Below are 57,671 nucleotides of genomic sequence, written 5' to 3' on the forward strand. Positions count from 1 at the left end.
GACCTGGCCGAACAGCCGCATTGCCGTGATGGGCGGCGAGCAGGCGGCCGGCGTGCTGGCGACGGTGCGGCGCGAGGGCATCGAGCGCAGCGGCAGGAGCTGGTCGGCGGCCGAGGAGGCCGAGTTCAAACGGCCGACGATCGAGATGTTCGAGCGCCAGAGCCATCCGCTCTATGCCTCGGCGCGGCTCTGGGACGACGGCATCGTCGATCCGCGCAAGAGCCGCGACGTGCTCGGGCTATCGCTCTCGGCCGCCCTCAACGCCCCGATCGAACCGACCCGGTTCGGCCTGTTCCGCATGTAGGTCCTGATCCTAGATCCAACACCTGGAGGACGATCATGAAACGGGAAAATGTCAACGCCAGGAACGCACCTGACCCGCATGGCGGCTACTCGCAGGCGGTCGTGCTCGAGGCGGTCAAGCGGCTGGTGCTGGTGAGCGGCCAGATCCCGATGGATTCGGACGACAAGGTGCCGGACGGGTTCGAGGCGCAGGCGCGGCTGGTGTGGCGCAATGTCGATGCGCAGCTCAAGGCGGCGGGAATGGAGAAGTCCGACCTGGTCAAGGTCACGACCTACCTCGCCGACCGGCAATATGCGACACAGAACCGGGAAATTCGTAGCGAATTTCTCGGCGCCGTCGCCCCGGCGCTGACGGTCGTGATCAGCGGCATCTTCGACGACCGCTGGCTGCTCGAGGTCGAGGCGGTGGCTGCGCAATAGCCGGGAGAGATGATGTTCAAGAAGATCCTGATCGCCAATCGCGGCGAAATCGCCTGCCGGATCATCCGCACCGCCCGCAGGCTCGGCATCGCCACCGTTGCGGTCTATTCGGATGCGGATCGCCGGGCCCTGCATGTCGAACTTGCGGACGAGGCCTATCGGATCGGCCCGGCGGAGGCGGCGCGGAGCTATCTCGACATCGAGGCGGTCATCGCCGCCTGCCGGGCGAGCGGCGCGGAGGCGGTGCATCCGGGTTACGGCTTTCTGTCCGAGAACCCCGCCTTCGTCGAAGCCGTCGCGGCGGCGGGGCTGGTGTTCATCGGTCCCTCGGCGAAGGCGATCCGTGCCATGGGGCTGAAGGACGCGGCCAAGGCGTTGATGGAGGAGGCCGGCGTTCCGGTCGTGCCGGGCTATCACGGCGAGGAGCAGGACCCGGCGTTTCTTTCGGACCGGGCCGAGGCGATCGGCTATCCGGTGCTGATCAAGGCCCGTGCCGGCGGCGGCGGCAAGGGGATGCGCAAGGTCGAGCGGCCAAAGGACTTTGCCGCAGCCCTTGCCAGCGCGCAGCGCGAGGCCGAGGCGTCGTTCGGTGACGGCCGTGTGCTGGTCGAAAAATACATGGCCAAGCCGCGGCACATCGAGGTGCAGGTCTTCGGCGACAGCCACGGCAACGTCGTGCACCTGTTCGAGCGCGACTGTTCCGCCCAGCGCCGCCACCAGAAGGTGATCGAGGAGGCGCCGGCGCCCGGCATGTCGGCGGAGATGCGTGAGGCGATGGGGTCGGCTGCGGTGCGGGCCGCCCAGGCGATCGGCTACAGCGGCGCCGGCACAGTCGAATTCATCGCCGATGTCTCGGAGGGTTTGCGCGCCGACCGGTTCTTCTTCATGGAGATGAACACCCGCCTGCAGGTCGAGCACCCGGTGACCGAGGCGATCGCCGGCCTCGACCTCGTCGAGTGGCAGTTGCGCGTCGCTGCCGGCGAGCCGCTGCCGAAGAGGCAGGAGGAGCTCGCCATCGACGGCTGGGCCTTCGAGGCGCGGATCTACGCCGAAAACCCGGCGCGCGACTTCCTGCCCGCGACCGGCCGGCTTGTGCGCTTCGATACGCCCGAGGGCGTTCGCGTCGATTCCGGCGTGCGCGCCGGCGACGAGATCACCGCCTTCTACGATCCGATGATCGCCAAGGTGATCGCCCATGGCCCGGACCGCGCCGCCGCCCTCGGCCGGCTTGCGGCGGCGCTGGCGCAGTGTCGGATCGCCGGCGTGACCACCAATACCGGCTTCCTCGACCGGCTGTGCCGTGAACCGCATTTTGCGGCCGGCGACGTCGATACCGGTCTGATCGGCCGCGAGTCCGCAGCACTCCTGCCGAACCCGCCGGCCGATCCGCGGGTGCGTGCGCTTGCCGGGATCGCCGCCCTCGACCTGCTGGAGCCCGCCACGGACACCGACCCTTGGAGCCGCCTCGGCGGCTTTCGCCTGTGGGGACCGGCCTGGCAAACGGTGTTCGTCGAACACGAGGGCGAAACGCTGGAAATCCGGGTTGCGCCCTCGGACCGGCGCCACTTCGAGGTCGAAAGCGGCGGGGAGCTGCTCGCGCTGACGTTCCTTCGCTCCGATGCCGATGGGACCGTTCTGGCCGACTTCGGCGACCGGGTCGTCGATGCCGTCGTGGTCTGGGACGGCCGCGCCATCACGCTGTTTGCGGAAGGGGCGAGCCATCTGTTCCACATGGAAGAGACGGCGGGCCTGCACGGCGAGGAGGAGGCCGGCGGCGACGTGCTGGCCGCCCCGATGCCCGGGCTCGTGCGCCTCGTCTCGGTAGCCGCCGGTGCCGCCGTGGCCAAGGGCGATCCGCTCGTCACCATGGAGGCGATGAAGATGGAACTGGTGCTGAACGCGCCGCGCGATGGCCTCGTCGAGGCGGTGCCGGTCGCACCGGGCGATCAGGTGAGCGAGGGGGCGGTGCTGCTGCGGCTGGCGGCAGAGGAGCCGAAGTAGAGAAGTGATCGGACCACGTTGACGGTCCGCGCTCCACGGGTCCTCCTCGAAGGGAGGGGAGGCCGATCATCCGCGACAGGTCAGGCGTAATGCACGTCTGGATGCGCCCAAGGGGCTCTGCTAAACTGGGACATCGTCTCTAACGCGAAAGTGATAGCATGGCACATGTTTCGCAAGCCAAGAAGAGACGCTTCCAACTCATTCTGATCAAGCCCTCGCACTATGACGACGATGGCTACGTGATCCGCTGGTGGCGGCCGATGATCCCTTCGAATTCACTCGCCGCCCTCTATGGCCTTGCCGCTGATTGCGCTGAGCGCAAGGTGCTCGGCCCGGACGTTGCCATCGACATCACGGCGATCGACGAGACGAATACCCATGTCGATTTCCAGGCCCTCCTGCGTCTACTTGGCGGACACAACAATTTTGGCATGGTGGCGCTTGTTGGCGTCCAATCCAACCAGTATCCGCGTGCCCTCGATATTGCGCGGCCGTTCCGTGAGGCTGGCATCCCGGTTGCCATGGGCGGCTTTCACGTCTCGGGCTGCATTGCCATGCTTGAAGGCACGGCGGTGGACCTCGACTCATGCCGGAAGATGGGCATTGCCATGTTCGCAGGGGAGGCGGAGGGTCGACTTGATACCGTCCTGCGCGACGCGGCCAGCGGCAGGCTGGAGCCGATCTACAACTTCATGGACGATCTGCCCGGCATTGGCGGCACGCCCGTCCCGTTCCTGCCGAAGGAAAATGTCGGACGCACGCTCGGCTTGAGCACGAGCTTCGATGCCGGGCGCGGCTGCCCCTATCAATGCTCCTTCTGCACCATCATCAACGTGCAGGGGCGCAGGTCGCGCTTCCGCTCGGCCGATGACGTCGAGAAGCTCGTGCGGATGAACTGGGCACAGGGCGTCCACAAATTCTTCATCACCGACGATAATTTCGCCCGCAATAAGGAATGGGAGGCGATCTTTGACCGGCTGATCGAACTGCGAGAGAAGGACCGTATTCCGCTCGGCCTGATGATCCAGGTCGACACGCTCTGCCACAAGATCCCGAATTTCATCGAAAAGGCAAAGCGTGCCGGCGTTACCCGTGTTTTCATCGGCCTCGAAAACGTCAACCCCGACAACCTCACCTCGGCAAAGAAGAACCAGAACAAGATCACCGAATACAGGAAGATGCTGCTTGCCTGGAAAGCGCAGGGCATCATCACGCTCGCAGGCTATATCCTCGGCTTTCCGGCCGATACGCCCGAGACCATCCGGCGCGACATCGCCATCATTCAACACGAACTGCCGATCGACATCGTCGAGTTCTTCATCCTCACACCATTGCCCGGTTCGGAGGATCACCAGAAGCTTTGGAAAGATGGCATCGAGATGCGGGACGATCTCAACGTGTATGATGTCGAGCATGTATGCACGGCGCATCCGAAGATGAGTCGGGAAGCGTGGGAGGGAATATACCGCGAGGCATGGCAGCTCTATTACTCGCCCGAGCACATGCAGACGCTGCTGCGCCGCGCGGCCTCGACAGGCGTGCCGATCGGGAGCCTCGTCAAGCTGCTCGTTTCCTTCGCAACGACGGTGCCGCTTGAAAACGTGCATCCACTGCAGAGCGGACTTCTGCGCCTGAAGCAACCGTCTGAGCGGCGCCCAGGCCTAGAGCGGGTACACCCGCTGATCTTTTGGCCGCAGTTTGTATGGGAGACGCTGCGCAAGCATGTGGCACTCGCGGGCACCATCATGCGATTGACGGCTGCCGCCTACCGGATCTCCCGCGATCCGGCTTCAAAGGCCTACATGGATCAGGCGTTGATGCCGGTCGGGGCTGACGACGAGGAAACGCGCGATCTGTTCACCAAGACCGCCGGCGGTACGGCAGCGGTGGCGCACATAAAGAAGGTCGCGGCGCTCACCCACTCCAATTCGGCCGGCTAGCTACTCCACGAACACCCGCACGCTTGCCGCCCGGCCCACCGCGTCGATCACCGTCAGCGTCGAATAGCCTGCGCCGTCGGGAATCCATTGAGTTGTGCGCCGACGGGAGGACTCGGGCAGCATCTTGCCGTTGGCGAGCCAGCGGAACGGGGCCCGGCCGCCCTGCAATTTCAGCGCCAGCGGCGCGATCGCGCTGCCGGATCTGGCGCCCAGCTCCACATGCGCGCCTTCCGGCGGATAGACGATCTGCGGCGCCGGTTCGCGCGCGGTGGCCGAGACGAGGCCGCTGTCGGTGCGGGAAAAGCGGCGCAGGCCGACCGGCAGTTCGGACTGGGCGATCCTGACTGCGCCGGCCGGCGCCTTCGGAAGCGGCGTGATCGCGACGCCGGATTTGGAGAATGCCTCGAACAGGATCGGCGCGGCGGCCTCGTAGCCGGTCAGGCCAGGGACGGCGGCGTTGTCGGCGCGGCCGACCCAGACGCCGAGCACGTGGCGGCCGTCATAGCCGACCGACCAGGCGTCGCGGTAGCCGTAGCTGGTGCCGGTCTTGTAGGCGATGCCGAGGCGGCGGCTGCCGCGCGGCGGGAGCACGGCGGACAGCGTGTCGGTGACGCTCCAGACGGCGGCGGGGTCGAGCAATGGATCGCCGATAACCACTTCCGGCGAGCGGTCGACGCCGTCGCCGAGCCGCACGACTTTGCCCTCATTGGCAAGCGCGGCATAGAGCTGGACGAGGTCGCGCAGCTTGATGCCGGCGCCGCCCAGGCCGATCGCCAGGCCCGGCGCCTCGCCGGCGGGCAGCGCGAGCCGGACATCGGCGCGACGCAGCCGCACCGTCAGCCGCGTCGGACCGACGGCGTCGAGCAGTCGTACGGCCGGAACGTTCAGGGACAGCTGCAGCGCCTGGCGCACGCTGACGTCGCCCTGGTAGCTCATGTCGAAATTGCGCGGCCGGTAGCCGAAGAAATCGGCCGGACGGTCCTCGACGATTGTTTCCTGGGCGACGAGGCCTTCCTCGAAGGCGAGCCCGTAAATGAAGGGTTTCAGCGCCGAGCCGGGCGAGCGGATCTGGCGCGTCATGTCGATCCAGCCGGATCGGGAAGCGTCGAAATAGTCGGCCGAGCCGACCTCGCCGACGATCGCGCCGGTCCTCGCATCCGCCATCACCATCGCGACGGAGAGTTTCGGGCCGAGCCGCGCGGCGGCGTCGCGGGCGACCGTCTCCAGCGCCTGCTGGATGTCACGGCGAATCGTCGTCTCGTGGCGCTGACGCCCGGTGCTTTTGCGCAGGGCGAGTTCGGAGAGATGCGGCGCCAGCGCCGGAAGCTGCAGCCGGCGCACGGGGACCGTCTCAGCCGAGGCGCGTTCCGCCTCGCCTTCGCCAATGACGGTCGAGACGGCCATGCGGGTCAGCACACGCGCGCGTGCCGCCTCGGCTTCTTTCGGAAAACGATCCGGGCGGCGGCGCTCGGGCAGTTGCGGCAGGGCGACGAGAAGAGCTGATTCGGCGACCGACAGTCGCCTTGGCTCCTTGCCGAAATAGGAAAGGCTCGCCGCCCGCACGCCTTCGAGATTGCCGCCATAGGGGGCGTGGGTCAGGTAAAGGTCGAGGATTTCCGCCTTCGACAGCCGCCGCTCGATCTGGATCGCGCGGGCGATCTGCCTCATCTTCGCGAGCACCGAACGGTTTTCGCGCGGCTCGATCAGCCGGGCGACCTGCATCGACAGCGTCGAGGCGCCGGAGACGATCCGGCCGTTGCCAAGGAACTGGGCGGCGGCGCGCAGCAGTGCCAGCGGATCGACGCCCCTGTGCTCGTAGAAGCGCTGGTCCTCATAGGCGAGCAGCATGCGGACGAACTGCGGATCGACATCCGCTGCCTTCGTCTGCAGCCGCCAGAGGCCCTCGGAGGTCGCAAAGGCGCGCAAGAGCCGTCCGTCCGTATCGACGACCTCGCGCGACACCTCCTTCGCCTTTTCGATCGGCGGCGGATAGGCTTCGTCGGCGCGCTCGAGCCCGTGCAGGAGCGCAGTGCAGAGGACTGCACCGCCCAACATGGCAATCAGGCCGTTGCGCAGCCGGGACACGCGTTTCCTCCTACTCGGCCAGCACCTGCATCCGCCCCGTCGCCGTGCGGGCCGAGAACTGCGGCCGGTACATGTCCTCGACCGTTGCCGCCGGGTGGTCGTAGGTGCCGGGCGTCACCGCGCGCACGACATAGGCGAGCGTGATGCCGTCACCGCTGCCGCCCTGGCGGTCGAAGGCGGCGATGAAACGGTCGCTGCGGAACTCGGTGTGCGCCGCCTCGACCTCGCCGATCCAATCGAAGTTGGACAGCTCGGCGCTGCTGACGAGGCTCGGATTGTCGATCTCCAGCCCGGCCGGCAAGAGGTCGGTGATCAGCACGCGCGAGTGCCAGGGATTGTTTTCCGTCACCTTGAGCACGACGACATAGCGCTCGTTCTGGCGGGCCTCGGAGATCGTCGCCGGTTCGCCGTCGAGCGTGTAGTAGCTGCGTTCGATGGCGTAGCCGTCGCCGCCGGCCGGCAGCGGCTGGACAGGCGCCGCGACCGTCGTCAGCACGGTCGAGACGGGTTCGCTGCCGCGGTTGACGAGGGTGACGGGCTTGTGCAGCAGGTCCTCGCCGCTCATGCGGGCGGCATAGCGGCCGTCATGCTCGGCGCCGTTGACCTCGAGGCGAAGCGATTTGTCCTCGTTCAGGATCGCGCGGGCGGCGAGCAGCATCCAGGTCTGCTCCTGGGTGCTGGTATAGGCCTTGCGCTGCCATTCGCCGGCGACGATCTTCGCCATTTCCGGAATGATCGCCGGGACCGGGTTGCTTTCGGCCGCGAGCGCCAGCACCGCCGCGCCGTCGCGCAGCGCCGAGCCGTAGTCGGATCGCGCCAGACTGACATTGGTGACGTCGCTCGACATGCGCAGGGATTCCCGGAAGATCTGCCCGGAGCGTTGCGCATCGCCGTAAAGCCCGAGGGCCGCGGCGATATGCGCCTTGGCGAGCGGCGTCGGGAACTCGGACAGGCGCGTGTCGGCATAGTAGCGCAGGTCGCTGATCGCGGCCTTGCGGTTGCGCGCCAACACATAGAGCGCATAGGCGATCTCGTTGCCGCGCTCCTGCACGTTGTTGTCGTAGGAGAGTGCGTTCTGGAGATTGTCCAGCGCCTGCACCATCGCCTGTTCCGGAACCTCGAACTTCTGCTCGCGGGCTCGGGTCAGGAAATCGCTTATGTAGGCATCGAGCCAGAGGTCGCCATAGCCCGGTCCCCACAGGCCGAAGCTACCGGAGGAGGACTGGTTGGAGAGCACCCGATAGATCGCTTCCTGCACCCGCTTCTTCGTCTCGTCGTCGTCGGGAAGGCCAGTGTCCTTCGAGAGTTCGCTAAGATAGAGCAGCGGCAGGGCGCGGCTGGTGATCTGCTCGGCGCAGCCATAGGGGTAGCGATCGAGCGTCATCAGCATAGCGGGGATGTCGAAGGCACTGGAGCGCGAGACGTTGAGCGCCACCGAGGCGCTGCCGAGGATGCTGTCGGCAAGCAGCTGATCGTCGATCGTCAGGCTGCCGCCGACGGCAAGCTCCAGCACACGCCGGGTGGTGATCGGCAGGGTCGAAGGCCGCACGGGGATATCGAGCGACTGCTCCCAGGAATGGCCCGCGCCGTCCGACAGCGCGACGGTCACGACGCCGTCGCCGACCTCGCCGCCGATCAGCGGCAGCGTCAGGTCGGCCTTGCCTCCCGCTTCGAGACGGACGGTTTGCGCAGCCCCGGCCTGCTCGACCATCACCGCCTTGTTGTGGGTAACGCCGAGTTGGTAGTCACCGGCGGGTGCATCCGTATTGGCGATGTCTAGGCGCAAGTTGGCCCGGTCCCCGGGCGCCAAAAATTTCGGCAGGCTGGCGGTGACGACCACCGGATCGCGGATGATGACGTCAGCCGTGCCGTGCCCGATGCCGTCCTTCGACCAGGCGACGGCCATGACGCGGGCGGTGCCGTTGAACTGCGGAATATCGAACGAGACATTCGCCTTGCCCTCCGCGTCGAGTTTCACGGGGCCGGTGAAGAAGGCGACGAGCTTCTGCGTCGGCGGGCTGCCCTCCAGCGCCATCTGGCCGCCGTCGCCGCCGGTGCGAAGGCGTCCTGTCGCGCCGAGCGAGCCGTCGATCAGCCGGCCGTAAAGGTCGCGGATTTCAAGACCCAACCGGCGCTGGCCGAAATACCAGCCGTCCGGATCGGGTGCCTCGTAGCGGGTGAGATTGAGGATGCCGACGTCGACGGCTGCGACCGTCACGTAAGCGTCCTCGTTCGCGCCGGCGCCTGCGACCGAGACCGCGATATCGAGCGGTTGGCGCGGCAGCGTCTTTTCCGGCGCGTCAAGGGTCACGGCGAGCTTGCGCCCGGCCGGGTCCACCTTCAGCCATTTGACGCCGATAGCGCGCATCGGCATGCGGCTCTCCTGGGCGTCGCCGGGACGGTAGAGCGTGGCGGTGACGTAGGCACCCGCACCCCAGTCGGCGGTGACGGGAATCTCGACCTCGCCACCGGTCTCACTGAGCGAGGCGGTGCTGGCGGAGATTAGGCTCTCCGTGCCGTTGGTGACGAGAAGCTCGCCGGCATAGCGCGAGGAGACCTTCAGCTTCGCCGTGTCGCCGATCGCATAGCTCTCCTTGTCGAGAGCGATTTCCAGCGCATCCGGCGTCTCCGTCGAGGTCGCCTCGACATACCAGCCGGCGTCGAATTCGATGCTCGTCGCCGGCCCATCGGCGGACGCGGTCTCCACTTCGAGCCGGTACCGGCCCCAGGTGACGGGAACGGCAATGTCGGCGCCGTCGACGGTGACGTCGATCACGCCGGCCTGGACCTGCTTCGTCGAAAGGATCGGCTCGTAGCGCCAGGAGCTGCCGTCACGGTACCATTGGTAGTCGCGCTGGACGCTGAGCAGTTTCCATGGCAGGCCGTGCATCGCCTGCTTCGTTCCGTCCGGAGTTGCGACGATAACATGGAAGCGGGCGACGGAGTTCTCCGGCACGTCGCCCGCGGCCGCCGGGCGGATGCCGATCATCGGCCCCTCGGACCGGACGGGCAGTGTCAGCGAACGCTCGACGGCACGGCCGCCGGCCTCGCTCATGCGAACCGTGACGGCGGCGTTCAGCAACTGGGTCGTGGCGGGGCGTTCGCTGACATCCACATCGAAGGTTGCCTTGCCATCTTCGTCGAGCGGTTGAAGGCCCTCGATCGGCACGCGGTTTTCCTCCATCGCCTCCTCGTCGGCGAGGCCGAAGAGGTAGCCCTTGAAGTGTTCGCTTTCGCGCGCCGGCTTGAGCGCGACATCGCCTTCGATGTCGAGGCCGGCGGCAGGAGCGCCGTAGAGATAACGGCCATCGACATCGATCGTGACCGGCGTGCCGCTCTCGATCTCCTTCGCCGCGCTGGTCAGGTCGAACTCGGTGCGATCCGGCACGAAGTCGTCGACAAGGAAGGTCTTTTCAGCGATCGAGGGCGCCTTCGGATCGGTGTAGATCTGCATCGTCCAGCTGCCGCGCATCGCATTCGGCTGGATCGCATAGTCTACGACGTAGCCGCCAAGCTTGCTGTCGTTGCTGATGATGCGACGGTCCTCGACGCCGTCGGGGCGGGTGAAGACGAAGGTCAGCGGCAGCTTCTCGATCGCCCTTGCCTCGATGTCGCGGGCAAGGGCTGCGGCGTGAACCGTCTCGCCGGCGCGGTAGATGCCGCGCTCGGTCCAGGCGAAGATATCGATCGCGCCGGGGGCCGGGCGTCCGGTGACGCCGCGGTCGGACAGATCGAAGCCGGCGCGGGTCATGTCGAGGAAGACGTAGTCCGACGTGCCGTTCCGCGCCGTCAGCACGGCCGGCATCATGGCGGCCGTGCCGCGGATCAGCCCGGCGGTGAAGGTGGCGCGTCCATCGGCATCGGTCATCGCCGTGCCGAGGATTTCGTTGTTCTTGGCGAGTAACTGCAGCTCGACACCGGCCATGGGCTTGGCGCTGCTCAGCGCCCGCGCAAAGACATGCAGGCCGTCCGTGCCGGCGAAGGTCGAAAGCCCGATGTCGGAGACAAGGAACCACTGGGTGGCCTTGGCATCCCAGTCGCGCTTCGGTCCGTTCGAGGCCGTGGCCGTCAGCACGTAGATGCCGGGCTGGCGCTGCGGCAGCGCCTCGTCGACCGGAAACGAGGTCACGACGTCCTTGTTGAGATCGCGCTGCATGTCGATCTGGCCCTGCCAGACGAGTTCGCCGAGTTCGCTCTCGATGCGGCCGGCGCCGTAGCCGTCGAGTTGGGCCAGAAACTGCGAGCCGGCGAGCAGCGAGGTTATGTTGCGGTCCCCGACGCGGTAGAGCTTTAGGTCGGCGCTGTCGGTGTTGACCGAGACCAGCGGAATGCCGCGTCGCGCGGTGCTCGGCAGGACGAAGCTGTCGCCGGTAAAGCGCACGCTGGGGCTGCGGTCCTGCACGTAGATGTCGAGCTCGACCGGCGATTCGAGATTTTCGTCGACCGAAGACGGCAGGCCCTGACGGAAGGCAAGCTTGTAGCGCTGGCCGTGGTTCAGCCCCTCCACGCAGATCTGGTTGTCCTTCGCCTCGACGCCCTTCGGCGCCTTGCCGTCCAGCGTCACAAAGCTCGCATAGTCCGCGCCGAACTTCACCAGCGGCTCGGAGAACTGGACGCAGGCGCGCGGGCTGACGCTGTCGTTGTCGATCGTATGCTGGACGACGCGAAAACCCTGACGCGCTTTCAAATCGAGATAGGCGGCGCGCACAGCCGGGTCGTCGACAAGCGCAAGGCTCGCCTTGTAGGCGTCTATTCCGGCGCGATAGTTGGCGGCTTTGTCCAGCGTTTCGGCGAGCACGGCCAGCGCCTGCGCCCGTGCCGACGTGGTGCGCGTCAGCCAGTAGGCATTCAGGGCGGCAAGCGGCCCCTGACCGGTGAGATAGGAATTGTCCGTTGCCAGCGCTGCGGCCTGCGCCATCTCGATCCACAGATGACGGTCGTCGGGCGCGAGCGACAACGCCCCCTTGTAGGCGTCAAGGGCTTCGGAGACGCGTCCGGACGATATTTCGATGCGACCGAGCGAAGCGAGGCTTTCGGCCCCTTGGCCTTCCTGCGTGCCGAGCAGTGCGAGGTTGGTCTTCAGCGCCCGCGCTTCGGCCACCATCCCCTCGGGAATGAAATCGAGCGAAGGGGCGGCGCCGACATCGGGCTCGCCGTCGGTGAGCACTATCTTGCCGGCGACCGTGCCGGGGAAACCGTTCAGCTGGCTGAAGTCGGACTTGAGGAAGCACCACTTCACCTTCGGATTATAGGTGAAGGCGCGGCAGGACATGTCGTCGATGCAACTGGTTTTGCATTGGTCGAGCGTGACGTTCTGGACGGTGCGCAGATCGAAGCCGAAATAGTCGCCATTCTCCGTGGTGACGACCGAGCGCTTTGTCTCGGCAGCCTGTCCCGGAAATGCGCTTGCTGCGATGGCGAGGAAGATTGCGGAAAAACCGATGAACGCACGCATAGACCCAAGTCCTCCAATCGCCGCCAGACACAAAGCACTTTTGAGACATCGGCCCGGCATGTCAACCGGTGGTCGTGTTCATGCGGATACTGTTCAAGACGATCGGAATGGCGGCCTGTTCCAGGGATAATACGGGCGAGCCATCGCTTTTCATCGCCGGTCACGAGGAAGGTTTTTGCCTTCTCAGATGCCGTTGTCGACCAGCTTGGCACGCACCCCCTCATAGTAGCGCGACAGACCCGGCAGCGCCGCGGCCAGTTCATCGAAAAGCTGGTCTTCGGCCTGCAACGTGCCGTCATAGCGGGCGGTGATGAACCGGTTGTGCTTGGCGGCCATCCCGTCCGGAATATCGGCCCGAGCGGTGAAGACCGGGGAGGCGACCGTACGTCCCTTCACGGTGATGCGATCCAGCTCGAGGCTGACGAACCGGTCCGCCAGAAGGGCAGTGCCTTCGCCGATCAGCAGCGGCACCCCGTAGTTCTTCGATGCGCCTTCGAGGCGGGAGGCGAGGTTCACGGAATCACCCAGCACCGAATAGTCAAACCGTTGGGAGGAGCCCATGTTTCCGACGACGCAATCGCCGGTGTTGATACCGATGCCGATCCGAAGTTCATGGTAGGCCGAGCCGCGTTCGGCTGCCTCGCGCTTCAGCTCGACATTCAGCGTCTCCATCCGGGCCAGCATGTCGATCGCCGCCGCGACGGCATGATTGGCGTGATCGTCATCGTCCAGAGGTGCGTTCCAGAAGGCCATCAGGCAGTCGCCGATGTATTTGTCGATTGTCCCGCCGTGGCCAAGCACGATCTCCGAGAGCGGCGTCAGCAGGCGATTGATCAAGTTGGTCAGCTGCTCCGGGTCGTCCTTCATCGTCTCGGCGATGGTGGTGAAGCCGCGCACGTCGCAGAAGAGGATGGAAAGCGTGCGCCGTTCGCCGCCGAGGCGCAGTTGCGACGGGTCGCGGGCGAGCCGCTCGACGAGCGCGGGCGACAGGTACTGGGAAAAGGCGCGTGTGATCTGCTTTCGGTTGCGCCGCTCGTCGGCGTAGTCGAACGCCGCCTGGCCGACCGCGACCGAGACAAAGGCGAGCGCCGGCCCGAGCGGCGAGACGAAGAGGTACGCGTGGCGGATCAGCAGGAAGCTGATCGTGGCAAGCGCAAGCGTCACGGCGAGTGCGACCGCGGCGGTCTGCCAGCGGGTCGAGCGCCAGACGGTGAAGGCCGCAAGAATCGCCGAGAGCGTGATCCCGATCAGCACCAGTGGCGATTCCGCCCGCCGGATCGCGCTGCCCTTGGTGATGTTGTCGAAGAGCGTCGCCTGGATTTCGACGCCGGCCACGAGGCGGCCGGTGTGCACGGTATAGGGGGTCGCAAACGCGTCGGCGCCGCCATGGTCGATTTCCGGCGCATTCTGCAGGCTGAGGCCGACGATCACTACCCGATCGCGGAAGAAGTCCTTCGGCAGGAAATTTTCCGGATCGAGGGCCTGGTAATAGGAAACGGTCGGATAGCTGCGGGCCGCGCCATAGGATTGGATCATCCAGTCGCCCGGTGGCAGTTCGTGCGGCTGGCCGGCGACGCGGGCAAGCTGGCGGGAGAGCGCATCGTCGTAGCGTGGCAGATCGCGGAAGATGCCGTCACCGCCGAGCGTGATCGAGGCCATGCCGGTGACGGCGCCGGCCTCGCTGAAAAGCGGCAACGGCGTCGTCCGGACGAGTTGCTCGGCCTGTGGGGTGACAATCACGCTCTCGTCGCCGGCAAGCACCACATCGGGACCAAGGGCCGCCGCGAGTGCCGCGTCGCGTTCGGGCGCCGATGGTTCGGCGAAGATGATGTCGAGCGCGATCGCCTTTGCGCCGGCGGCACGCAGCGCGGTGATCAGGCGCGCGTGAATGTCGCGCGGCCAGGGCCACTGCACGTTCAGTTCAGCAAGCGAGGGCTCGTCGATCGCGACCACGATCGGGCTGTCCGCGGGCGGGGCGGGGTCGTCCAGCGTCGACAGGTAGTCGAAGCTGCGAAGCTCCTGCAGCGACCAGCCCGGCAGGCGCGTGAGCGCAGAAACGATGAGAATGGTGGCAACGGTCAACAGCACCAGCCGAAGTCTGCGACTGATCTTCGGCGTACCGGTGACGCTTCTGGCTGGAGGTGGGTGGGACGTGCTTTCCATCAGAACCGAACTTTAACCGCACCCTTGAAGCTGCGGCCCCATCCGGGAATGCCGGTCGCCACCTCAAAATCCTCGTCGAGCAGGTTGAACGCCGCCAGGCTGAGCTCAAAGCGCTTGTCGAGCGGCTCCCAGGTCACCGCGGCGTCGAGCGTCCAGTAGGCGTCCAACTCCTGGGGGAGGAGGAAGTCGTCGGTCGGGTCGCCTGGCGTGCCGCCGTCGCCCAGGAAGATCGTCTCATTGCCCGTGCGCTTGCCGATATAGTTGGCCGCTACCGTCGCCTTGACGTTGGCTTCGCTGACCCAGGTAAGGGCAACCTGTCCCGCCCATTCCGGCACGAAGGGCAAGGACCTGCCCTCGTCCAAGCTGTCGGGATCCTGGTTTTCCGAATTGATGTAGGCGAGGGTCCCGGAGAGACCAAAGCCGTGACCGATATGGACGTTCGAAGTCACGCTTGCTCGGTCGAGGCGCCCGTACGTCAGACCGATGATGTCCGGCAGGAAAAGCGAATCCCAGATTGCAGGATGTCCGATACTGAAATCTTCGAGGTCCTGATGCTGGAATTCGACGCCTGTGAAGAGCCAGTCGCTCCATTCGGAATCCCAGCGAGCCGCTATCGTGTCGACGTTTCCGTCGATGGCAAGTCCTGCCTGGTTCGGCTGAAGGCCGACGGTGCTGACCGGGGATAGCGTGTTGACGTCGAAGTCGTAGCTCTGGCCAATGTAGGCGGCGCGCAGCCATTGTCCGTCCGTCGGAGCAAATGCAATGCCGGCGCGCGGATCGACCCGGCGTGTTTCGATGATATCGCTGTCGGCATACGTGCCAAACAGGCCGTACTCTGCCTTCAGCGCAGGGTTGATCTCGTGGAGGACGTCCACGTAAAGGCGTCCATAGTCGACCCTGGTATCGATCGGCTCCGAAATGAGCGTTCCGCCATAGCCCAGATCGACGATGCCTCCCTCGACACCGTATCGCCAGGTCAGGTCCCCGGCGGCGACTGTGTGGTTCAGGGCGCCAACATAACTTGTCTGGCGTGAGTCGATCGTGCCGATTGGTGCCAGGCCCGTCAAAGTGAAATCTTCGCGGCTTTCGGTGTCGCCGTAAAAGAAGGCGGCGTTCAGCACGTTCTCGAAACTGAACGTGTGGCTCCAGCCGATCCCTGCCGCGGTCGTCTTCAGTCTTTCGTCGCGGTCGATCGTGAAGGCGGGATAGAACGTGCTGAGATCGAACCGGCTGTCGAAATGCTGACCATAGGCCACGAAGCGGTCGTCCGGCGTCGGAGTTGCGGTGGCATAGCCGACGCCGCTGACCAGTTTCGTCTCGCCCTCATAGTCGCTTGGCGGAATGGTGCTGCTGCCGGAAAACGGCGTATTGACCCATTGGAGGCTGGCCAGCGTGCTGACCGGGAATGGCAGGTTGCTGAAACTCTGCCAACTGCCTTCGTAGATGGGACGGGAGTCGCCGTTAAAGCTCGAAAAGCCGTAGCCAAGCTCCACTTCGGCGAAGGGATAGCGGATGTAGTACGGCCGGGCGGAGGGACCGGCCAGCATGTGGGGATCGTACAGAAGGCCCTGCATAAAGGACGAGAAGGTCGCTTTGTTCTGGGTCGGCTCGATTCCGTCGCTGCCGTACAGGTGGGCGTTCAGGAACGGGTTGACGCTGCCGTGCAACGTCTGGTCGATATAGGACGTCCCGGTGAACGGGTCGAAGGTGATGTCACCGTAGAACTGGCCCCAGGCGTTCAGGCCCTGCAGGCGAAACGCGTTGTTGAGGGTCGAACCGGCGTCATGGTTGAAGCTGATGGCCGCGTGCTCGCCGCCACTGGCGCGCAGCCGACGCAGATACTCCTGCGCGGCGGCAATGGCGCCGTCGGAATCGTATTCGTCGATTGCGACGCTTGCCCTGAACGATGGGATGACCGGATCGTTCGGGTCCAGACGATCGGCATTGTCCAACGCCTGCCGGGCGGCGTCGCGATTGCGCTGCTCCTGATGGGCGACGGCAAGCAGGAGTTGGCCTTGCGAGTAGGCGGGATTGGCGACGGTGCCCTTGAGGAGGTCCTCGGTCGCTTTCTCCAGGTCACCGGTCTGCAGGTGGTAGCGGCCGCGCGCGATCAGGGCGAGGTCGAAGCCGGGGTCGAGTTCCATCACCCGGTCGATCTCGCGCTTGGCTTCGCGCACGCGGTCCTGGTCGAGGTAGAGAATGGCAAGGTTGGTGTGGGCGGCGACGTCTTCGGGGTCCAGCTCGATTGCCCGCAACAACGCCGCCTCGGCTGACTGCATGTCGCCCCGTGCCGACTGGACCAGTCCCAGATCGTTCCAGAGGTTCGTCGAGCCGGGGGCGATCTTCAGGGCGGCGTCGATATCTTCGATGGCGGCGTCGATGTTACCCTCGATATCGGCGCGGTAGCGGGCGCGGGCCTGGAGCGCGACCGGATGCGTCGGATCAAGCGACAGGGACCGGTCCATCGCCTCCTTCATTTGCTCGCGATCGTTCAGGAGCAGAGCGAAGAATGCCCGGTAGGCCGGGAGTGTCGGGTCGTCGGGGTAGTTCCGTTCCGCCTCCTTGATGATGTCCAGCGCCGCGCGGATATTCTCCATGAAACCGGCGGCATAGGCCTTGGTGAAGGCGCCATATGGGCCGGTCACCCGCCGCGGAGCTTTCTCCAGTCGATCAGGGTTAACCAGCGCGCGGGCGAAAAAGCCGCCATAGTCGGCAACGCTACCGCGTTTCGCATCCAGTCCGGGCCGCGCGCGGGCGAAGAGGCGGGCCGCGTCATCAAAGCGGAGTTCCGCTCCGGCGACGAGCGCATCAAGGAAATCGACCCGCGCGCGCTGGGCGGCCGAGAGCTTCGTTGCACGTGCGTGGTTGAGCGAAGCGATCGCCTTCTGCCGGCCTTCCAATGAGAGCTGGGTTTCGGCCAGCGTCAGCCAGTCCTCGGCGCTGCGCTCCGCCTCGGGTTTCGCATCGATGCGGTCGATCGCCTGACGCATCTGCGGAACCTTCAGCGGCGAAGCGGGCATGAAGGTGAAGGCGTCGCGCAGGGACAGATAGAACAGCATCTGCTCGCGATCGTCGGAACTGACGACGACAACCTTCTGCGGTGCCTGGCCGATGCGGGCAACGGCCGCCTCTCCCTGGCCAACCTGCACGCTGCCATGCTCGTTCACCAGTTCGACGCTGCCCTCGAGCACGACCAGCGAGGTCTTGTCGCCGTCGACGGTCAGTGACCAGTCCGTGCCGCGGATCGCGGCCGCAGCCGCCGGCGTCTCCACCTTGAGGGCCTGGCCGCCGCGCTGGGCGCGGGCCCAAAGGGTGCCGGCTTGAAGATCCAGCACGGTATCGCCGGAAGCGCCCATCTGCCGGACCAGCATCGATGAGTTGCGACCGAGGCGCACCTGGGTGTTGTCGGCGAAAAGCACGGCAAGCTGGCCGATGGCATTGGTGCGCAACGCATCGCCGGACAGCAGATCCTGGTTGAGGTCGACACCGTGCCAGCTGGAAACGTCATGGAAGCGGACTTCCTCGCCGGACTTGCGGGCGATGACGGACCCGGCGGCGGGCCCCGCGCGCGGGATCGGCTCGCCATGGGCGGCCGTCAAACCCCAGGCGGCAACGAGCGGCAGTGTCGCGATTGTCTTCAGACCGGATTGCATCCCCATCGGCGCAAGAACTGACAGCCATCGCGCAAATGTCAAGCAGGTCCGGAAAACGCTGTTGCTTTTGGCAGCGGCTGTATTAACACGGAAACACAATGGAGGGGTGGTCATTTCATGACGGACGCTGGAGCTACCTTGGATAAAGCGATCATCGAGAAAGCTTCTGGAGAACAGAATATTTCTTTTGAGCATTTCAATCATGTGAAGAAGGTAAACGACGTATTCTACGACCAGGTAAAGTCAGCGGATCAGAAGGCAGCCTACATTTTTACCTTCATGCTTGCCTTTCTCATGTGGTCGGCGGAGGGGCAGGGAGTATTCAACGCAAGCCGCTACACGGGCGCCAACCCACTGTTTGGTCTATTGTCGGCTTTTCTCGCGGTTTCGATCGTTTTTACCATCATCTGTGCCATTCTCGTCGTTCTGCCGCGACGGGTGAGCAGCGGCACGTCCCTGTTCTGGGGGTCGTGGTCAGCCCAGCGCGATCGCCTCGTCGATGCAAACGAAACGGGCGATATGACCTATCTATTCAGGCAGTATATGGAAAATGCGGACGCGATGGCGCAGCTTGCGATCAACAAGTACCGGATGGTTCGTTTCGCGTTCCGCGGACTGCTGACGACCGTTGTCGCCTACGTCGTACTGCTGCTCACGCGCGGTTGAAGCGCGTTATTGCGGCGTTGGCCTTTCGGCTCCAGCGCATTGCTTGAGGTGCCGCCCGGGAAACGCCGGTCGAACGACGACAGAACGGAAGGGGTCGACTGCGCGTCAGAACGCGCAGGACGGGTGACCGTGGCGGTAGTATCGCTGGTGCTTGGCGCTGCGCTCAGGCGGCGAGCATCTTGTTGACCTCGTCGACGAGGTCGCGGAGGTGAAACGGCTTGGACAGGACCTTGGCGTCCTTGGGGGCCTTGGAATCCGGATTGAGCGCAACGGCGGCAAAGCCGGTGATGAACATGACCTTCAGGTCCGGGTCGAGTTCGGTGGCGCGGCGCGCAAGCTCGATCCCATCCATTTCCGGCATGACGATGTCGGTCAAAAGCAGCGAGAACGGCTCCTCGCGCAGCCGATCGTAGGCGCTCGCGCCGTTGTCGTAGGACATGACCTTATAGCCCGCCTTCTCCAGCGCCTTCACGAGGAAGCGGCGCATATCGTTGTCATCTTCGGCGAGAAGGATCTTGAAACTCATGGTACTCGGAAGCCGTTACTGCTGGTTGTCTTGCCTGTGCGGCGGTTCTGATACGAAAAACGATTTCGGTAAACATCCCGTGAATGGAGGCATCTGCCGACTCGCTGGTCGTTGTGACGACTATGGACACGTGAGCCCGCCGCTGGCAACATACAAGAACTCGCGATTTTGTCACATGGTAAAGGACCGCAATGGCTCCGGAATACAGCGAAAACGGCCTCTTTGAGGTTCTGGAGCCGGCTTCGCAGACCATTCCGCTGGTGTTCAACTCCCCGCACAGCGGTCGCGCCTATCCACAGGGATTCGTCCTTGGTTCACGGCTCGATGCCCATTCGCTGCGCCGGTCCGAAGATCACTATGTCGACGAGCTTTTCCAAGCGGCGCCCGGCCTGGGCGCGCCGATGTTGCTCGCGCACTTTCCGCGAGCGTTCCTCGACGTCAACCGTGAGCCCTACGAACTCGACCCGCGCATGTTCGACGGATCGCTTCCACCCTATGCAAACGTGAGCTCGATGCGGGTCGCCGGTGGCCTCGGGACCATTCCGCGGGTCGTTGCCGAGAACATGGAGATCTACCAGCGGCGCTTGCCGGTCGGTGAGGCGCTGGCGCGAATCGAGAATATCTACAAACCCTATCATGCCCGCCTGCGCAGCCTGATCGTGCAGACCCACCTGCAGTTCGGCTTCTCCGTCCTGATCGATTGCCACTCCATGCCCGGCAATATTCGTGTTGCCGGCGGGGTGCGGCCGGACTTCATCATCGGCGATCGCTACGGCACGAGCGCGGCCGGCGACCTTTCGCGCACGCTGGTGCGGTTGTTCGAGGACATGGGCTTCGTCGTGGCGCGCAACAAACCCTATGCCGGCGGCTTCATCACCGAGCACTACGGGCGGCCCGCAAAAGGGCTGCATGCCTTGCAGATCGAGGTGAACCGCGCGCTCTACGTGGACGAGACCACACTGGCCAAGAAGCCGGATTTCGAGACCGTGCAGGCCGGGATCTCATGGGCGCTTTCGGAATATGCAAGCTATGTCGAGAAGTACGCATCCGACACCGCGCTGGCTGCCGAATGACGTGGCTGCTGCCCTGACGTCAAGACATCAAAAAAAACCGCGCTTAGCGCGCGGCAAGTCTAGGGAGGAAACACCCGGGAAGGGTCTTCGCAGTCAGAAATGACTGTGAGGAAACGGTAATATTGCACTGCACAATTGTCAAGCGAGCGTGCGAAAAATTGCGCATAGGCAATTTTCGATCGATCCATCGGGCGGCGGCTGCCGAAAGTCGCAGGCGGTCTAATGCGGTTCCGTTTTCCTGCGCATTGCTTTATTGACACCACACCTTCCCTGATTTGTGAGATCGCCATGCTTCTCGACCGCGCCTTTTTCGATCAGCTTGCCGACGCCGCCAAGGCAGAAACGCTGCCGCGCTTTCGCGTCGGCGCTGACGTCGTGAACAAGGAGACGAAGGGGTTCGATCCCGTGACCGAAGGCGACCGCGCGGCCGAGGCCGCGATTCGTGCATTGATCACGGAGCGTTTTCCCGAGCATGGGATCCTTGGCGAGGAGCATGGCTCGGTCGGCCTCGATCGGGAGTATGTCTGGGTCATCGATCCGATCGATGGCACCCGCGCCTTCATTTCCGGCGTCCCGGTCTGGGGTACGCTGATCGGCCTCTATCACAAGGGCGAGGCGGTGATGGGTCTGATCGACCAGCCCTTTACCGGCGAGCGCTACTTCGCCGATGGCAGGCAGTCGAACTACAAGGGGCCGGAGGGCTCCCGGGTGCTTGCCACCCGAGCCTGTGAAACTCTCGCCGACGCGACCCTCTTCACCACCTCGCCACACATGTTCGTCGGAGAAGGGCGGGCGCGCTACGAGGCCGTGCAGGACAAGGTGCAGCTGTTCCGTTACGGCGTCGATTGCTACGCCTACGCGTTGCTGGCTGCCGGTCACGTCGATCTCGTGATCGAATCCGGCCTGAAGCCCTATGACGTCGGCGGGCTCATTCCCGTCATCGAGCAGGCTGGCGGCATCATCACCGCCTGGGACGGCGGTCCGGCCGAGATGGGCGGAAGCATCATCGCCGCGGGTAGCCGCGCTGTCTACGAACAGGCGATCGCGATCCTGCAGGGTTAACCGGCCTGACGGCGTGAGGCCGCCCCCTCAGCCGGGGGAGGCTGTGCGCTCTCGGCTTTCCGGTCTTGGGGGTCAGGCTCCCAGCGCGGTGCGCTCGGCCTGGCTGCCCGGAATGAACGCGTCTATCGCCGCCATCGCCTGGGCTCGGTAGCGATCGGCCTCGTGGAAGAGTTCGTGACGGGCGCCATCGATCTCGATCAACCGACCGGCCCGGAACTTTCGCGCCAGGCCATTGAGCACGGTACGGGGGACGATCGGGTCCAGCGTCGGGCAGAGCACGAGCGTCGGAATTCGGATGCGCGTCAGGTGCTCCTGGCGCGAGACGCGGGTGATCGCGGCGAGCATTTCCTTCAGCCACCGCGCCGTCGGCGAGCCGATCGCCAACTGCGGCTGGGCGTCACAGATCGCCTGGTTGCGCGCGAACCGGCGCCGGTCACTGGTCAGAACGTTTCCCTCGAACGAGGGGCGCGTCCCATCCTTGCGAAAGGTGCGGCCGCCGAGTTGGAAGAAGCTCGCGGTGTTGGCGATGACGGAAATTGAGCGTTGGCTCAACGCCTGGCCAGAAAGCGCCAGGAACGGTGCTGCGAGCACCATGCGGTCGATACGGCTCTCGAGCTCCGGTGCCTGCGACAGCGCCACCAGCGCCCCCATCGAGTGGGCGACGAGAAAGAAGGGAAGCCGCGTGTCGGGCAGCACCACCTGTTCCAGGAATTGCTTCAGGTCCGCCTCGTAGTCGGAGAACCGTGTCACGTGACCGCGCCGGGGATCGCTCAGCATGCGGCCAGACCCGCCCTGTCCGCGCCAGTCAAAGGTGGCGACCCACAGTCCGTGCGCCGTCAGGTCGGCGATCGTCTCGAAATATTTCTCGATCGATTCGTTGCGTCCCTGCAGCAGCACCACGGTGCCCTTCGCCACCGGCATCGCCGAACGGAAGACGGCATAGCGGATTTTCACCCCGCCGTTGCCCTCGAAGTAGCCGGCGATATGGTTGCCGGGCACCGGATTGTCGGGTGTTGCGTAGAGGATGTCGTCCATATCCGGCCGGCTCAGCATGCGTTGGGAATAGCAAGCCTAGGTGCTCCTCCCAAGGACGTCAAAGAAAAAAGCCGGCCGCGCGGGACGCGGGAACGCCGCAGCGCGTGCCGGCCAAATTTGACCAGAGCGGAAGGGACGTAGCGCTCCGGTCCCGGAAGCCAAGCTTCCGACCATCGCGGTATGGTTGAGGGCAGCTGAACGAAGCCCGAAGAGAGCGTTCATGGCGGGTTCATCGGAGCGACATGGAGAGATGGCGCGGTTCGGGGTGGTAAGGTCTTGAAGTCGTCAGGCGGCGTTACCATCTCTCGTTTGCGGGCGCCAAAAGGGTCCGCGAAGGGTTCGCATCGCCAAACGGGGTGCGCATCCGAGATTAGCCCGGCCAACTGCCTTTGAAATCAGGCTTTGGCTCGAGACAGCAATTCGTCGCTCACAGGAGGACAACCATGCGTCACTTCGATTTCTCCCCCCTCTATCGTTCCACCGTCGGTTTCGATCGTCTTTTCACGATGCTCGACAGCCTCGGCCAGCCGGACCAGAGCCCGACCTATCCGCCCTACAACATTGAGCGCACCGGCGAGAACGCCTACCGCATCACTATGGCCGTGGCCGGTTTCGATGAGAGCGAGCTCTCCATTGAGGCCCGCGAGCACACGCTGACTATCAAGGGCGAAAAGGCCGATGAAGCCGGCGATCAGGCGCAGTTCCTGCATCGCGGCATCGCCAAGCGCGCCTTCGAGCGCCGCTTCCAGCTCGCCGACCACGTGGAAATCCGCGGCGCTCAGCTGAAGAACGGCCTGCTCCACATCGATCTCGTCCGCGAGATCCCGGAGGCCGCCAAGCCGCGCAAGATCGAGATCGCCTCGGTCGGTCGCGAGGCCAAGCAGATCGAGGCGCAGACCGCCTGACGATCCCCGCCTGAATTGAATGCGAACGGCGCCCCCGGGGCGCCGTTTTGCGTTTGTTGCCAAAGCCCGCTCAGATCTTTCATACTTATGGGCAGCGCCAAATTGGTCCGTCATGCCGGGCTTGATCCGGCATCCAGTGCACTCAAGTCCTTGAAAAGACTCTCTCGCGCCGCAGACGCGGCGCGGCTGGACCCCGGATCAAGTCCGGGGTGACGGATGGAGGGGATGTTCCGCCAGGTTGACAGAGGCCTGTACGGCGCCTTGCGGTGCCGTTTTGCGTTTGACCGCTCAGTCGCAGAGCGACAGGAAGCGTTCGACGTCCTCGGGCTTTGTGGCGAAGGATGTGACTAGCCGGACCATCGTCTCGTCCTCGGCCATGGTCGCCTTGATTTCGGCCGGCGCGGGCCAGTCGTACAAGGCGGCTCCCTTGTCGCGCAGTGTCCTGAGCGTCGCGTTGCGAAGGATGGCAAACACCTCGTTCGAACCGGTCGGCCAGGCAAGGCGCGCCGATTTGGCCTGCGCGATGCCGGCGGCAAGACCCGCGGCCATAGCATTGGAGTGATGGGCAAGCTCCAGCCACAGCCCGCCCCGGAAATAGGCATCGAACTGGGCGGCGATGAAACGCGACTTCGAGAACAGCTGCGCAGAGCGCTTGCGCAGGAAGTGCATCTCGTGCGCACGGCCGGGGTCGAACAGCACCAGCGCCTCGGCGCACCAGCAGCCGTTCTTGGTGCCGCCGAACGACAGGATGTCGACGCCGCGCTTCCAGGTCATCTCCGCCGGCGTCGTTTCGAGTGTCGCCAGCGCATTGGCAAAGCGGGCGCCGTCCATGTGGAGCGGCAGCTTTTTCTGGTGGGCGACGTTGGCGATCGCGGCGATCTCGTCCAGTTCGTAGACCGTACCAGCCTCTGTTGCCTGGGTGAGGGTGACGGCGACCGGTTGTCCGCCATGGACATTGTCGGGCGAGAAGCGGGCGACTGCCGCGGACAGTGCCTCGACCGGCATTTTGCCGCGCGGGCCTTCGATGGGCACGAGCTTCGAGCCGGTGGCGAAGAACTCCGGCGCGTTGCACTCGTCGACGTTCACATGCGCTTCGGCATGGCAGAACACCTGGCCGCCGGGGCGATTGTAGCTGGCCAGCGCCAGTGAATTGGCGGCCGTGCCGGTGCCGACAAAGAACACGGCCACGTCGCGCTCGAAAATCTCATTGAAGGTGTGCTCGACCTTTTTGTCGAGGTCGCTGGTGCCATAGGCCCTGGCGTAGCCGTCGGCAGCTTCAGTGAGGCTGCGGGCGATGTCGGGGTGGGCGCCCGCCCAGTTGTCAGAGGCAAAATACATACGAAATTTCCGGTTTCCCGGCTCCATTGCGGGGGTCGACTCGGACGATAGTCCAGCGCGCGCTCTGATCAATCGGCCCTGACGGCAAAGTGATCATTTTGAAAGTAAATGAAATATTGGATCGAGTTGGCGTAATTAAATTTCAAAAGGCCGTATTCGTTGGCAATCTTTCGTCTCGGAGTGCTATTATTTTAGCGACATGGCCTTGCGGTCCAAATTCGTTTCTGGCATAGAACCCAAGAAATAGGACAGTCATACTGTCCTATTTCGGTCAGGAGACCGAAACAACGCCCACGCCTCTCTTTCGGAGGTGTTTGGCTGATGGCGCAAGTATCGCCGTTCACTGAATGAACGGACGCGCTTTGCACTTTGCAACGGTCGCTGACGCCTGCCTGGTCGGCCGGACCATCTATTTGCCGCCCGATCCGGTTCATGCAACGATAACGCCCGTGGGGCCGGATGCGAGGACGCTTCCGGCTGGCGCGCGGGTGAGACCCTGCCCGCGCAACTCGGGCCACAGGAGGGATGACGATGGTGGATTTCGCGTCGAACAGTTTTGGTATGAACCGGGCGCAGACGACTGCGACGGACGCCAAAACGACGACGACGCGACGAGCCGGTCATCCGAAAAAACAGGGCCTCTACGATCCGAAAAACGAGCATGACGCCTGCGGCGTCGGCTTCGTCGCGCACCTGAAGGGCAAGAAGTCGCACCAGATCGTCAAGGACGGTCTGTTCATGCTGGAAAACCTGACGCATCGCGGTGCCGTCGGCGCCGATCCGCTGATGGGCGACGGCGCCGGCATCCTCGTGCAGATTCCCGACCGCTTCTTCCGCGAGGAAATGGCCAGGCAGGGCATCACCCTGCCGAAGGCCGGCGAATATGCCGTCGGACACATCTTCATGCCGCAGGACGAGGCGCTGATCGCCCACTTCAAGAACGTCATCAAGGAGGTCGTCGCCGAGGAAGGGCAGCACCTGCTCGGCTACCGCGATGTGCCGGTCGACAATTCCTCGCTGTCCAAGGCGGCGGAGATCGTCGCCACCGAGCCGCGCCACGTGCAGGTGTTCATCGGCGCGGGCCGCAATGCCGCGACGACGCCGGAGTTCGAGCGCCGCCTCTTCACCCTGCGCAAGGTGATCTCCAACCGCATCTATGACGAGTACAAGGGCGAAGAGAGCGGCTTCTATCCGGTGTCGCTGTCGTCCTCGACGATCGTCTACAAGGGCATGTTCCTGGCCTACCAGGTCGGCGCCTATTACAAGGACCTGTCGGACCCGCGCTTCGAAACCGCCGTCGCCCTCGTGCACCAGCGCTTCTCGACCAACACCTTCCCGTCATGGAAGCTGGCGCACCCCTACCGCATGGTCGCCCACAACGGCGAGATCAACACGCTGCGCGGCAACGTCAACTGGATGGCGGCGCGCCAGGCCTCGGTGTCCTCGCCGCTGTTCGGCGACGACATCGGGAAGCTCTGGCCGATCTCCTACGAGGGCCAGTCGGACACGGCCTGCTTCGACAACGCGCTCGAATTCCTGATCCGCGGCGGCTATTCGCTGTCGCATGCGATGATGATGCTGATCCCGGAGGCCTGGGCCGGCAACCAGTTGATGGCGCCGGAGCGCAAGGCCTTCTACGAGTATCACGCCGCCCTCATGGAACCGTGGGATGGCCCGGCCGCCGTTGCGTTCACCGACGGCAAACAGGTCGGGGCGACGCTCGACCGCAACGGCCTGCGTCCGGCCCGCTACATCGTCACCGACGACGACCGCGTCATCCTCGCCTCCGAAGCCGGTACGCTGCCGGTGAAGGAGGAAAGCATCGTCCGGAAGTGGCGGCTGCAGCCGGGCAAGATGCTGCTGATCGACATGGAGAAGGGCCGGATCATCTCCGACGAGGAGGTGAAGCACGAACTGTCGTCCAGGCATCCCTATCGCGAGTGGCTGGATCACACCCAGCTCATCCTCGAGGACCTGCGCCCGGTCGAGCCGCGCGCGCTTCGCCGCGATGTCTCGCTGCTCGATCGCCAGCAGGCCTTCGGCTATACGCTTGAGGACACCAGGCTGCTGATGTCGCCGATGGCGACCACCGGCCAGGAGGCGATCGGCTCGATGGGCACCGACACGCCGATCTCGGCGATGTCTGACAAGACGAAGCTGCTTTACACCTATTTCAAGCAGAACTTCGCCCAGGTCACCAACCCGCCGATCGATCCGATCCGCGAGGAGTTGGTGATGAGCCTCGTCTCCTTCATCGGCCCGCGTCCGAACATCCTCGATCACCTGGGGGCGGCACATGCCAAGCGCATGGAGGTCCGCCAGCCGATCCTGACGAACGGCGACCTGGAGAAGATCCGCTCGATCGGCCACACCGAGGACCGCTTCGACACCAAGACGCTCGACTTCACCTATGACGTCACGCGCGGCGCAGAGGCCATGCTGGAAATGCTCGATCGCCTGTGCGAGCGGGCGGAAGCGGCGGTCAAGGGCGGCTACAACATCATCGTGCTCTCCGACCGCCAGATCGGCCCGGACCGCGTCGCGATCCCCGCACTTCTGGCAACCGCCGCCGTCCACCATCACCTGATCCGCAAGGGGCTGCGCACCTCGGTCGGCCTCGTGCTGGAATCGGGCGAGCCACGCGAGGTGCACCAGTTCTGCCTGCTCGCCGGCTACGGCGCCGAGGCGATCAACCCGTACCTTGCCTTCGATACGCTCACGGACATGCACAAGCGCGGCGAGTTCCCGAAGGAGGTCGACGAGAGCGAGGTCGTCTACCGCTACATCAAGGCGGTCGGAAAGGGCATCCTCAAGGTCATGTCCAAGATGGGCATCTCGACCTACCAGTCCTATTGCGGCGCGCAGATCTTCGACGCCATCGGCCTGTCCTCGGAACTGGTCGACAAGTACTTCTTCGGTACCGCGACCACGATCGAAGGCATCGGCCTCGACGAGATCGCCAAGGAAACGGTCGCCCGCCACAAGGCCGCCTTCGGCCGCGATCCGATCCTGGCCAACACGCTCGACATCGGCGGCGAGTATGCCTACCGCATGCGCGGCGAGGACCATGCCTGGACGCCTGATGTCGTCGCCTCGCTCCAGCATGCCGTGCGCGGCAATGCGCAGGACCGCTACCGGGAGTTCTCCCAGCTGGTGAACACCTCGTCGCTGCGCATGAACACGATCCGCGGCCTGTTCTCGGTCAAGGACGCGGCCGCCTGGGGCAAGAAGCCGATTTCGATCGATCAGGTCGAGCCGGCCTCCGAGATCGTCAAGCGCTTCTCCACCGGCGCGATGTCCTTCGGCTCAATCTCCAGAGAGGCGCACACGACGCTGGCGATCGCCATGAACCGGATCGGCGGCAAGTCGAACACCGGCGAGGGCGGCGAAGAAGCCGATCGCTACACGCCGCTCGCCGACGGTTCTGCCAACCCGGAGCGCTCGGCGATCAAGCAGGTTGCCTCCGGCCGCTTCGGCGTCACCACCGAGTACCTGGTCAATGCCGACGTGCTGCAGATCAAGGTCGCTCAGGGCGCCAAGCCCGGCGAGGGCGGCCAGCTGCCCGGCCACAAGGTCGATGCGACCATCGCCAAGACCCGCCACTCGACGCCGGGCGTCGGCCTGATCTCGCCGCCGCCGCACCATGACATCTATTCGATCGAGGATCTGGCGCAGCTGATCTACGACCTGAAGAACGTCAACCCGGCAGCCGACATCTCGGTCAAGCTCGTCTCCGAGGTGGGCGTCGGCACGGTCGCGGCCGGCGTCGCCAAGGCGCGCGCCGACCACATCACCGTCGCCGGCTTCGACGGCGGCACCGGTGCCTCGCCGCTGACCTCGCTGAAGCATGCCGGCAGCCCGTGGGAAATCGGCCTTGCCGAAACGCACCAGACGCTGGTCCTCAACGGCCTGCGCTCGCGCATTGCGCTTCAGGTCGACGGCGGCCTGAAGACCGGCCGCGACGTCATCATCGGCGCGCTGCTCGGGGCCGACGAGTTCGGCTTCGCCACCGCACCCCTGATCGCGGCGGGCTGCATCATGATGCGCAAGTGCCACCTCAACACCTGTCCGGTCGGCGTCGCCACCCAGGATCCGGTGCTGCGCAAGCGCTTCAAGGGTGCTCCGGAGCACGTGGTCAACTACTTCTTCTTCGTTGCCGAAGAGGTGCGCGAGATCCTGGCTTCGCTCGGCGTGCGCAAGCTCGACGAGATCATCGGTGCCTCAGAGCTTCTCGAGAAGGAGCGGCTGATCAGCCACTGGAAGTCGCAGGGCCTCGATTTCAGCCGCATCTTCCACAAGGTTGATGCACCGAAGGCGGCGACCTACTGGACCGAGCGGCAAAACCACCCGATCGAGGATATCCTCGACCGGACGCTGATCGCAAAGGCAAAGCCGGCCCTGGAAGAAAAGACGCCGACGGCAATCGAGATCGACATCAAGAACGTCGATCGCTCGACCGGCGCCATGCTGTCGGGCGAAGTCGCGAAGCGCTACGGCCACAAGGGCCTGAAGGACGACACGATCACCGTGCGCCTCGACGGCACCGCCGGCCAGTCGTTCGCGGCCTTCCTGGCGCGCGGCATCACCTTTGATCTCGTCGGCGCCGGCAACGACTACGTCGCCAAGGGGTTGTCGGGCGGCCGCGTCATCGTCCGCCCGCCGGAGAACTCCAGGACCGTCGCGCATGAATCGATCATCGTCGGCAACACCGTGCTCTACGGCGCGATATCAGGCGAGTGCTACTTCAACGGGGTGGCCGGCGAGCGCTTCGCCGTGCGCAACTCCGGTGCAGTCGCCGTCGTCGAGGGTGTTGGCGACCACGGCTGCGAGTACATGACCGGCGGCGTCGTCGTCGTCATCGGCCAGACCGGGCGCAACTTCGCGGCCGGCATGTCGGGCGGCGTCGCCTACGTGCTGGACGAGGAGGGCGATTTCGCCCGCAGCTGCAACATGGCGATGGTCGAGCTGCAGCCGGTGCCGGAAGAGGACGACATGCTCGAGAAGCTGCATCATCACGGCGGCGACATCATGCACAAGGGCATGGTGGACGTCTCCGGCGACATGACGCGGCACGACGAGGAGCGCCTGTACCAACTCATTTCCAACCACCTGCACTACACGGACTCGAAACGCGCGAAAGACATTCTGGATCATTGGGCGGACTACCGTCCGAAGTTCCGCAAGGTCATGCCGGTCGAATACCGGCGCGCGCTCGAGGAGATGGAGCGCATGAATATGGCCGAGGCAGCGGAGTGAATGGCCGCTTGGCCATCATTCATCGGGTGATTTCAGTCGGCATCGCGGTCGCCGTCCCGGCGGCCGTCTACTGGATGAACGGCGAAATCGGATTGGAATTCATCGTACTGGGTGCGGCAACGGGATTTGCCTACTGGTACTGGGGACCGACAGGTCCCACGCTTTGAAGGAATACACTCGTGGGTAAGGTTACAGGGTTCATGGAAATCGATCGGCAGGTCGCGAAGTACCAGCCGGCGTCGGATCGCATTCGCCACTTCCGCGAATTCACGATTCCCATGTCGGATCAGGAAGTCCAAAAGCAGGCGGCGCGCTGCATGGATTGCGGCATTCCCTATTGCCACGGTCCAACGGGATGCCCGGTGCACAACCAGATCCCGGACTGGAACGACCTCGTCTACACCGGCAACTGGGAACTGGCGATCCGCAACCTGCATTCGACCAACAACTTCCCGGAGTTCACCGGCCGCGTCTGCCCCGCACCCTGCGAGGAGGCCTGCACGCTGAACCTCGAGGACACGCCGGTCGCCATCAAGACCGTCGAGCAGGCGATCGCCGACAAGGCCTATGAGATGGGCTACATCGTGCCGCAGCCGGCGACGGTCCACTCCGGCAAGAAGGTCGCGGTCATCGGCTCCGGCCCGGCAGGCATGGCGGCAGCCCAGCAACTCGCCCGCGCCGGCCACGAGGTGCACGTGTTCGAGCGTGAATCCAAGCCCGGCGGCCTGCTGCGCTACGGCATCCCGGACTTCAAGATGGAGAAGAACTTCATCGACCGCCGCGTCGAGCAGATGCGCGGCGAGGGCGTCTCCTTCCATTGCGGCGTCAATGTCGGCGTCGACAAAAAGATGGACGAACTCCTCGTCGAGTTCGATGCCGTGCTCTATGCCGGCGGCTCCGAGACGCCGCGCGATGCCGGCATTCCGGGCGTCGACCTTCAGGGCGTGCACGATGCCATGCCCTATCTCGTCCAGCAGAACCGCCGTATCGGCCGGGAGAACATGGACAGCGTCGGCTGGCCGTCCGACCCGATCCTCGCCGGCGGCAAGCACATCGTCGTCGTCGGCGGCGGCGACACGGCGTCGGACTGCGTCGGCACCGCCTTCCGCCAGGGCGCGGTCAAGGTCACCCAGCTCGACATCCGCCCGCAGCCGCCGGAGAAGGAAGACAAGCTCGCCGTCTGGCCGTTCTGGGCTACGAAGATGCGTACCTCGTCCTCTCAGGCCGAGGGCGCGATCCGCGAGTTCCAGGTCGGCACGCTCGAATTCGTCGGCGAGGATGGCGTGCTGACGGGGGTGAAGTGCTGCCAGGTCGACGAGCGCCGCAAGCCGGTCGCCGGCACCGAGTTCATCATCAAGGCCGACCTCGCCTTCATCGCCATCGGCTTCCGCGGCCCCTTCACTGACAGCGTCCTGAAGGATCTTGGCGAGAAGCTGGCAATCAACACCGACCGGCGCGGCTCCTCCAACGTGGTCGCCAATGATCGCGACTACAAGACCTCGGTCGACAAGCTGTGGACGGCCGGAGACATCCGTCGCGGCCAGTCGCTGGTGGTCTGGGCGATCCGCGAGGGCCGCCAGGCGGCGCGCGCCATCGACGAGGCGCTGATGGGCACGACGACGCTGCCGCGCTGAGACGACCCGCGCTGACCTCCATCTTCCGTCATCCCGGCCTTGAGCCGGGATCCAGCCGCGTCGCGTCTGCGGCGCGAATGGACTCTTTTGCGCGCAAGGACTTGCGCGCGCTGGATGCCGGATCAAGTCCGGCATGACGGTGCAGGTTGGGGGCCGCTCGAAGAGATGAAGGGCTGAAACGGGCGCGTTGCCAGCAGCCTGGCAGCGTCGGTGGGGCACTTGCACTTCCAAAAGGGGCGGGGTTTTGGTTGTCCTACAGTCGATGCGGCAACGCACTCAACCCGCAAAGGCGATGAGGTTGCCGTCCGGATCGCTGACGATGATGGTGCTGGTGCCCCATTCCTCCGTGCGAAGCTGCTGGTGAAACGTTGCCCCCGAGGCTTCGTACTCGGCCGCCAGTGCTGCGACGTCCTCGACCAGGATGGTCGCGGAAAGCGCGTCCTCTTCCGCGGACCGGAATGTTTGGTCGAACGGCAGCCGGTCGACTTGCCGCAGGTTCAACTGCACGCCGTCCCGATAGATCTGGCCGTAGTAGGGTGGGTCGCCATAGAGAAAGGCGACGGTGAAGCCAAGTTTGTCGGCGTAGTAGTCGCAGGACGCCTCGACATTCGTGACGAAGAGCTGTGGCTCGACCGCCATGAAAATCGGCCGGCGCTCGGTCGCGGGCTCGTTATCTTCGTTCGACATGCAAATCCTGTCCTGGTCAGTTGGTGGCCTTTTGCGGGTCGATCGGCTGCGGCCGCTTGTCCAGCCGGAAGTCGTCCACCCGGCCTTCGGGAGCGGCGGCGAATTCGCCCTTCTGTATCATCTTGTCGCGCGGGCTGCGGCCGCTGCCCTTGTCGAGTGCGGAGCCGCCGAGGAGCACCGTGCCGCCGTCGAGCGCCGGATCGGTCAGGCTGATCGGCTGCGTGCGGACGATGTCGGCGGCATCGGTCGGAGTGGTCACGACCAGGTTCGACACGGCTTCGCCGCCCTGTGGCTGACCAATGGTCATCGCGTCGCCGAGAATGCGGCGGATCTCCTTCTCGACATAGAACGCCATCTTGCGCTTGCCGGCCTTCGTCATCGATACGCCGTCGGAGCCGCGCAAACGCACCTGCTGGCCGTTGATGTCCGACCCGGTGACAACGAACTTGCCGCTCTCGTCAACGAAGCCGTCCCAGATGTCGACGAAGGTGCCTCCGGTCTTTTCGACGGTGCCGCGATAGATCGTGTTGAAGGCCGACATGTCAGCTGTCATCGAGGTTGTCTGGAAAGCCGGCATGCCAACCCACATTAGCGGGACTTTCTTTTCCAGCACGAAGGATGAGAGGGCCGCTACGCGCTGTTCGTACTCCTTCGACCACGCTTCGCTGCGGAACTTCTCCTTACTGCCGCCGATCGTCATCATTTGTCGGTCATTAGCGCCGAGGCTCAGCACCACGACGGCCGGCTTGATTTCATCGATCAACGCCGGCAGTTCGGTCTGCCAGTTGTAGTAGTCCTGCCGCACAAGGCCGGACGAGCCGTTCGTGCGCGCCTCGATCGCGACACCGGGCATCTCCGTAAACGCCTCCGTCAGGCCGTCGCCGATTCCGCTGGCGATGAAATCACCGACGACGAGCACCTTGCGTGCGTCCGGCAGTTTCGCCACCACGACCGGCTCGGGAACAGCAATGGCCGGCGGCACCTTCTTCTTTGTTTTGGGCTTCTCGCTTCTCGTCTGCGGCCGATGCTGCTGCTGGCGCTGCTGGTAGTTCGGCTGCTGCTGGGCCCGGCGCCCGAATCCGAAGCCGCCGAACAGAAGATCGAGCACCGTGCGGCGCTGGACCCGCTCCTGCGCAACGGCATCCGAATAGACAGCCACCGGCGGCACGGCGATCGCCAGACAAGTCAGCAACAAAAGCAATCGGCGTAATCGTCGCATTCGCGGTCAGGATCCTGTTCGGTCGGCATGATGCTCAGACGCCGTCATGGCATGATGATGGCAAATAGATCGCGTTCGCGAAAGCCCGCGATATGATTCGGGCGCCGCAAGGGCGCCCGAATTCCGATTGGCGATGCCGGTAAGGTTATTTTCGCAGGGCGTTCAGCAGGGCCGTGCTCGGCTGGCCGTCCGTCGTCAGGCCGAGGCGACTCTGGACGGCCTGGATGGCCGCCTTTGAGCCGGATCCGAGGTTGCCGTCGACCTCGCCGTCATAGTAGCCGAGCTCCTTGAGGCGGGATTGCAACTCGAACTTCTCGGCAATGTCGAGCGTGCCCTCAGGCCGCGGCCAGCGCTGCTTTACGCCGCCATAGCCGGCAAGCTGATCAGCCAGCATGCCCACGCCCATGGCATAGGAGTTCGAGGCGTTGTAGCGCTTGATGACGAAGAAGTTGCGCGTCATCAGGAAGGCGGGCCCATTGGCGCCGCCGGGCATCAGGAGCTCCGCGCGGTCGCCGCCATTCTTGAAGCCCTTGCCGCCGGGGCGGAGGAAGCCGAGCTTCTGCCACTGCGCGAGTGTTTTGGTCTGACCTTCGTAGGCGCCGCCGCCGTTCGGAACGACGGTCTCGTAGCCCCAGGTCTTGCCCGGCTGCCAGCCGTTCTTGTGCAACAGGTTCGCCGCCGTCGCCAGCGCGTCCGGCACCGAGTTCCAGATGTCGCGATGGCCGTTGCCGTCGGCATCGACCGCATAGAGCAGGTAGCTCGACGGGATGAATTGGGTATGGCCCATGGCACCGGCCCAGGAACCGGTCATCTCGCGGGCGGGGATGTCGCCGTTCTGGACGATCTTCAGCGCGGCGATCAACTGCGTGCGCGCGAATTTCGCCCGCTTCGGATCGGCGTAGGCGAGCGTCGCCAATGCCCGGGGCACGTAGTGCAACTTGTCGTCCTTGGACAGCACCGCGCCGTAGTTCGTCTCCATCGACCAGATGGCGAGCAGGATGTTGCGGTCAACGCCATAGTGCCGCTCGACCGCGGCCAGCGTGCGCGCATGTTTCCGGGCCATTTCCTGGCCGACTTTCACGGTGTAGGGATTCACGCGGGAATCGAGGTAGTCCCAGATCTTGTGCTTGAATTCCGGCTGGTAGGCCGCCTTCTCTAGCACCTCGGGATCCGGTGTCCTGACGCCGGAAAAGACTTGCTGATAGGTTGCCTTGCTTATGCCGCTCTTTGCCGCTGTAGCGTAGAAATCGGCGATCCACTGTTGGAAGCCCGAGTCGGCCCGGGCGGCGGTCGGCGAGGCCAGAAGTGTCGCGGAGACGAACAGGGCGAGGGTGGAGCGAAGGAGCCTGGACTTGCTAAGCTGATACATCGGTCGTTGGTTCCGTCTTTCGAACAATCGATCGGGCGGAGCGTTAAGCTTCCGGTGGAAAGCTCAGCCTACAGACATGAAGTCAACAAATTCTTTACCATGGAATTCCACCTACGTCTCTCTTTGCAAATTGATAGCAAATTGAAACTAATGCGGGAAACGCGCCTCCGATGAACGGAGGCCAATCAAGAGGTTTATGATGGCTGAAAAACGCAAGGTGCGCAAAGCGGTGTTCCCGGTCGCGGGGCTCGGGACACGGTTCCTGCCTGCAACCAAGGCCGTGCCGAAGGAAATGCTGACCGTCGTCGACAAGCCGGTGATCCAGTATGTGGTCGATGAGGCACTGGAGGCCGGAATCGAGCACCTGATCTTCGTCACGGGGCGCAGCAAGGCCGTCATCGAGGACTATTTCGACATCCAGGTCGAGCTGGAACAGACGCTGCGCCAGCGCAACAAGACCGCCGAACTGACGCTGCTCGAGCGTATCCTGCCGGTGGCAGGTTCCACCAGCTTCACCCGCCAGCAAGAGCCGCTGGGCCTTGGCCATGCGGTCTGGTGCGCGCGCGATCTCGTCGGCAACGAGCCGTTCGCACTGCTGCTGCCGGACATGATCATGAAGGCGCCGAAGGGGTGCCTGGCAAGCATGGTCGAACTCTACGAGCATGACGGCGGTAACGTCGTTGGCGTGGAAGAGTGTGCGCCGGACCAGACCCACAAGTACGGCATCGTCGGCATCGGCAGCGAGGTCGGCAACGGCCACCGGATCACGCAGATGGTGGAAAAGCCGGCGCCTGGAACCGCACCTTCCAACTTCTTCATCAACGGCCGCTACATCCTCCAGCCGGAGATCTTCTCCATCCTCGCAACGCAGGAGCGCGGCGCCGGCAATGAGATCCAGCTGACGGATGCGATGGTGAAACTCCTGAAAGAGCAGCCGTTCGCCGCCTATCATTTCCGCGGCGAGACCTATGACTGCGGTGCCAAGGATGGGTTCATCCTCGCCAACGTCGCCTTCGCTCTTGCACGCGCCGACATCCGCCCCGCAGTGGAAGAGCCGTTGATGACCTTGCTGAAGAGCCTGAGGTAATCCGACCGCGCACCCCAAAGTCTCAAATAGGCTTTGGGCTGCGCTTGTTGGCAAAAGTCCGCGCGTCCGATTGGAAGCGCGGACTTGCTAGCGACGCAGCACCAATCCAAGGCCGGCGCGGGTCACTCCGGTGTTCGCGCCCGTCTCCGGAGCCGTCAATTCGTACGATACGTCCCCACTCAGCGCCAGATAGCGGTTCAGGCCCCAGGTCAACCCCGTGCCGATGATGTAGACGTTCTGGTTTGATGCAGCGGAGGTCGGGAAGTCGCGCCACTCATAGGAACCCGCGAGGCGCGCGACGACATTGCTGCGCATTTCGTGCGTGATGTCGGCGCTCGCGAGATAGGAAATGTATCCACTTTCACCCGGTGTCGTGGACGGTTCGATCGACGTTCGAAGGCCGAGGTTGACGTTCGTGCCGCGCTGGGGCGACCAGTCCATCGATCCGTCGACGCTGAAGGCGTTGATGGTCTTCAGCCTCTCGTCGTCATAGGTCTCGCGGTCGTAGCCGAGCGCGAACTCGCCGCGCAGCTTCTCGCCAAGATCGAGCTCCACCCCGGTGCGGGCGGCGTAGACGTCGCCCGAGCGCGCGAAGCCTGCGGAATCACGCGCGTCGTCATAGCGAACACGGCCGATGGCGGCTTCGATGAAGGGAATGAGGGCCGGCGAGACCTCGTAGCCGATCCGACCGGTCAGGACTCCCTCGGTGTTGTTGCGGTCACTCTGGGAAAGCTCCGAGCCGTTGGAGAGCTCGACGTCGCCATAGGTCGTGCGTTCGATGTCTGCTCCCAGCGTGCCGCGGATCAGCCCGAAATCGCGCTGGATGCTAGCCCCGCCCCGGAAAGTCTGCACCGCTGACTGCTCCTCGGCATTCGCGATCGCATTGGGGTCGGCCGCATCCTCCCGCTCGAGACTGTAGCCGGCGGTGAGGTTGGCGGTGGTGTCGGCCGATAGGTCGAGTCTCAGGTCGGCGTCGACATTCGCCTCCGGCTCGGTGTTGTTGCCGCCGGAGAAGTTCTTCTCGAAGGTTCCAGCTCCGCCGATCGTCAACTGGTGCAGGGACCAGTCGGAAACCAGAATGCCGCGCAAGGTCGTCGTCGAAAACGAGCGCGTCTGGACGTCGTCGCCGGTCTTGGTGCGCTCATAGCCGATACCCTGGGCAATCGTGGGCCGGAGGATGAACGTGCCCAAGCGCATGCCGGGCGGCTCGTCGCTCCACGGAGCCGTGGCGGTTCGAAGTCCATCGATCGAGGGGACCGGCAGGTTCTGCCGACCAATTTCGGTTGCGGAGCCGGTGACGTCCTCCCCATCGACCAAGGCCAGCGGGGTAGCCGGCGTTGTCCTGGTGGTCGCGGCGGGGCTGTCCTGGGGCGTTGCCTGTGTGGCTGGTTCCGCGACAAGCGGGTCCTGGCGCGTAGGCGTTGCCGCCGCGTCCGTACCGGGGACGATCGTCGCGGCCTCCTGGGCCAGAGCCGGCCATGCGGCCAGCATCGTGCCGGCAAGCAGCAAGCCGGCTACGCGGCGCGGCAACTGGGCTGGTTGCGCCCGTAGAGATTTGCTGTGCGGATAAGGCATGGCTTTCGCGGATTCATCGAATTCCTAACCGAACGTAAAGGCTTGTAGTTAACGTTTGGTTTCCGACCCGGCAGCTAATTTACCGGGTGGATGCACGTGGATGCATGGACATCGAAAAGCAAAAACGCTAACGAGGCGCATGATCAGGAAACTAGCACTTGTAGAAAGCAGCGGCGCAATCGCTTCTGCGATCCGCACCGTGGAAACCGAGCGCGCCGGCCTGGATGCGTTGTCGCGCGCGCTTTCCGGCCCGTTGCACGAGCCCTTCTGCGATGCCGTGCGCGTGGTCGCGGGCATCAAGGGGCGTGTGATCGTCACCGGCGTCGGCAAGTCCGGCCATATCGGATCGAAGCTGGCCGCAACCTTTGCGTCCACCGGAACGCCGGCGTTCTTCGTCCATCCGGTAGAAGCCAACCACGGCGATCTCGGCATGATTTCCTCGGACGACGTGGTGCTTGGGATGTCCTGGAGCGGTGAAAGTGCGGAGTTGCAGGGGATCATCTCCTATACCCGCCGCTTCTCGATCCCGCTCATCGCGATCACGGCCGGTGAAAGATCCGCCCTTGCGCGCGAGTCCGACATCGTCCTGTTGCTCCCCAAGGAGCAGGAAGCCTGCCCGCACGGGCTCGCGCCGACCACCTCCACCCTGATGCAGCTTGCTATCGGCGATGCGTTGGCGGTGGCGCTCCTGGAAGCACGTGGCTTTACGGCCACCGATTTCAAGACCTTCCATCCGGGCGGCAAGCTGGGGGCCAGCCTGACCCATGTCGGCGACATCATGCACAGCGGCGAGAACATGCCGCTCGTGCCGCTAGGCACATCCATGCCCGCCGCCGTCCTGTTGCTGTCGCAGAAGCACTACGGTTGCGTCGGTGTGATCGATGACAACGGCAAGCTCATCGGTATTGTCACCGATGGCGACATCGCCCGCAACCTGTCGCGCAATCTCGCTGAGTTGGATGTTGACGACATCATGACGCGGACGCCCAAGACGGTGCGCCCGACGACGCTCGCGACCGCTGCGCTTGGCCTTCTGAACCAGCACAACATTTCGGCGCTGATCGTCACCGACGAGACGGCGACGCCGGTGGGGATCGTCCACTTCCACGACCTGCTGCGGATCGGCGTCGCCTGATCGCTTAACTACTCTGCTTTGAAAGAGCCCGCCCACGGCATCTGACGGGGCGGGCTTTTTGTTTTCTGGCCTATGCCGGCTCGACAGTCAGGTCGCGACCCGAACTCGCCACCACGCGCACGCGCGTGCCTGCCGGCAGGTCCGGTCCCTGCACGCTCCACATCGTATCGTCGAGGCGAATGCGCCCGCGGCCTTCCAGGATCGGCTGCTCGAGCGTGGCGGTGCGGCCGACGAGGCTCTGGGCGCGCTGGTTGAGGAAAGGTTCGTCGGTGCGTTTTGCATTCGACAGCACGAGGCGTCGCCCGACGAGGACGGCCGCGATCGACAGAGCCGCAAAAAGCAGCCACTGCACCTGCCAGATCCACCAGCCGACCGTCCAAAGGAGCAGCGAGAGCGCGCCGGTGATGATCGCCGCAACGCCGATCCAGACGAGGAACACGCCGGGCATCAGCACCTCGAGGATCAGCAGCACGATGCCGAGCACCCACCACGCCCAGGGTCCCAGTTCTGCGACGATGCGGGCGATCATGGCTCAGCTTTCCCTCGTGGTATCGAACGGATTGCGGGCGGTGCCGCCTGTGGTGGGCGTCGACTGGCGCGGCCGGTTGGGCGCCGTCGCCGGGCCGTCGCCGAAAACCTCTTTCGCGATCGCACCGATGCCGCCGAGCGAACCGATCAGCGACGACGCCTCCATCGGCATCAGCACGACCTTGGAGTTCGGTGCGCTGCCGACGGTCGCCAGTGCCTCCGTATATTTCTGCGCGACGAAGTAGTTGACCGCCTGCACATTGCCGGCGGCGATCGCCTCGGAGACCATCTTCGTCGCCTTGGCCTCGGCCTCTGCCAGTCGCTCGCGCGCCTCGGCGTTGCGGAAGGCGGCTTCGCGCTGGCCTTCCGCCTGCAGGATCGCCGACTGCTTGGCGCCTTCGGCTCTGAGGATCTGGGCGTTGCGCGAGCCTTCCGCTTCCAGCACCTGCGCGCGCTTGTCCCGCTCCGCCTTCATCTGGCGCGCCATGGATTCGACCAGATCCTTCGGCGGGGCGATGTCCTTGATCTCGACGCGGGTGATCTTCACGCCCCAGGGCTTGGCCGCTTCGTCGACGACGTGCAGCAGCCGGTCGTTGATCTTGTCGCGATTGGAGAGCAGTTCGTCGAGATCCATCGAGCCCATGACGGAACGGATGTTGGTCATCGTCAGGTTCAGGATCGCGTGCTCGAGATGGGCGACCTGATAGGCGGCCTCCGCGGCGTTCAGCACCTGGTAGAAGGCGATGGCATCGGAGGCAACGCTGGCGTTGTCGCGGGTGATCACCTCCTGGGTGGGCACCTCCAGCACCTGCTCCATCACGTTCATCCGCGCGCCGATCTTGTCGAAGAACGGAATGATGATGTTGAGCCCCGGCTGGAGCGTGCGCGTGTAACGACCGAAGCGCTCTACCGTGTATTGATAGCCCTGCGGTACCGTCTTGATCCCGGCAAACAGCAGCCAGAGGACCAGAACCACCACGGCAATGACGAAAATATCCAACCCATCCAACGACATGCAACGCCCCTAACGCTCGGTTTCGCGTCACTCTACGCAATCCGTGCGACAAGACCAGCGCATTTTGCAAGGTGTTTGGAGCCCTCGAGCCGAAGGGGCTTGCGCCCCGTGGCCTTCGTCAGAACCAGCCGGCAAGCTCGCGGCGGACGACGGTCTCCAGCACCGCCATCCCCTCGGGGCCGTCGTTGAGGCATGGGATGTGCGTGAATTTCTCGCCGCCGTTGTGAAGGAAACTCTCACCCGCCTCGCCGGCGATTTCCTCGAGCGTTTCCAGGCAGTCCGAGACGAAGCCCGGGTTGATCACGGCGATGCGCTTGACGCCGTCCTGTGCCAGCTTCTCGACTGTCTTGTCGGTGTAGGGCTGCAGCCATTCCTCCGGGCCGAAGCGTGACTGGAACGTGACCTGAAGTTTCTCCTTCGACCAGCCGAGCCTGTCGCGCAACAGCCGCGCGGTCTTTTGACACTGGCAGTAGTAGGGGTCGCCCTTGTCGAAGTAGCTCTTGGGAATGCCGTGGAAGGAGGCAAGGACCACCTCAGGCTCCCAGTCGAGACCGGCGAGATGGGTATTTATCGAGGTTGCGAGCGCATCGATATAGGCCGGATCGTCGTGATAGGGCGGCACGGTGCGAACCGCCGGTTGCCAACGCATCTTCAGAAGCGCTTCGAAAGCCTTATCGTTGACGGTGGCGGTGGTGGCGGCGGCATACTGCGGATAGAGCGGGAAGACGAGGATGCGCTCGCAGCCTTCCTTCTGCAGATATTCCATACGCGAGGCGATCGACGGCTGGCCGTAGCGCATGGCCCAATCGACGACGATCTGCGGATGATCGGCAAAGGACTGCGCCATCAGTTCGGCCTGATTGCGCGTGTAGGTGCGGAGATAGCTCTCGTTCCTCTCCTTGTTCCAGATCAGTTCGTAGGCCTTGCCAACCTTCTGGGGGCGCTTGTTCAGGACGATGCCGAACAGGATCGGATACCAGACGAGCTTCGGCCACTCGATCACGCGTGTATCGGTCAGGAATTCCTTCAGGTAGCGCCGCATGGAGCGGTAGTCGGTTCCGTCCGGCGTTCCGAGGTTGACGAGCAGGATGCCGACCTTTCCGTGCTTGGCGGGCGGGTGATCGGCGGGCTTTGGAGCGGCGGTTTGCATGTTCGGTCCTGTTCGGGCTCATTATTCGGGCGGCCAAAATTGTCGGCCATTAAATCTGGGAGTGTTCTAAAAAGAAATGCCGGCCCGGGAAAGCCCGGACCGGCTGAAATGGTGGAGACAATTTGTCCCTTTATTTGGCCGGGACCTGCAGCTCGGATCCAATCTTGAGGGCACGTGGTCTCGGGTTACCGTTCGCCTCGGAGATCTTCCTCCAAAGGTGGCCTTCGCCATAGGCCGACTTGGCGATGTCCCAGAGCGTGTCGCCGTGAACGATGACGTGCTTCGTCGTGCCGGAAGCGGCCTGCGTCGCCGGCGTTTCGGCGCCGGGCGCCGTTGTGCCCGCTGCAGCATCCGTCGCTGTTCCGGCCGTCGCGGCCACGATGGGGATGATGCGCCCGTCAGTATAGGGCTTGTACGGCCGGTTTGCGGCCAGATAGTCCGCCACCACCTGATCGAGCGTCGGGCCGTAGTCGTAGGCGTTCGTCGCCCCGGTGGCGAAGACCTTGTAGCCGTCGCCGCCGGCGCGCATGTAGTTGTTCGAGGCGAGTGTGTAGACCTTGGCCGGGTCGAGCGGCACGAAGGCGTCGCCTTGCTTCATCTCGACGGAGACGACGCGGCTGCCGGCTGGCCTCGACTTGTCGAAGGAGATTTTCATGCCGGCGACCTGCGGGAAGCGACCGGCGCCCTCCTCGATCTGGCCCAGGCCGTTCTCCAGCGCCGTCACCAGGTCCGCGCCCTTCAACTGGAAGGTGGAGAGGGTGTTTTGGAACGGCAGCACCGTCACCACTTCGCCCATCGTGACCGGTCCGCCGTCGATCGAGGCGCGCAGCCCGCCGCCATTGGTGATTGCGGCGGTTACGCCCTGGCCCTTGGTGCGGTCGACGAGAGCGTCGGCGACGAGGTTGCCCATCTGGCATTCGCCGACCCTGCAGCTCTCCCGCGATCCGTCGATCGGCGCGGCGGTCTCGGCGACGATCTTCGCCTTCATCTCCTCGATCGGCCCGGCCAGTTCCTTGACGCGGGCGACGACCGCTTCATCCGGTTTGAAGCTGCCGTCGAGCAGGATCGGATCGCCCTTGGCCTCCTTGACCACGCCATGATCGTCGAACACGACCTTCAGGTTGCCGAGGTACTTCGTATAGGCGCCGGCCTGCACGACCGGAACCTTGTAGCCGCCGGGATTGTCGACCATGGTCGGGTAGGGGCCTTCGGCCTTCTCGTCGGTGTTGGAAAGCAGGCTGTGCGAATGGCCGCCGACCACCACGTCCACGTCCGGGATCTTGGCGATCGCGGCGAGATCGCGCGGGTAGCCGACATGGGTCAGGGCGATGATCTTGTCGACGCCCTGCTTCTTGACCTCCGCGACCGCCGCGGTGATGTCGGCGACGTCGTTGCCGATCAAAACGTTCGGGCCGGGCGAGGAAATCTCGTCGGTGTCGTTTGCAACGGCCCCGACGATGCCGATCTTCTGGCCGCCGACCTCGAGCACGATGAACGGCTTAATCCGGTCGCCGAGCTTCGAGCTGGCGCCGGCGGCGACGTTGGCCGTCACCACGGGAAACTGCACCTTGTCGAGGAAGGCGGCCAGCCCATCCTCGCTGTCGTCGAACTCATGGTTGCCGACGGTCATCGCGTCGAACTTCATCAGGTTGAGGAACTCGGCTTCGGCTGCGCCCTTGTAGGTGGTGTAGAACAGCGAGCCCTGGAAATTGTCGCCGGCGTTCAGCAGCAGCACGTTCTTGCCGGCCAGCGTCTGGCGCTGCGTGTCGATTGCGGTCTTCAGCCGCGCCACGCCGCCGAAGCACTCGTTCTTGCCTTCCTCCTCCGCCGAGCAGGTGGAGTCGAACTTGTTGATCGGCTCGATGCGGGAATGCAGGTCGTTGATATGGAGGATGTCGAGTTCATAGTCGGCAAAGGCAGTTCCCCCGGAAAAGGCAATCAGGGAAGCGGCCAGCAGGCTGATGCGGACTGAAGTCATGGACGTGCTCTCCTGGTCAGGCGGAACGGCCGCTTCCTGGCCCCTCATGGGTGGGCGGTCACGTCTTCCGCGCGAACGGATGCTTCCATTACATCCAAAGAACTTCAAGAGGGAAAGCCGCAAGCGATGAAAAGGCTTGGGAAGACGGTTAAGGCGGGTGGCCAACGCCACGCGGCCAGCCGAGATGGACGGGCATGACCCAATCTGTTAGTCCGACGGTCTGGCGGGGGGCATCGCACTCTCGTCTGTGGCGCTGCCGACAGCGCCCGAACGTCATAGCTGGAGCGATTGAATTGCGCGGCAAGAGCCCCCGCAACACCGGAAAAGTCACCTTGCAGCGTGCTTTCTCGAAGCTCGGTATCTGCTCGCGCACGCAGGCGGAGGCCTTCATTGCGGCAGGCCGTGCTCGCGTCAACGGGCGCAAGGTGATCGATCCGAACACCTGGGTCGATCTGGCGCGCGACGGGATCGAGCTGGATGGCCAGGCACTCGAGGTCAATGACAAGGTCTATCTGGCGTTGAACAAGCCGCGCGGGCTGGTCACGACGCGATCCGATCCCCAAGGCCGCCCGACAGTTTTCGATTGCCTGAAGGACCTGAACCTGCCCTTCGTCTCGCCCGTCGGCCGCCTCGACAAGGCAAGCGAGGGACTGCTTCTCTTCACCAACGATACGGCGTTCGCCCAGCGCCTGCTCGACCCTGAGACGCATGTCGGCAAGCTCTACCATGTCCAGGTCAGCGGAATTCCGTCCGACGAGGACTTGCAGCGCATGCTGTCCGGTGTCGTCCAGGATGGGGAGGCGTTGCAGGCCTCCGCTGTCCGCGTGCTACGGTCCGGCGAGAAGAACTGCTGGCTGGAAGTGGAACTGGACGAGGGCAAGAACCGGCAGATCCGGCGGATTCTGGAAGTCATCGGCCTGGAAGTCCTGCGGCTCATCCGGGTGGCGATCGGCGACCTGATCCTGGGTGACCTGCCAAAAGGCAGCGCGCGGCATCTGACGGAAGCAGAGATCCGGGCGCTGAAATCGCGAACGGGGATGAAACCCAGCTGACCTTCTAGGGGGACCAATGACCGTTCTGCTCCGGCCCTATCTCACCTCTGACTTCGAGGTACTGCGCAACTGGTTTTCCGACGAGGCATCGGTCGTTCAGTGGGCCGGTCAGGATATGCGTTTCCCGCTCGATCCGGCACAATTCGCACAGATGCAGCAGGAGACGGAGGGCGCGGCTCCCGGCCGATGGATGTGCTCGGGTCTGGTCGGGGGAACGGTGGCTGCCCACGCGCAAGTGGTGCTCGACTGGCAGCATGGTGTCGCGCGGCTTGCCCGCGTGGCCGTGAGCCCCGCCTATCGCGGCAAACGGCTTGCGCAGCCGTTTCTGCGGCAGGTCATCGACCGCGTGTTCGCGCAGGAAGCGTTCGTGCGGCTGGAACTGAACGTCTACACCTTCAACACCGCTGCAATCGCGGCATATCGTCGGCTTGGCTTTGTCGAGGAGGGCGTGCGGCGGTCATCGGTCAAGGTTGGCGAAGAGCGGTGGGATACGGCGATCCTTGCTCTGCTGCGCGAAGAGTACAACGTCATCCGTGCATCGGCAGCGGGTGACGTTGTGGTGCCCTAGGGCCGAGTTGTGAACCGCCGAAGCGCTTCAGCCCTGGCGGTTCAGCGTGAACTGGGCGCCCGAGCCCGAGGTGCAGTTCAACTGGCGCGGCGTGACGAGCGAGCAGTTCGCCTTCGAAGCGGACTTGGAAATGTTGGAGTAGAGGCTGATCTCGATCAGCCCGTTTGGCTGGGTGACATAGGTGCCGGTCGCCATTGTCGTGTTGGTATCCGTCGTCCTCGTCGCGAACTGGCCCGCGGAGAAGGTCGAGATCAGGCCGTTCGCATCGACCCATGACCCTTCCACGCCCTGCGGCGCCTGCGCGACCTGTCGCACCGGCGCGCGGTCGTACGACTGGCACGAGGCGAGTGTCGCGCCAGCCGCAAGCAGGGAAGCAAAGATCAAGGGTTTCATGGGGTTCTCCATAGCCTTGCCCAACGATATGGCGTTGAAAATATTGCCAGACCATGCCGTGAACAGTTGGTGAATGCAAGAGAAAGGCGGCTGTGGCGACAGGTTATCCGTGCCAAAACGAAACGCCCGCGGCTCGCCGCGGGCGTTCGTAACAGCTGTGTCTGATGCGGACGATCAGCGGAACAGGACGTTCCGGAACTGCCACGGATCCTTCGTGTCGAGGTCCTCCGGGAACAGGCCCGGGCGGCCGTCCAGCGGGGTCCAGTCGGTGTAGTGGCCCTCGATCGGACCGAGATAGGGACGCTGGACCTCGAGGCAGCGCCGGTAGTCCATCTCGTCGGTCTCGACGATGCCGGCCTTGGGGTTCTCAAGCGCCCAGGCCATGCCGGCGAGAACAGCCGAGGTGACCTGCATGCCGGTGGCGTTCTGGTAGGGGGCGATGCGGCGGGTTTCCTCCAGCGACAGGCGCGAGCCGTACCAGTAGGCGTTTTTGTCGTGGCCGTAGAGCAGGACGCCGAGTTCGTCGACGCCGTCGACAAGCTCGTCTTCATCCAGGACGTGGTGGACCGGCTGGGCATTGCCGCCGTTGCCGAACATCTCGTGCAGCGACAGCACGGCGTCGTTCGACGGATGATAGGCGTAGTGGCAGGTCGGGCGATAGGTGACATCGCCGTCCTTGTCGCGGACGGTGAAGAAGTCGGCAATCGAGATCGACTCGTTGTGGGTGACGAGGAAACCGTATTGCGGACCCGGCGTCGGGCACCAGGTGCGCACGCGCGTGTTGGCGCCGGGCTGCTCCAGGTAGATCGCCGCCTTGCAGCCCTTCTTTTGCTTCTTGGCGTTCTTCGGCATCCAGTTTTCATGGGTGCCCCAACCGAGCTCGGCCGGCTGCAGGCCCTCGGAGATGAAGCCTTCCACCGACCAGGTGTTCCAGAAGGTGTCGAGCGGCTTCGGCCGCTTGGCGCGCTGGGTATCGCGCTCGGCGATATGGATGCCCTTGACGCCGACCTTCTTCATCAGCTTTGCCCAGCCCTCGCGATCGTCCTGCGCAGGCACGTCATGCTTGATGCCGAGATCATTGGCGAGGTTGACCAGCGCTTCCTTGACGAACCAGGAGACCATGCCGGGATTGGCGCCGCAGGTGGAAACCGCCGTCGTGCCGCCCGGGTTTTTCGCCTTCTCCTTGCGCAACGTCTCGCGAAGCGCGTAGTTGGTGCGGTCCGCGTTCTTCATGTTCTTGTCGAAATAGAAGCCGAGCCAGGGCTCGATGACCGTGTCGATGTAGAGTGTGTCGTGCTTGCGGCAGAACTTCATCAGGTCGACCGAGCCGGTGTCGACCGAGAGGTTGACGACGAACGCCTGGCCGCCGCCTTCGGAAATCAACGGCTTCAACAGCTCCTTGTAGTTGTTCTTCGTCACGAATTCGGCGACATGGCGAACACCGTGGCGGGCGTAGAGCTCGTCGTCGGCAGCGTCCTTGCGCGGTTCGATGACGATCAGGCGGTTCTTGTCGTACTTGAAATGCCGTTCGATCAGCGGCAGCGTGCCGCGGCCGATGGAGCCGAAGCCGATCATGACGATCGGGCCTGTAATTTCGCCATGAATCGGGTAGGTCGTGTCTGCCATTTTCCTTCGATCTCCTTCGGGAGTGCGCGCCAGATGTCGCAAAAAGAGGACCCAACGGCCCTGTTTTCGGCATGAAAATGCCTAGAGCACAGAATCCCGTCACAATAAAGTGGGCACGAAGCCTCGCGTTTGAATTGTCAACCGGGGCCTTCGCCCGGTTCGATCCGGCGGTCCGGATGGAATGGCCGAGAGCGATAGTGAAGGGTGGGGCGGAACCGCGATTGGGGTACAGGCTGAGGTTCAGGCCAGTTGCGCAGGGATCAGGCCGCGCAGCGAATTGCCGACGAAGACGGCATGGCGATACAGGTCTTCGACCTGCAGGCGCTGTTCCGTGGCGCGGCCGGTCTCCAGCAGTTCCTCGCGCAGCACGCCGGCGAGCAGGCCGCAGGCGAGCGGCGGCGTCTTCAGAACGCCGGTGCCGTCGTCGAGAAAGACCGAGGTAATCGTTCCCTCGCACACCTCACGGCGCTCGTTGAGGAGGAGGACCTCGTCCGCCTCGGCCGGTGCGAACTCGGCGCGCGCCGCCTCATAGACGCTACGGCGCGAGGTCTTGTAGCGGAGCAGCGGATTGGCGGAGTCGAGCCGCGTCGTCGCGACCTTCGCAATCCAGCGGGCATCCGCGGCGAGTGGTACGAACGGCGCTGTCTTCACCTCGATCCGGCCGTCGGCGAAGAGTTCGAGGCGGACGCGCAGCGGCGATGTCGTGGCGGCCACGCCGGTTGACCCTGCAGGGAAGCCGTGGCTGGTTTCACCTTCCGAGCCGGGCATCGCCGACGCGGCGTCCATCAATGCCGCTCTCGCTTCTGCTGCGCCGAGAATCTCCAACGCCTCCGCCGATCGCTGCAATCGTGCCAGATGCCGCTCCAGCCGGACGAAGCCGGCTCCCGGCTCCCAGCGCAGCGTCTCGATCAGCGAGATATCCATTGGTCTCCCACCGCGAACCGCGCTTTCAGCAGACACTCCTCGTACTCAGCCTCCGCCGTGGAATCGAAGACGATGCCGCCACCGACGTTGAAGACGGCCTCGCCGCCGTCGAACAGCGAAAGCGTGCGGATCGCCACGTTGAATTGCATCGTCCCGTCCGGAGCGATCAGGCCGATCGCGCCGCAATAGGCGTCGCGCGGGCCGGACTCGAGGTCGTGCAGGATTTCCATCGCCCGCATCTTCGGTGCGCCGGTGACCGAGCCGCAGGGAAAGAGGGCGGCAAAGAGGTCGCGGATCGTCGTGTCCGGTACCAGCTTCGCCCGCACATGGCTGACCATCTGGTGCACGGTCGGGTAGGTCTCGATCGCGAAGAGCTTCGGCACCTCCAGCGTGCCGACCTCGGTGACGCGCGAGATGTCGTTGCGCAAGAGATCGACGATCATGCGGTTTTCCGCCTGGCTCTTGGGATCGGCGAGCATCGCCGCCACGATCGCCTCGTCCTCGGCGGCATTGGCGCCGCGCGGCGCTGTACCCTTCATCGGATGCGTCTCGATCCAGCCGTCCTTGTCGACGCGGAAGAACAGTTCCGGCGAGCGCGACAGCAGGATCGGACCGTCGAGCGAGACGAGGGCGCCGTATTTGACCGGCTGGCGCTCGATCAGCGACCAGAAGGCCGCCACCGGGTCGCCGTTCCAGCGGGCGCGGATGGGCATCGTCAGGTTGGCCTGGTAGCAGTCGCCCTCGCGCAGGTGCCGATGCAGGCGGTCGAAGCGGCTGCGATAGGCCTCCAGGTCCCACTCAGCCTTCGGCTCGGTGACGAAGGGCTCGTTCTCGACGCGCTGCTTCGCCGTCGCCAAGGGATGATCGTCGGCCGGTGCGTCGAAAATGCCGAAGCTCATCAGCGGCGTCTCACGATTGTCGATCGCAAAGGGCGCGAGCTTCTCCTCGAACAGATGGCCCGCCTCGTAGCTCATGAAGCCAGCGATCCATTGTCCTTCGTCATGCGCTGCCTGAAGCGTCTTGAACGCTGGCTCAAAATCCGCGCGCTTGCGAACCGTGACCACGCGGGAGGGGGCGGCGAAGACCGTGGTCCGGTCCTCGCGGTCGTCCCGCAGGAGCACATAGCGTTCTCGATCCGTCATCTCATCGGTTCTCGGCAGGTGATTCACGCAGCCTTATCAAGCGCCTCGAGTTCGTCGATGAGTCCCTCGATCATCGACAGCCCCTTGCTCCAGAACGACGGATCGGCGGCATCCAGCCCGAACGGCTTCAGCAATTCAGAATGGTGCTTGGTGCCGCCAGCCTTCAGCATCTCGAAATACTTTTCCTGGAAGCCGCTTTCGGCCTGCTGGTAGACCGCATAGAGCGAGTTCACAAGGCAGTCGCCGAAGGCGTAGGCGTAAACGTAGAAGGGCGAATGGATGAAGTGGGGAATGTAGGCCCAGTAGGTCTCGTAACCCTCGGAGATGCGGATCGCCGGGCCGAGGCTTTCCGACTGTACCGACAGCCACAATTCGCCGATCTGGTCGGCCGTCAGTTCGCCCTCCTTGCGGGCGGTGTGGACCTTGCGCTCGAACTCGTAAAACGCGATCTGGCGCACGACCGTGTTGATCATGTCCTCGACCTTCTGCGCCAGCATCGCCTTGCGCTCGCGCTTGTCCTTGGTCTGGTCGAGCAGGCTGCGGAAGGTCAGCATTTCGCCGAAGACGGACGCCGTTTCAGCCAATGTCAGCGGCGTCGACGCCATCAAGGCACCCTGGCCGCCGGCCAGCACCTGGTGCACGCCATGGCCGAGTTCGTGCGCCAGCGTCATCACGTCGCGCGGCTTGCCCATGTAGTTGACGAGCACATAAGGGTGCGCCGATGGCACCGTCGGATGCGCGAACGCGCCAGGCGCCTTGCCCGGTCGCACCGGCGCGTCGATCCAGTTCTCGTCGAAGAAGCGTCCGGCGATCGCCGCCATCTCCGGGGCGAAGGCGCTATAGGCCGACAGCACCGTATCCTTCGCGTCGCTCCAGGGGATCAGCGCGTTCGGCGTTTCCGGCAGCGGCGCGTTGCGGTCCCAGAACTCCATCTGTTCCATTCCGAGCCACTTCGCTTTCATGGAATAGTAGCGGTGCGACAGCCGCGGATAGGCCTGGTGCACCGCCGCGGCCAGCGCGTCGACGACCTCCCGCTCGACGCGGTTGGCGAGATGCCGGCTATCGGCGATATCCTCGAAGCTGCGCCAGCGGTCGGAGATTTCCTTGTCCTTGGCGAGCGTGTTGGTGATCAGCGTGAAGGTGCGGATGTTCTCCTTGAAGGTCTTCGCCAGCGCCATCGCTGCCTTCCTGCGGGTCTCGCCGTCCGCATCCTGCAAGAGGTTCAGCGCCACCTCCAACGGCACCTCCTCGCCGTCAATCGTGTAGCGTAGCGATGCCATCGTCTCGTCGAACAGCCGGTTCCAGGCCGCAGCCCCGGTCATGGATTTTTCCAGGAAGAGCTGTTCGGTGCGATCGTCGAGCTGGTGCGGCTTGTCCTTGCGCAGGTCCTCGATCCAGGGCCGGTAGTGGGCGGCAAGGGCGTCGTGCTCCAGGCTTCCGGCGAGGCGCTTGTCGTCTATCCTGTTCATTTCCAAGGCGAAAAATAGAAGATGCGCGGAGATGTCGGTGATCTTCGCTTGCACGTCGCCATACAGTTTGCCGTTCGCCGGGTCGGTCGTGTCGGAGAAGTAGGTCAGGCCGGCGTAGGAGGCGACGCGGCCGAGCAAATCCTCCAGCGCCTCGTACTCCTTGACGGCCGCGCCGATCCCCTCCGCGCCCGACTTGCCCGCGGCGTCATCGAGCTTGCCTTTCCACCGGGTCTCAAAAGCCAATGACTTCGCCATCCCACTTTCGAGATCGGCCCGGAACTCCGGCGCGGTCGGGGAGGCATAGAGGTCTGCGAGGTTCCAGTTGGGCAGGTCGCCGAGGTCGCCGGCGATGGCGCCGGCCGTGGCTGTGGCATGATGAATCTCGGGCGAAACGTTCAAAGCGGACATCGGAAGCCTCGTCGGTAATTGCGGCGCTCTTGCTTGCGTCCTCGTTGGTTAAAATGCAAGCCTTTCTCAAAACGGCATATTCAACCCTTCGTGCCAAGGTCCAACGGTATTGTTGTGCCAACACTGCGCATGACGCGTGGCGAGGAGGTTCCAATGGCTGCCCACATTCTTGTCATCGATGATGATCCTGTCCAGCGCAGGCTTCTGAAGAACATGATCGAGCGCAATGGCCATGTGGCGCACGTGGCCGAGAATGGCCGTGCCGGCCTGGAGGTCCTCGACCGAAAGGGCGGCCTGATCAGTGTGATCCTGCTCGACCTGATGATGCCGGAAATGAACGGCACGGCCTTTTTGGGCGCACTCGCCGAGCGCGAGAGCGCGATCCCGGTGATCGTGCAGACGGGGCAGGGCGGGCTGGAAACCGTCGTGATCGCCATGCGCGCCGGCGCGTTCGACTTCGTCGTAAAGCCGGTTTCGCCGGAAAGGCTCGGTGTTGCGGTCGAAAACGCGCTGAAGCTGGAGCAGCGCGACCCGCATGGCCGCCCGAGCCGTCGTCATCGCAGCGAGGCCGTGCAGTTCGACGACATCGTGTCGGCCAGCCCGGAAATGCTGCGCGTCATCGATCTCGCCCGCCGGGCGGCCCAGTCGAACATTCCCGTCGTCATCGAAGGCGAGTCCGGCGTCGGCAAGGAAATGGTCGCGCGCGCCATCCAAGCGGGAAGCGACCGGGCCCACAAGCCTTTCGTCACCGTCAACTGCGGCGCGATCCCGCACAACCTTGTCGAGAGCATTCTGTTCGGCCATGAGAAGGGCGCTTTCACCGGTGCGATAGAGCGGCATATCGGCAAATTTGCCGAGGCCGACGGCGGAACGATCTTTCTCGACGAAATCGGCGACCTCCCGCTCGAGGTCCAGGTCAAGCTGCTGCGGGCGGTGCAGCAAGGCGAGATCGAGACCGTCGGCGCCCGTTCGCCCCAGAAGGTCAATGTCCGGCTGATTTCCGCCACGAACAAGGACCTGATCACCGAGGTGAAGGAGGGCCGCTTCCGCGAGGATCTCTACTACCGCCTGAATGTCTTTCCGATCACGATCCCGGCGCTGCGCAAGCGCAAGGAGGACATTCCGGTTCTCGTCCGCTCCTTCGTCGAGCGCTTCGCCGGTGAGCAGAAGCTTGCCACGCCGCTGACGCTTTCTCCTGCCGCCATGGCGCTGCTGACCGCCTTCGACTGGCCGGGCAACATCCGCCAATTGGAGAACGCAATCTACCGGGCGGTCGTCCTGGCGCAGGGGCCCGAGCTCCAGGCGTCCGATTTTCCGCAGGTCGCGACGCAGGTTCCGGGCTACAAGCTGACCGAAGCGGGAACAGTCTCCTGGGAGGCCGCAGCGGTCCCGCTCTCCCGGAAGGCCGCGGAAGTCGACATGCCTTCGGTCTACCCAGACTTCCGGCCGCGCGAGGCGTCCGAATCACAGTCGCCCGCCGCTGACGAAAACACGATTTCCAGCGTCGACCGCGGTGGGCAGGTGAGAAAGCTCGCTGATGTCGAGGAAGAGTTGATCCGCTTTGCCTTGAAGTTCTATCGGGGTCAGATGAGCCAGGTCGCCCGGAAGCTGGGCATCGGCAGGTCGACGCTTTATCGAAAGCTGAAGGATTATGGTATCGATCCCGAAAATCCGCTGAAGGAAGCCGCCTGATTTCGGTTGATTTCTCAGCCTTCTCATGTTTTTCCCGTTGCCGTTCACCCCTTATTAGTGGATCGTTCACTATATTTGGGGAGTATTGGAGACTGTGGCGAATTTGCCATGCTGTTACCGCAATTGGTGGTCATCTGGCTTTTCAGGGACGCACCTATTGTCCGCAGGACGGGGATAGAGTTGGCAGACATGATTGGATCGATGACGCTCCGGGGAGCCAGCGCTCTTGCCATGTGCAAAGCGGCGCTCGCAAAGGCCCCCAGGATTTTGACCATCGCCGCCATGGCCGCTTCGCTCGTCGTTCCGGCTATGGTTCCTTCGGCAACCGATGCCGCCTCCGGTACGCGCTCGCTGAAGCTTTATTTCGTCCACACGAATGAAAAAGCGGAGATCACCTTCAAGCGCAACGGGCGCTACGACCAGAAGGGCCTCCAGCAACTCAACCGTTTCCTCCGCGATTGGCGCCGCAATGAACCGACGAAGATGGATCCGCGCCTCTTCGATCTCGTCTGGGAGGTTTACCAGAAGAGCGGCTCGCGCGGTTACATCCACGTCGTCTCCGCCTATCGCTCGCCGGCGACGAACTCGATGCTGCGTTCGCGCTCCAAGGGTGTGGCCAAGAAGAGCCAGCATATGCTCGGCAAGGCGATGGACTTCTACATCCCCGACGTGAAGCTGAAGACGATCCGCGAGATCGGCATGAAGTTCGAGGTCGGCGGCGTGGGCTTCTATCCAACCTCAGGCTCGCCCTTCATTCACATGGATGTCGGCAGCGTCCGCGCCTGGCCGCGCATGAGCCGCCAGGAGCTTGTTTCGCTCTTCCCCGACGGCAAGACCATGCACTTGCCGTCGGACGGCAAGCCGCTGCCGGGCTACCAGCAGGCGGTTGCCGACTACAAGCGCCGCGTCGGTGCCGATGCGGTGCAGGTCGCCGGCGGCGGATCGCCGGACAAGGTGGGCTCCGGCAAGAAGCGGAACCTCCTCGCGGCTCTCTTCGGTGGCGGCGGGGACGAGGACGAAGAGCCCACGGCTATCGCCAGCGCCGAGCCGCTGGAAGAGGCCGCCCCGGCAGCGCGTCCCGCTGCAGGTGCAGGAAGCGAACTGCCCGGCATCGCCTCTGGCCAGCCGAGCGGCGTGACGCCTGAAACAAGGCCGGTCGTCACCGAAACGGAGATTGCCGAGTTGAACGCTCCGGTCCCGCTCGTGCGTCCGGCATTCAGGGATAACTCCGCGGCTGCCACAGAACTGGCGCTCGTGTCGCCAGCAACGAATAATGCGGCGGCAGCGCTCAATGCTGCGACGCTAGTGGGCCAGGACCAGGCCGGCGAATACGCCGACCTCGGCGGCTACAAGATCCCCGTGCCGGAACTGCTCGGCAAACGGACCATGCCCGGCGACGCGCTGGAAGGCTTGATGACGGCTGCAGCCGGGGAAATGGATGACGAGGATTTCGGGATCGTTCCGGTCCCGGGTATGCGGCCGGGCGACGATGCCGCCCTGATGGCCATCGCCGAGGCCGATGTCGGTGTGCCAAGCCAGGATGGCGCGAGCAACGTCGCTGCCGTAGCCGAGGCTGAACATGCGGACGGCTTGACGGCAGAGGCCGCGACCCGCGTCGCACTCGCCGCGCCGAGCAATGACGGCATCGACGAAGCCGGCCCGATCGAGGTTGCGGCCCTCGTGCCTGCGCAGGATGCCTCGACTGCTTTCGATGTTGCTCCGAGCGACGTTCCGACCAAGGGCGGGCGCCCGAAGAAGAGGGATGCCGATGCCGCGGCACGTGGCGCAATCCGCACGGAGCCGAAGCTGAACGACAAGATCATCTCCCAGTGGGCGTTGACACAAGGGCGCGTCGCCACCCTGTCCAAGCCGGTCAAGGCGCCGCGGTTCGTCAGCCAAAAGCTGCGAACGGCCCCGACCACCGTCTACATGGCCGGGTTCCAGCAGGAAACGGCCGCGGTCGATCCGGGTCGGTTCAGCGGCAGCGCCGTCAATTTCATGGAAGTGCGCAAGTTCACCGATACGAACTGACCATTTTCTGCAAGGCAGTCAAAAGAAAACCCGCGAAACCTGGTTTCGCGGGTCTTTCGTTGGCAGGGCCTGTATGCCTTATTCGGCATCCGGCGGCAGTTCGATCATGCCGAGCGCCTGCAGATAGGTGTCGAGGATCGCTTCCTGCTCCATGCGCTCATCCTTGTCCTGCTTGCGGATCTGAATGACCTTGCGCAGGATCTTGGTGTCGAAACCAGTACCCTTGGCCTCGCCATAGACATCCTTGATGTCGTCGGCGATGGTTTTCTTTTCTTCTTCCAGGCGCTCGATCCGCTCGATGAAGGCACGAAGCTGGTCGCGGGCGACGCCGTGAGCATCGGACATGGTCTTCTCCTCGTTGGGGGAATGGATGAAATCTGATGCCGTGATCTGCCGCGAAGTTCGGGCGAGATCAAGACCCGCCGGGCGCGAGACGGCGATTTTTGCTGCTTATACCAGTTTCCCCCACTATTCCTTGGGGCGGCTGATTTCGAAGGCGGTCAACTGTTCGGTGCTTGCTTCCTTCTGGTGCAGCGTCCGCCAGGCGTCGTAGGGCATCCCGTAGATGATCTCCCGCGACTGCTCCTTGTCCATCGCAACGCCAGCCTCGTTCGCCGCTTCGCGATACCAGTTGGACAGGCAGTTGCGGCAGAAGCCGGCAAGGTTCATCAGGTCGATGTTCTGCACGTCGCTGCGTTCGCGCAGATGGGCGATCAACCGCCGGAACGCGGCCGCCTCGAAACTCATACGTTGTTCATCGCTCAGTTCCATCGTCTTGTCTCCTTTTGGCCGGGGGGCCGCACGTCGCTGAAGCGGATAGCGGTTGCCGTGCCTGTTTACCTTCGATCCGGTCAGTAAGACCCGGTGCGGGAAGGGAATGTCTGATAGGTGTGCAGGTCCGCGGTGGCGTTCAAGTCGGATAGGATGGGCGCAAGCCGGGCAGCCCAAAGGGCGATGCCGGCCTCGTCTCCAATCTCGTCCTGCCGCACCTCGATCAGTGCATGTGGGATGCCGGCGGTCATGCAATGCCGAAACATCGTGTCGCCACGTAACGCCCCATCATAGGGCTCGTTGTCGGCGGTGATCACGCCGGGGATGGCGCCGATGGCGGAGAGCAGCGGATGGACCGCGCGGTGGTCGCTGTCCCAGAGCACGGTGATGTGCCAGGGGCGGGGCGTTCCCTTCCACGTCGGCGTAAACGAATGCAGCGAGATGACGAGTGGGGCTTTGCCGGTCGCAGCGGCAACACTACTGATCACCTGCGAGACGGCGCCGTGGTAGGGCCGGTGATAGGTCTCCAGCCGATGGCGCCACTCCTTTTGTGAAATCGGATGGTTGCCGGGAATGATCGCCCCGTCGGAGATGCGCATGATGAGCGTCGGATCGTCCTCGCCGCGATTGGGATCGATCAGGAGCCGGGAAAAACGGCTGAGCACCGCAGGTACCCCAAGCTGGGCGGCGAGTTTGCGGGTCAGGCCCTCGATGCCGATGTCGTAGGCGATGTGGCGGGCAAACGCGCTTTCGGGCAGGCCCAGCTGACCGTATTCGGCAGGCAAGTGGTTCGTCGCATGGTCGGCGAGGAGAACGAGGCCAATGTTCGAATCGCCATCGATGATTTCAAAGGGACTGTCGTTCAACTGATCGGCCTGCAATCTCGTGGGGTGGAATGTTCATTGGCTTGATGACACGCCGGGCAGGCGATCGCAAGGCGGCCGCCTGCCGCAACGCTTCGGGCAACAGGGTCGCGGGCTGGCCGGTGTAATCGATTAGAGTTGCGTTGACATTCGCTCTCCGCCGTCGCAAGAAAGCGCGTGACCAAATCAACGGAGTTCCACTGGAAGCCGTGTCAGTTCAAACTCGCCCCCACCCCCTCCGCCTGGGATCCGGCCTTTCCTTCATAGGCCTTTTCGCCGCCGTTGCTTTTTTTTCGATCGCTGCGCCCGGCTCGGCGCGGGCTGATTTTCGCGTCTGCAACGGCACTCAAAACCTCGTCGGCGTCGCGATCGGCTACCGCGCATCGGAGGGTTGGATCACCGAGGGGTGGTGGCAGGTTCCGGCAACGACCTGCGCCACGCTGATCGAAGGCGAATTGCAGTCGCGCTACTATTATCTCTATGCGGAAGACGCGGCACGCGGCGGCCGCTGGACCGGCGACGTCAACATGTGCGTCGCGGAGAACGAGTTCAAGATCACCGGCGTTGACGACTGCTTCGCCCGCGGCTTCCAGCGGATGGGATTCAAGGAGTACGACACCGGCCGCCAGGGCAGCTGGATGGTCCAGCTCTCCGATACGCCAGGGACGCAAGAAAGCCAGAATTGATGAAGCGGAATAGAAAAGTAAAGATCCTCGCGACGCTCGGACCGGCTTCTGCCGAGGAAGAGATGATCCAGAAGCTGCACGAAGCGGGGGCCGATCTTTTCCGCATCAACATGAGCCACGCCAGCCACGACCTGATGCGCACGCTGATCAGCCGCATCCGTTCCGTGGAAGCGCGCTGTGGCCGTCCAATCGGCATCCTCGCCGACCTTCAGGGCCCGAAGCTGCGTGTCGGCAAATTCAAGGACGGCAAGGCCGATCTCGTCGCGGGCCAGACCTTCACGCTCGACGGCAACGAGGAGCCTGGCGACAGCAAGCGTGTCTTCCTGCCGCATCCGGAAATCCTCCAGGCCGTCAAGCCGGGCCATCGCCTTTTGATCGACGACGGCAAGCTGCATCTGCGCGCCGAGCAGGCCGACGGCAAGAAGATCGTCTGCAAGGTGATCGCCGGCACGAAGATTTCCGACCGCAAGGGTGTCAGCCTGCCCGACACCCTCTTGCCCGTCGGCGCGCTGACGGAGAAGGACCGCGCCGACCTCGATGCGGTGCTGTCGACCGGCAGCGTCGACTGGGTGGCGCTGTCGTTCATTCAGCGTCCCGAGGACCTCGCCGAGGTGCGCAAGGTGGCGCGCGGTCGCGTCGGGTTGATGTCGAAGATCGAAAAGCCGCAGGCCATCGAACGGATCGACGAGATCATCGAGCTCTCCGACGCGCTGATGGTCGCCCGCGGCGACCTTGGCGTCGAGATGCCGCTGGAAGCGGTGCCCGGCCTGCAGAAGCAACTGACGCGC

General features: G+C 64.2%; 42 protein-coding genes (1 of these 42 running past the window's edge). 19 read left to right on the forward strand and 23 right to left on the reverse strand.

Annotation, left to right across the window (positions count from 1 at the left end; all coding sequences use genetic code 11):
* The 4 genes from J2Y48_RS20205 to J2Y48_RS20220 form a co-directional block, all read left to right on the forward strand.
* Positions 1-304, forward strand: a 304-nt coding sequence (locus J2Y48_RS20205) for a carboxyl transferase domain-containing protein (RefSeq protein ID WP_310421581.1), incomplete at its 5' end; no start/stop codon positions are given.
* Positions 305-339: 35 nt separating this feature from the next.
* Positions 340-723: a RidA family protein gene (locus J2Y48_RS20210; RefSeq protein ID WP_310421584.1), complete on the forward strand. Its 384-nt coding sequence runs from the start codon at positions 340-342 to the stop codon at positions 721-723.
* A gap of 12 nt (positions 724-735) precedes the next feature.
* A complete protein-coding gene (locus J2Y48_RS20215; RefSeq protein ID WP_310421586.1) occupies positions 736-2,724 on the forward strand; it encodes an acetyl/propionyl/methylcrotonyl-CoA carboxylase subunit alpha in 1,989 nt (662 codons plus the stop codon).
* Positions 2,725-2,882: 158 nt separating this feature from the next.
* Positions 2,883-4,664: a radical SAM protein gene (locus tag J2Y48_RS20220; RefSeq protein WP_310421589.1), complete on the forward strand. Its 1,782-nt coding sequence runs from the start codon at positions 2,883-2,885 to the stop codon at positions 4,662-4,664.
* Here J2Y48_RS20220 and pbpC read toward each other — a convergent pair whose 3' ends face one another.
* The 4 genes from pbpC to J2Y48_RS20240 all read right to left on the reverse strand — a co-directional run bounded on the left by pbpC (position 4,665) and on the right by J2Y48_RS20240 (position 18,020).
* A complete protein-coding gene (gene pbpC / locus J2Y48_RS20225; protein ID WP_310421974.1) occupies positions 4,665-6,719 on the reverse strand; it encodes a penicillin-binding protein 1C in 2,055 nt (684 codons plus the stop codon).
* Positions 6,720-6,759: 40 nt separating this feature from the next.
* Entirely contained in the window at positions 6,760-12,204 is a 5,445-nt protein-coding gene (locus tag J2Y48_RS20230) for an alpha-2-macroglobulin family protein (protein ID WP_310421592.1), read from the reverse strand.
* 183 nt (positions 12,205-12,387) lie between these two features.
* Positions 12,388-14,367, reverse strand: coding sequence for an adenylate/guanylate cyclase domain-containing protein (locus J2Y48_RS20235; protein WP_310421595.1), 1,980 nt, complete (start codon positions 14,365-14,367; stop codon positions 12,388-12,390).
* Positions 14,367-18,020 (reverse strand): tetratricopeptide repeat protein, encoded by a 3,654-nt coding sequence (locus J2Y48_RS20240; RefSeq protein WP_310421597.1) that lies wholly within the window; start codon positions 18,018-18,020, stop codon positions 14,367-14,369. The genes J2Y48_RS20235 and J2Y48_RS20240 overlap by 1 nt, the downstream gene beginning before the upstream one ends.
* 117 nt (positions 18,021-18,137) lie before the next feature.
* Here J2Y48_RS20240 and J2Y48_RS20245 point away from each other — a divergent pair, with 117 nt between their 5' ends.
* The gene (locus J2Y48_RS20245) at positions 18,138-18,686 is read left to right on the forward strand and encodes a Pycsar system effector family protein (protein ID WP_310421600.1); all 549 of its coding nucleotides are present in this window, start codon (positions 18,138-18,140) and stop codon (positions 18,684-18,686) included.
* Positions 18,687-18,849: 163 nt separating this feature from the next.
* Here the strand turns inward: J2Y48_RS20245 and cpdR1 are convergent, their stop codons facing one another.
* Positions 18,850-19,212, reverse strand: a complete 363-nt coding sequence (gene cpdR1, locus J2Y48_RS20250) for a response regulator CpdR1 (protein ID WP_192246785.1) — start codon at positions 19,210-19,212, stop codon at positions 18,850-18,852.
* A 191-nt stretch (positions 19,213-19,403) separates the two neighbouring features.
* Here cpdR1 and J2Y48_RS20255 point away from each other — a divergent pair, with 191 nt between their 5' ends.
* Positions 19,404-20,285: an N-formylglutamate amidohydrolase gene (locus J2Y48_RS20255; RefSeq protein WP_310421602.1), complete on the forward strand. Its 882-nt coding sequence runs from the start codon at positions 19,404-19,406 to the stop codon at positions 20,283-20,285.
* A 288-nt stretch (positions 20,286-20,573) separates the two neighbouring features.
* Entirely contained in the window at positions 20,574-21,347 is a 774-nt protein-coding gene (hisN, locus tag J2Y48_RS20260) for a histidinol-phosphatase (protein ID WP_310421605.1), read from the forward strand.
* A gap of 72 nt (positions 21,348-21,419) precedes the next feature.
* Here the strand turns inward: hisN and J2Y48_RS20265 are convergent, their stop codons facing one another.
* Complete coding sequence (locus tag J2Y48_RS20265; RefSeq protein WP_310421609.1) at positions 21,420-22,382, reverse strand: alpha/beta hydrolase; 963 nt, start codon at positions 22,380-22,382, stop codon at positions 21,420-21,422.
* A 443-nt stretch (positions 22,383-22,825) separates the two neighbouring features.
* Between J2Y48_RS20265 and J2Y48_RS20270 the strand changes: the two genes are divergently transcribed.
* Complete coding sequence (locus J2Y48_RS20270) at positions 22,826-23,287, forward strand: Hsp20 family protein (protein ID WP_310421611.1); 462 nt, start codon at positions 22,826-22,828, stop codon at positions 23,285-23,287.
* Positions 23,288-23,575: 288 nt separating this feature from the next.
* On the opposite strand, the gene J2Y48_RS20275 is transcribed toward J2Y48_RS20270, so the two are convergent.
* The gene (locus J2Y48_RS20275; RefSeq protein ID WP_310421614.1) at positions 23,576-24,625 is read right to left on the reverse strand and encodes a low specificity L-threonine aldolase; all 1,050 of its coding nucleotides are present in this window, start codon (positions 24,623-24,625) and stop codon (positions 23,576-23,578) included.
* Between the two features lie 561 nt (positions 24,626-25,186).
* On the opposite strand from J2Y48_RS20275, the gene gltB reads away from it, so the two are divergent.
* The 3 genes from gltB to J2Y48_RS20290 are packed head-to-tail and all read left to right on the forward strand — an operon-like array spanning position 25,187 to position 31,515.
* Positions 25,187-29,881, forward strand: coding sequence for a glutamate synthase large subunit (gene gltB, locus J2Y48_RS20280; RefSeq protein ID WP_405030267.1), 4,695 nt, complete (start codon positions 25,187-25,189; stop codon positions 29,879-29,881).
* Positions 29,882-29,889: 8 nt separating this feature from the next.
* The gene (locus J2Y48_RS20285; protein WP_310421620.1) at positions 29,890-30,048 is read left to right on the forward strand and encodes a hypothetical protein; all 159 of its coding nucleotides are present in this window, start codon (positions 29,890-29,892) and stop codon (positions 30,046-30,048) included.
* Between the two features lie 12 nt (positions 30,049-30,060).
* On the forward strand, positions 30,061-31,515 hold the full coding sequence (locus J2Y48_RS20290) for a glutamate synthase subunit beta (RefSeq protein ID WP_310421623.1): 1,455 nt from the start codon (positions 30,061-30,063) through the stop codon (positions 31,513-31,515).
* A gap of 276 nt (positions 31,516-31,791) precedes the next feature.
* On the opposite strand, the gene J2Y48_RS20295 is transcribed toward J2Y48_RS20290, so the two are convergent.
* The 3 genes from J2Y48_RS20295 to J2Y48_RS20305 form a co-directional block, all read right to left on the reverse strand.
* Complete coding sequence (locus tag J2Y48_RS20295) at positions 31,792-32,202, reverse strand: VOC family protein (protein ID WP_310421626.1); 411 nt, start codon at positions 32,200-32,202, stop codon at positions 31,792-31,794.
* A gap of 16 nt (positions 32,203-32,218) precedes the next feature.
* A complete protein-coding gene (locus tag J2Y48_RS20300) occupies positions 32,219-33,421 on the reverse strand; it encodes a DUF459 domain-containing protein (RefSeq protein ID WP_405030266.1) in 1,203 nt (400 codons plus the stop codon).
* Between the two features lie 145 nt (positions 33,422-33,566).
* Positions 33,567-34,790 carry a lytic murein transglycosylase gene (locus tag J2Y48_RS20305; RefSeq protein WP_310421632.1) on the reverse strand — a complete coding sequence of 408 codons (1,224 nt, stop codon included), beginning with the start codon at positions 34,788-34,790 and terminating at the stop codon, positions 33,567-33,569.
* A 199-nt stretch (positions 34,791-34,989) separates the two neighbouring features.
* Here J2Y48_RS20305 and galU point away from each other — a divergent pair, with 199 nt between their 5' ends.
* Positions 34,990-35,877 (forward strand): UTP--glucose-1-phosphate uridylyltransferase GalU, encoded by an 888-nt coding sequence (gene galU / locus J2Y48_RS20310; RefSeq protein ID WP_310421635.1) that lies wholly within the window; start codon positions 34,990-34,992, stop codon positions 35,875-35,877.
* Between the two features lie 87 nt (positions 35,878-35,964).
* Here the strand turns inward: galU and J2Y48_RS20315 are convergent, their stop codons facing one another.
* On the reverse strand, positions 35,965-37,452 hold the full coding sequence (locus J2Y48_RS20315; protein WP_310421639.1) for an outer membrane beta-barrel protein: 1,488 nt from the start codon (positions 37,450-37,452) through the stop codon (positions 35,965-35,967).
* Between the two features lie 139 nt (positions 37,453-37,591).
* Between J2Y48_RS20315 and J2Y48_RS20320 the strand changes: the two genes are divergently transcribed.
* Entirely contained in the window at positions 37,592-38,587 is a 996-nt protein-coding gene (locus J2Y48_RS20320; protein ID WP_310421642.1) for a KpsF/GutQ family sugar-phosphate isomerase, read from the forward strand.
* Positions 38,588-38,657: 70 nt separating this feature from the next.
* On the opposite strand, the gene J2Y48_RS20325 is transcribed toward J2Y48_RS20320, so the two are convergent.
* From J2Y48_RS20325 to J2Y48_RS20340, 4 genes are all read right to left on the reverse strand, one after another.
* Positions 38,658-39,116: an NfeD family protein gene (locus J2Y48_RS20325; RefSeq protein WP_310421646.1), complete on the reverse strand. Its 459-nt coding sequence runs from the start codon at positions 39,114-39,116 to the stop codon at positions 38,658-38,660.
* Between the two features lie 3 nt (positions 39,117-39,119).
* A complete protein-coding gene (locus J2Y48_RS20330) occupies positions 39,120-40,124 on the reverse strand; it encodes an SPFH domain-containing protein (RefSeq protein WP_310421977.1) in 1,005 nt (334 codons plus the stop codon).
* 124 nt (positions 40,125-40,248) lie between these two features.
* Positions 40,249-41,280, reverse strand: a complete 1,032-nt coding sequence (gene hemH / locus J2Y48_RS20335) for a ferrochelatase (RefSeq protein WP_310421649.1) — start codon at positions 41,278-41,280, stop codon at positions 40,249-40,251.
* A gap of 130 nt (positions 41,281-41,410) precedes the next feature.
* Positions 41,411-43,258: a 5'-nucleotidase C-terminal domain-containing protein gene (locus tag J2Y48_RS20340; RefSeq protein WP_310421653.1), complete on the reverse strand. Its 1,848-nt coding sequence runs from the start codon at positions 43,256-43,258 to the stop codon at positions 41,411-41,413.
* Positions 43,259-43,533: 275 nt separating this feature from the next.
* Between J2Y48_RS20340 and J2Y48_RS20345 the strand changes: the two genes are divergently transcribed.
* Entirely contained in the window at positions 43,534-44,310 is a 777-nt protein-coding gene (locus J2Y48_RS20345; RefSeq protein WP_405030268.1) for a pseudouridine synthase, read from the forward strand.
* A 16-nt stretch (positions 44,311-44,326) separates the two neighbouring features.
* A complete protein-coding gene (locus tag J2Y48_RS20350) occupies positions 44,327-44,878 on the forward strand; it encodes a GNAT family protein (RefSeq protein WP_310421659.1) in 552 nt (183 codons plus the stop codon).
* 27 nt (positions 44,879-44,905) lie between these two features.
* Here the strand turns inward: J2Y48_RS20350 and J2Y48_RS20355 are convergent, their stop codons facing one another.
* The 5 genes from J2Y48_RS20355 to J2Y48_RS20375 form a co-directional block, all read right to left on the reverse strand.
* Positions 44,906-45,271 carry a hypothetical protein gene (locus tag J2Y48_RS20355; protein WP_310421662.1) on the reverse strand — a complete coding sequence of 122 codons (366 nt, stop codon included), beginning with the start codon at positions 45,269-45,271 and terminating at the stop codon, positions 44,906-44,908.
* A gap of 174 nt (positions 45,272-45,445) precedes the next feature.
* Complete coding sequence (locus tag J2Y48_RS20360) at positions 45,446-46,897, reverse strand: homospermidine synthase (protein ID WP_310421665.1); 1,452 nt, start codon at positions 46,895-46,897, stop codon at positions 45,446-45,448.
* A 240-nt stretch (positions 46,898-47,137) separates the two neighbouring features.
* Entirely contained in the window at positions 47,138-47,821 is a 684-nt protein-coding gene (locus J2Y48_RS20365) for an aminotransferase class IV family protein (RefSeq protein ID WP_310421668.1), read from the reverse strand.
* Positions 47,806-48,963: an aminodeoxychorismate synthase component I gene (locus tag J2Y48_RS20370; protein ID WP_310421671.1), complete on the reverse strand. Its 1,158-nt coding sequence runs from the start codon at positions 48,961-48,963 to the stop codon at positions 47,806-47,808. Before J2Y48_RS20370 ends, J2Y48_RS20365 begins: the two co-directional genes overlap by 16 nt.
* 23 nt (positions 48,964-48,986) lie before the next feature.
* A complete protein-coding gene (locus J2Y48_RS20375; RefSeq protein WP_310421674.1) occupies positions 48,987-50,840 on the reverse strand; it encodes a M3 family oligoendopeptidase in 1,854 nt (617 codons plus the stop codon).
* Positions 50,841-50,993: 153 nt separating this feature from the next.
* Here J2Y48_RS20375 and J2Y48_RS20380 point away from each other — a divergent pair, with 153 nt between their 5' ends.
* Positions 50,994-52,532: a sigma-54 dependent transcriptional regulator gene (locus J2Y48_RS20380; RefSeq protein ID WP_310421677.1), complete on the forward strand. Its 1,539-nt coding sequence runs from the start codon at positions 50,994-50,996 to the stop codon at positions 52,530-52,532.
* 189 nt (positions 52,533-52,721) lie between these two features.
* Complete coding sequence (locus J2Y48_RS20385; RefSeq protein WP_405030269.1) at positions 52,722-54,563, forward strand: DUF882 domain-containing protein; 1,842 nt, start codon at positions 52,722-52,724, stop codon at positions 54,561-54,563.
* Positions 54,564-54,641: 78 nt separating this feature from the next.
* Here J2Y48_RS20385 and J2Y48_RS20390 read toward each other — a convergent pair whose 3' ends face one another.
* The 3 genes from J2Y48_RS20390 to J2Y48_RS20400 all read right to left on the reverse strand — a co-directional run bounded on the left by J2Y48_RS20390 (position 54,642) and on the right by J2Y48_RS20400 (position 56,200).
* Positions 54,642-54,908, reverse strand: a complete 267-nt coding sequence (locus tag J2Y48_RS20390) for a DUF2312 domain-containing protein (RefSeq protein ID WP_160785259.1) — start codon at positions 54,906-54,908, stop codon at positions 54,642-54,644.
* Positions 54,909-55,031: 123 nt separating this feature from the next.
* Positions 55,032-55,334 (reverse strand): DUF1244 domain-containing protein, encoded by a 303-nt coding sequence (locus J2Y48_RS20395; RefSeq protein ID WP_310421683.1) that lies wholly within the window; start codon positions 55,332-55,334, stop codon positions 55,032-55,034.
* An 80-nt stretch (positions 55,335-55,414) separates the two neighbouring features.
* Complete coding sequence (locus J2Y48_RS20400) at positions 55,415-56,200, reverse strand: N-formylglutamate amidohydrolase (protein ID WP_310421686.1); 786 nt, start codon at positions 56,198-56,200, stop codon at positions 55,415-55,417.
* 260 nt (positions 56,201-56,460) lie between these two features.
* Here J2Y48_RS20400 and J2Y48_RS20405 point away from each other — a divergent pair, with 260 nt between their 5' ends.
* Together J2Y48_RS20405 and pyk are read left to right on the forward strand one after the other, a co-directional pair.
* Positions 56,461-56,883, forward strand: a complete 423-nt coding sequence (locus tag J2Y48_RS20405) for a DUF1036 domain-containing protein (protein ID WP_405030270.1) — start codon at positions 56,461-56,463, stop codon at positions 56,881-56,883.
* Positions 56,883-57,671: the 5' portion of a pyruvate kinase gene (gene pyk / locus J2Y48_RS20410; RefSeq protein WP_310421690.1), read on the forward strand. Its footprint extends 651 nt past the window's final position; the window shows 789 of its 1,440 coding nt (coding positions 1-789); the start codon lies at positions 56,883-56,885; its stop codon lies beyond the right edge, outside the window. The genes J2Y48_RS20405 and pyk overlap by 1 nt, the downstream gene beginning before the upstream one ends.

The sequence above is a fragment of the Mycoplana sp. BE70 genome, from assembly GCF_031455855.1.
In the GTDB taxonomy this organism is placed as follows: domain Bacteria; phylum Pseudomonadota; class Alphaproteobacteria; order Rhizobiales; family Rhizobiaceae; genus Mycoplana.

What these genes read in the sequence shown, in the direction of transcription:
- J2Y48_RS20210 (WP_310421584.1), top strand. Translation starts at nt 340, where the DNA reads ATGAAACGGGAAAATGTCAACGCCAGGAACGCACCTGACCCGCATGGC.
- J2Y48_RS20215 (WP_310421586.1), top strand. Translation starts at nt 736, where the DNA reads ATGTTCAAGAAGATCCTGATCGCCAATCGCGGCGAAATCGCCTGCCGG.
- J2Y48_RS20220 (WP_310421589.1), top strand. Translation starts at nt 2,883, where the DNA reads ATGGCACATGTTTCGCAAGCCAAGAAGAGACGCTTCCAACTCATTCTG.
- pbpC (WP_310421974.1), bottom strand. Translation starts at nt 6,719, where the DNA reads ATGTTGGGCGGTGCAGTCCTCTGCACTGCGCTCCTGCACGGGCTCGAG.
- J2Y48_RS20230 (WP_310421592.1), bottom strand. Translation starts at nt 12,204, where the DNA reads ATGCGTGCGTTCATCGGTTTTTCCGCAATCTTCCTCGCCATCGCAGCA.
- J2Y48_RS20235 (WP_310421595.1), bottom strand. Translation starts at nt 14,367, where the DNA reads ATGGAAAGCACGTCCCACCCACCTCCAGCCAGAAGCGTCACCGGTACG.
- J2Y48_RS20240 (WP_310421597.1), bottom strand. Translation starts at nt 18,020, where the DNA reads ATGCAATCCGGTCTGAAGACAATCGCGACACTGCCGCTCGTTGCCGCC.
- J2Y48_RS20245 (WP_310421600.1), top strand. Translation starts at nt 18,138, where the DNA reads ATGACGGACGCTGGAGCTACCTTGGATAAAGCGATCATCGAGAAAGCT.
- cpdR1 (WP_192246785.1), bottom strand. Translation starts at nt 19,212, where the DNA reads ATGAGTTTCAAGATCCTTCTCGCCGAAGATGACAACGATATGCGCCGC.
- J2Y48_RS20255 (WP_310421602.1), top strand. Translation starts at nt 19,404, where the DNA reads ATGGCTCCGGAATACAGCGAAAACGGCCTCTTTGAGGTTCTGGAGCCG.
- hisN (WP_310421605.1), top strand. Translation starts at nt 20,574, where the DNA reads ATGCTTCTCGACCGCGCCTTTTTCGATCAGCTTGCCGACGCCGCCAAG.
- J2Y48_RS20265 (WP_310421609.1), bottom strand. Translation starts at nt 22,382, where the DNA reads ATGGACGACATCCTCTACGCAACACCCGACAATCCGGTGCCCGGCAAC.
- J2Y48_RS20270 (WP_310421611.1), top strand. Translation starts at nt 22,826, where the DNA reads ATGCGTCACTTCGATTTCTCCCCCCTCTATCGTTCCACCGTCGGTTTC.
- J2Y48_RS20275 (WP_310421614.1), bottom strand. Translation starts at nt 24,625, where the DNA reads ATGTATTTTGCCTCTGACAACTGGGCGGGCGCCCACCCCGACATCGCC.
- gltB (WP_405030267.1), top strand. Translation starts at nt 25,187, where the DNA reads ATGAACCGGGCGCAGACGACTGCGACGGACGCCAAAACGACGACGACG.
- J2Y48_RS20295 (WP_310421626.1), bottom strand. Translation starts at nt 32,202, where the DNA reads ATGTCGAACGAAGATAACGAGCCCGCGACCGAGCGCCGGCCGATTTTC.
- J2Y48_RS20300 (WP_405030266.1), bottom strand. Translation starts at nt 33,421, where the DNA reads ATGCGACGATTACGCCGATTGCTTTTGTTGCTGACTTGTCTGGCGATC.
- J2Y48_RS20305 (WP_310421632.1), bottom strand. Translation starts at nt 34,790, where the DNA reads ATGTATCAGCTTAGCAAGTCCAGGCTCCTTCGCTCCACCCTCGCCCTG.
- galU (WP_310421635.1), top strand. Translation starts at nt 34,990, where the DNA reads ATGGCTGAAAAACGCAAGGTGCGCAAAGCGGTGTTCCCGGTCGCGGGG.
- J2Y48_RS20315 (WP_310421639.1), bottom strand. Translation starts at nt 37,452, where the DNA reads ATGCCTTATCCGCACAGCAAATCTCTACGGGCGCAACCAGCCCAGTTG.
- J2Y48_RS20320 (WP_310421642.1), top strand. Translation starts at nt 37,592, where the DNA reads ATGATCAGGAAACTAGCACTTGTAGAAAGCAGCGGCGCAATCGCTTCT.
- J2Y48_RS20325 (WP_310421646.1), bottom strand. Translation starts at nt 39,116, where the DNA reads ATGATCGCCCGCATCGTCGCAGAACTGGGACCCTGGGCGTGGTGGGTG.
- hemH (WP_310421649.1), bottom strand. Translation starts at nt 41,280, where the DNA reads ATGCAAACCGCCGCTCCAAAGCCCGCCGATCACCCGCCCGCCAAGCAC.
- J2Y48_RS20340 (WP_310421653.1), bottom strand. Translation starts at nt 43,258, where the DNA reads ATGACTTCAGTCCGCATCAGCCTGCTGGCCGCTTCCCTGATTGCCTTT.
- J2Y48_RS20350 (WP_310421659.1), top strand. Translation starts at nt 44,327, where the DNA reads ATGACCGTTCTGCTCCGGCCCTATCTCACCTCTGACTTCGAGGTACTG.
- J2Y48_RS20355 (WP_310421662.1), bottom strand. Translation starts at nt 45,271, where the DNA reads ATGAAACCCTTGATCTTTGCTTCCCTGCTTGCGGCTGGCGCGACACTC.
- J2Y48_RS20360 (WP_310421665.1), bottom strand. Translation starts at nt 46,897, where the DNA reads ATGGCAGACACGACCTACCCGATTCATGGCGAAATTACAGGCCCGATC.
- J2Y48_RS20365 (WP_310421668.1), bottom strand. Translation starts at nt 47,821, where the DNA reads ATGGATATCTCGCTGATCGAGACGCTGCGCTGGGAGCCGGGAGCCGGC.
- J2Y48_RS20370 (WP_310421671.1), bottom strand. Translation starts at nt 48,963, where the DNA reads ATGACGGATCGAGAACGCTATGTGCTCCTGCGGGACGACCGCGAGGAC.
- J2Y48_RS20375 (WP_310421674.1), bottom strand. Translation starts at nt 50,840, where the DNA reads ATGTCCGCTTTGAACGTTTCGCCCGAGATTCATCATGCCACAGCCACG.
- J2Y48_RS20380 (WP_310421677.1), top strand. Translation starts at nt 50,994, where the DNA reads ATGGCTGCCCACATTCTTGTCATCGATGATGATCCTGTCCAGCGCAGG.
- J2Y48_RS20385 (WP_405030269.1), top strand. Translation starts at nt 52,722, where the DNA reads ATGATTGGATCGATGACGCTCCGGGGAGCCAGCGCTCTTGCCATGTGC.
- J2Y48_RS20390 (WP_160785259.1), bottom strand. Translation starts at nt 54,908, where the DNA reads ATGTCCGATGCTCACGGCGTCGCCCGCGACCAGCTTCGTGCCTTCATC.
- J2Y48_RS20395 (WP_310421683.1), bottom strand. Translation starts at nt 55,334, where the DNA reads ATGGAACTGAGCGATGAACAACGTATGAGTTTCGAGGCGGCCGCGTTC.